The sequence below is a fragment of the Mesorhizobium sp. WSM2561 genome, assembly GCF_000513915.1.
GTDB lineage: Bacteria > Pseudomonadota > Alphaproteobacteria > Rhizobiales > Rhizobiaceae > Mesorhizobium > Mesorhizobium muleiense.
This window is the reverse complement of the sequence record NZ_AZUX01000003.1, coordinates 113,230-168,456: the sequence shown is the minus strand read 5'-3', so window position 1 is coordinate 168,456 and position 55,227 is coordinate 113,230. Positions and strand designations below refer to the sequence as shown.

Here is a 55,227-nt window from a genome sequence, read left to right as displayed (position 1 = left end):
GAGATCTTCGCCCCGCGATCGTGTGCCGCTGCTTGACTGGGTGCTGGCCGTGGTCGGCGGGTTTGCCGGCGCCTACCTCTTTCTGTTTTACGTCCAGCTTTCCGGACGGCCGGGGCAGCCGACCACGCTCGATCTCGTTACCGGAACCGTTGGCATCCTGTTGCTTCTCGAGGCGACGCGCCGCGCGCTCGGCCTGCCGATGGTGGTCGTGGCGTGTGTCTTCATCTTCTACACCTTCGCCGGCCAGTACATGCCGGACGTGATTCAGCATCGCGGCGCATCGCTCACCAAGTTTCTCAACCATCAATGGCTGACAACCGAAGGCGTCTTCGGGATTGCACTTGGCGTGTCGACGAGCTTCGTCTTTCTGTTCGTCCTGTTCGGCACGCTTCTGGAAAAGGCAGGCGCCGGCAACTGGATGATGCAGATCTCCATCGCGCTGCTCGGCCATCTGCGCGGCGGCCCGGCGAAAGTCGCGGTGGTCTCATCGGCCCTCAACGGCGTTGTGTCCGGCTCGTCCGTCTCCAACGTGGTTTCAGGCGGCATCTTCACCATCCCGCTGATGAAGCGCACCGGCCTTTCCGGCGTCAAGGCGGGCGCCATCGAGGCTACAGCCTCGATCAACGGCCAGATCATGCCGCCGGTCATGGGCGCGGCCGCCTTCCTGATGGTCGAATATGTCGGCATTCCCTATTCGGAGATCATCAAGCACGCGCTGCTGCCGGCAGTCTTCTCCTATCTGGCGCTGCTCTACATGGTTCATCTCGAAGCGATAAAGATGGGCCTGAAGACGATCCCGCAGCGTCCTACGCCGGCAAGAGAACGGATGCTGCGGATGGGACTGGGACTGTCGGGCAGCGTTCTCGCCGTCTGTATCGTCTATTACGGCATCGTTGCTATCCAGGCTATCTTCGGTGGGGCCGCGCCGCCGCTGCTCGCGCTCGCCGGGGTCGCCCTCTACGTCGCCTCGGTCTGGTACTCCTCGCGCTATCCGGACCTCGCGCTCGACGATCCGAGCGCGCCGATCCTCGAACTGCCGCGCGCCTGGGACGTCACGCGGACCGGGCTCGACTTCCTCATCCCGATCGCGGTGCTTCTGTGGTGCCTGATGGTCGAGCAGATGTCGCCCGGCCTTTCGGCGTTCTGGGCGACCGTTTCAATCCTCGGTATCGTCGCCACCCGCAAGCCGTTGATGGCGGTGTTCCGTCAAGAAAATCTCGCCGCCTCGGTGCGGGCTGCCTGGGACGATGTGATCGACGGGCTGGCGCTCGGCGCCCGCAACATGATCGGCATCGGTATCGCCACCGCCACCGCCGGCATCGTCGTCGGCACGATCACGCTGACCGGTCTCGGCCTGATGATGACGGAACTCGTCGAGTTCATCTCCGGCGGCAACGTCATCCTGATGCTGATCCTGATCGCCGCGATCAGTCTTGTGCTCGGCATGGGCATCCCGACTACCGCAAACTACATTCTGGTCGCCACTCTGATGGCGCCGGTGGTGGTCGATCTCGGCGCCCAGGCCGGATTGCCGATCCCGCTGATCGCGGTCCACCTGTTCGTCTTCTACTTCGGCATCATGGCCGACATCACCCCGCCCGTCGGGCTGGCAGCCTTCGCGGCGGCGGCGATTTCCAAGGAAGATCCGATCGCCACCGGCTTCCAGGGCGCGTTCTATTCGCTGCGCACGGCGATCCTGCCGTTCGTCTTCATCTTCAACCCGGCGATGCTGCTGATCGGAGTCGATACCTGGCTTCAAACGATCTGGGTGGCGACGGTCTCGTTGATCGCCATCCTGCTGTTTTCGGCCGCGACCATGAACTGGTTCGTCACCAAAAGCCGGCTGTGGGAAAGTGCGGCGCTGCTTCTCATCTGCTTCACGCTGTTTCGGCCGGACTGGTGGCTCAATCAGGTGTCGCCGCCTTACGAGGAATTGCCGGCGAGCGAGTTCCTGTCGGCGGTCGGGCAGGCGCCGGCCGACGGCCGTATCAATTTCGTCGTCGAGGGTGTCGACCTCATGGGCGAAGATGTGCGCAAAACGGTCAACGTGCCGCTCGGCGAGCCGGGCGAGCCGCTGGAGCGGCTGCGCAGCATTGGCCTGACCATCACGCAGGCGGGCGACACGCTGATGATCAGCAATGTCGCCTTCGGATCCTACGCCAAGCGCATCGGGCTGGATGTCGGATATGACGTGGTGGCCGTGCTCAGAAAGGCCGACCAGCCCTCGAGCCTCATTCCGATCGGCCTGGCGCTTGCTGCGGCCAGCGGCGTCGCCGGGCTGCAGTTTGCGCGGGCGCGCAAGCAGGCGGACAGGAAGGAAGCCGGGCCGGCAGGCTGAGACTGGAACGGTTGATACAGCTGCTGACAGGCCCCGGGAAAAACTCCTCAGTCGGCGGTCAGCACGACCTTGACGCTCTGCGAGCGGTCGGCGGCCAGGCGAAACGCATCGCGGGCCGAGGAGAGTGGGCGTTCGGCGGTCACCAGCTTCATGACATCTATATTCCCGCTGACGATGAGGTCGACCGCCTCGTTGAATTCTGCCCCGAAACGAAACGTGCCGTTCAGATTGATTTCCTTGGCCATCACCGCATTGGCAGCCACCGGGATCTGACCGCCCGGAAGATTGCCGACCTGAACGATCGTGCCGCCGCGCCGGACGCTGGCGATTGCCGCGGCGAGGCCGGCTGCGGTGCCTGAGATTTCGAACGCGACATCGATCGCCTTGTCCGACGCAAGCGCCTTGAGTTCTTCGTCGCCGCCGAACAGGTTGATCGTCCTGTTTGCTCCAAGTTTGCTGGCGAAGGCGAGCGGCGCCTCCGCGATGTCGGCAACGGTGAGCTCGCCACATCCCTTGAGCCTGGCGGCGAGCATGGTCAGGAGCCCGATGGGGCCGGCGCCGATCAGGATGACGTTGCGGCCGGCGATGTCGCCGGCCCGTGCCACTGCATGCAGGCTGACGGCGAGTGGCTCGGCCAGTGCCGCCGCCCGGTAGGCGACAGCATGCGGAACCTTGACGCATTGCGCCGGCGTGGCATCGAACAGGCTGGCAAAACCGCCTTGCATGTGCGGCGTTTTCGACGCGGAGCCCATGAAATAGATGTTCTCGCAGAGGTTGGCGCGGCCCTCCGCGCATCGCGCGCATTGTCCGCACCAGCGCGACGGGTTGACCGCCACGCGATCACCGACGGCAAGCCCGGGCGCGTCCGCGTTGATTTCGACGATCTCTCCGGCGACCTCGTGGCCGAGCACGAGCGGAGATGTGACGACAAAATCGCCGGTCCGCGCATGGCGAAAATAGTGCAGGTCGGAACCGCAGATGCCGCCGGCGCCGAAGCGCACACGCACCATTCCCGGCGCGAGGCGGCCGAGCGGATGCTCGACGACGCGCAGATCCTCGGGGCCGAACAGCGTCGCTGCGACTGCGCTGTCGATCATCGAATCAGTCCCATTTGCGTCGGCAGCCACAGCGTGATGGCGGGGACGAAGGTGATCAGAATCAGCGCGGCGATCAATGGCACGAGCCAGGGCAGAATTGCCATGGTCGTACGCTCGACCGACAGCTTGGCGACCCGCGAGAGGACGAACAGCACCATGCCGAGCGGCGGATGGAGGAGACCGATCATCAGATTAAGCGTCATGATCAGACCGAAATGCACAGGGTCAATGCCGTAGAGGACCACGATCGGCAGGAGGATCGGCACAAGGATCGTGATGGCGGCGATCGTATCGAGAAAACAGCCGACTACCAGCATCAGGATGTTGACCAGGATCAGGAACACCCATTTGTTTTCGGTCAGCGATGTGATGAAGACCGAGAACAGCTGCGCCGCCTGGCTGACCGTGAGCAACCAGGCGAAGATCGATGCTGCTGTGACGATGAAGAGGACCGACGCCGTCGTCTCGATCGTGTCGAAACTGGCCTTGGCCAAGGCTGCGAGTGTCATCGTCCGATAGCGCACGAGCCCGAGAAACAACGACCAGATGACGGCGGCCATGGCCGCTTCGGTCGGCGTGAACCAGCCCATGGTCATGCCGCCGATCAGGATGATCGGTGTCATCAACGCCATGACGGCGGAAAAGTCGAAATACCAGTCGCAGGCGATCAGGATGACGAGCACGATGCCAACGGCAATGTTGAGCGACAGTCCCATCTGGACAAGGACATAAACCGCCAGCGGAAAGCAGCACACGACGGCCACCTCGATCGAGGCGGCGGCGAGCCGGTTCAGTTTGAACGGCGTGTCCGAACCCCACCCCCGGCGGTGGGCGAAGATCGCGACCGTCACCATCATCAGCACCGTCATGACGACGCCGGGCAGGATGCCGGCCATGAACAGCGCGCCGATCGAGACGTTGGCCATCATGCCGTAGATGACGAAGGGCAGCGACGGCGGGAAGATCGGGCCAAGCGTCGAAGAGGCGGCGGTGACGCCGACCGCCGCCTCCACGGGATAACCATGGTCGCGCATGGCCTTGATCTCGATGGTGCCGATGCCGGCGGCGTCGGCAAGGGCTGCGCCCGACATGCCGGCGAAGACCACCGATCCGATGATGTTCACCTGCGCGAGACCGCCCTTCATCCAGCCGACAAGCGCCAGCGCGAAGGAATAGATTCGCCCGGTGACACCGGCGATGTTCATGAGGTTGCCGGCAAAGATGAAGAACGGCACGGCAAGCAGCGGAAAGCTCTCGACACCGGCGATCATGCGCTGCGCGGCGATGATGTCGGGCGCCACGCCATAGAAGACGAGATAGAGCAGCGACGACACCGCCATCGACACAGCCACAGGCACGCCGACCAGCATCAGAACGAGAAAGGCTCCGATCAGAAGCAGCATGGCCTATTCCCCCAATCCGTCGAACGCGGCGGGGCGCTCCAGCGCCGAGTAGCCGCGGCGAATGTTGCCGATGAAGACCTGGATGGCGCGCAGCATCATCAGCACGAAACCGGCGAAGACGGCGTAGAAGACGACGTTGCGCGGCAGGTTGATGGTGACCATCCGTTCGCGGTGGACGATCCCGACATAGCGCCAGAGGAGCCAGGACATGTAGGCGAAGAAGCAAATGGTAATCACATTGACCGCGAGCGCCAGGTAGCGCCCCGCCCCAGCGGGGAGATAGTGATAGAGCACGTCGACGTGGATGTGGCGCGTGGTGCGCGTGCACATCACCGAGCCCAGGAAGACCACGACGACGAGGCAGTTGATGGCGATCTCCTCGGTCCAGGCAAAACTGTTGTTCATGACGTAGCGCGTGAAGAACTGCAGGAACACGCAGAACGACATGCCCCAGAACACGGCGAGCGTGACCCAGTCCTCCACCGCGTATCGCGACAGATCGATGGGCGGCGCTTCTTCCTCGAAGGCATGCGCCAGTTCTTCTGCTGTAACCTGGGTGTGGACCTCTTGGGTCATCGGCAAGCTCCGGGCACTGTTGGACAGCGGGCTCGACAGACCCGACGCGCTTGTCGCGCCGGGCCCGGATCGATGCGGGTTACTTGACGGCGCGGATCGCCTCCCAATCCTCCTTGCGGTAGCCGAACTCGTCGAACGTCACCTTCTCCATCACGTTCTTTTCGAAATCGGCGCGATCGACTTCGGTGACGGTGAGACCGCGCTCCTTGAAGGTTTCAACCAGGGCCTTCTCGCGATCGACGATGATCTTTGTCGCTCGCGCGGCGGCTTCCTGCATCACCTCGGTGAAGATCGCCTTGTCCTCGTCCGACAATTGCGACCAGCGCGATTGCGACACGATCGTGTTGAGATGATCGACGATGTGCCCGGTCAGGATAATGTGCTTTTGCACTTCGTAGAACTTCTTGGCGTCGATCGTCGTCAGTGGGTTTTCCTGCGCTTCCACCGTGCCCTGCTGCAAGGCGAGATAGACCTCGGCGAAGGCGATCGGCGCGGTGTTGGCGCCGCAGGCGCGCGGCATGGCGAGATAGGCCGGCACATCAGGCACGCGGATCTTCAGGCCCTGCATGTCGGCGCATTTCTCGATGGGCCGGTTGGAGGTCGTGTGACGCGTGCCGTAGTAGGTGGTCGCGGTGATGTGATGGCCGGAGGCCTCTTCGAAGCCGGCGGTCAACTCCTTGTATTTGTCGCTCTTGGTGTAAGCGAGCAGGTGATCCGCGTCGCGGAAAGTGAACGGGAAGTAGGTCACGCCGATCGGCGGGTATTCGCGGGCGGCGAAGCTCGATCCGGAGATGATGATGTCGACCGTGCCGAGGGTCAGCCCCTGGTTGATGTCGGCTTCCTTGCCGAGTTGCGAAGCCGGGAAGACATCGATCGTATAGCGGCCGTCGGTGCGCTTCTTGATCTCTTCTGCCGCCCACACCGACTCGGTGTGGAAGGGTTCGGACGTTTCGTAGACGTGGGCCCATTTCAGCGCGGTTTGTGCAGAGGCCGAAGCCATGGGCAGAGCGATTGCGGCGATCGTGCCGAGCAGAACGGCGTATTTCCTCAACATCATATTCCTCCCTGTGAATGGATTGACGGTGCCGACAGGATCCTCCCGGTCGGCTAACGAGACCTTCTTAGTTCAAGCATCGGTTTTTCCCAAAACCGGTTTGCTCTATTCCGCGACCTCCCTGGCCGCGGATTTCTCACCGAAATTGCGTGAGAATCTCAGTTGCGACTGACGCAGATGTTCCTGCATCGCGGCCTTGGCCCGTTCGGGCTCACGCGCCGCGATCGCGTCGCGCACCGCGCGATGCTCCTCCGCGGCGGCCCGCCAGGACTCCCTGTTCTCGAAATAGCTCGACAGGCGTTCGAAATATGGGTTCATGCGCTGGTCGAAGAGCTCGCCGATGCAGCGCACCAGCACGGCGTTTCCGAGAATGCCCGCCACCATCGTATGGAACTCGCGGTCGAGCGCTATCGTCGTCTTGGTCGGGCGAGGTATGTCCTCCATGCGGCGCAGCACGTCGTCCATATGCTCGACGTCGATCGGCCGAGCATGGAGGGCGGCTTCGGCGGCGATCGCGCCTTCGATGAACTCGCGTGCCCGCAACAGCTCGAACGGGCCTTCATCCATTTCCGCCGTCAAAATTTCGGCACGCGGCGGTTCGGTGACGTAGATGCCCGAGCCGACGCGAATGCGTATGCGCCCCTCGACCTCGAGCGCGATCAGCGCTTCGCGGACGGTCGGGCGGGAGATGCCAAGCTGATCGGCCAGCTCACGCTCGGTTGGCAGCCGATCGCCGACTGCGAACTCGCCCGCGTCGATCAGCTGCCTGAGCTGATCGGCGATCTGTCGGTAAAGTCGACGCGGTTCAACGGCCTGGATCGGCATTGTTACCCAGTTCCACTTCAACGGAATCATCTGGCTGATCCCGGATCGGTAAATTGGTCTGACCTAATGATCGAAACCTGCCGCGAAAAAGGCTGAGAGTCAAGCAGCAGAGAACGCCCATGGAACCCATTCTCCGTGTCTTTCTTGGAAACGACGGATCGGCCATGGCTGGACGGCAACTCTTGAACTTCCAGCAGCTGGAAGGAATGTCGCGTGGTTTCCGCCGGCGGACAGCCGAATTATTTCACCATCAACGGCCGCGCCTATCCTTCGACGGACACGATAAGGATGAAAGTCGGCGAAACTCTGAAAGTGCGCTTCATCGGCACCAATGTGCCACTTGTGACAGCGGATCATGCTGCGGCGACTTCCGGCACCGTAGCATATCTCACCTGCGCAATGAGTATAGACTGAGAGGGGGCGCCAGGGCAGCTAGGGGAGCCGTGTCATCGAGCCAGTGGATAGGCCTGCGGCGACTTCCGATATGCCTCTTCACAACGCGGCGAACAAAACCATGGCCCTTCTGGGGCGGCCCGTCGATAGGATGCATACGGAGCATGCATCTTGCACACTGGATCGATCCAGGCCGGGTCAGGCGAGGGGGCAAGTTCGATCTCGTAAAGAGGGATTTCATCAGCTACCGACCGCAGCGCCACCTCTCCGAGATCCCGCACCAAGATGCCTTTGGCGGCAGCGGCGTCGGCAACGGGTTGAGTCGCAAGCAATTGACCGGGGGACGCAAGCGCAGCAATACGTGCCGCTATGTTGACGGTCGATCCAAACAGATCACCTGCCCTGCGGATGACCGGTCCATGGTTCAGCGCCGACCGGGTGAGCGGAAGGCGCGGTTCTTCCCGGCATGCCTGCAACAGCGTTCCAAGCGCCTGGATCGCTAACTCCGGCTCCGGAAACGAGAGCATCGCTTCATCCCCGATCCACTTGATCGGAGGCTCGTAGCCAGCAAGCGCCTCGCGGACCATGCTCTCGAAAATCTCGAGCACATCGATTGCCGCTGCATCTCCATAAACGTCCGCGATGGCGCTAAAGCCCGCAAGATCGATGAATGCCACCGTAGCCGAAGCGCCGACGGAACTCTGCGTCTGGCTCATATCCCTGTCCATGCGAAGTTATTTAACGCCTGTAACACGGTTTCGCGAATCTCGGACGCGATCGTCAGAGCTCCAGGGCGTCGGTACGCCACACCGCAGACCTCCCTTCGAGTGAAATTGGAGAAGGCGTTAGCCGCCTGTTTCCTCGGGAACACTTTGGTCTCGCAAAGTGTTTTGCCGCGTGGCAAAGGCGAAAGGAAGCGTGAATATGCGCGCAGTCATCATTGGTGCAGGCATCGCCGGACTTACAGTTGCCAAGGGCCTGCGACTCCTCGAATGGGAGACCGAGATTTACGAGCAGGCGAGCGAACTGAAACCTCTGGGTGCGGGTCTCAGTCTCAGCGCCAATGCGCTTCGTGCCCTCCGTACGCTCGGGCTCTACGAAGCGGTTGTGGCCGAGGCGCAGCCAATACACAGGCTCGATCTTCTCGACGACAAGGGACAAGTTCTCCAATCCACGGATTTTCAGCGCTTCAGTCGGCAATATGGTCACCTCAGTATGGGCGTGCTGCATCGCGGCGATCTCCACAAGGCCCTTCTTTCGGAACTACCGCGTTCTATCATCCGCACCGACATGGAATGTGTGGATGCTCGGCAGGTTGGCGACACATCGCCCTGCGCTTTGCGAATGGGGAGATTGTGGAAAGCGAGCTGGTGCTCGCTTGCGATGGCATTCACTCCGCGGTTCGTAGAGCGCTGTTTCCGCAATCTCGTGAGCATTTCGCTCGCTACGCTTGCTGGCGAGCCATCGCGCCCGGTTTCCCGCAAGGAATGGATCCCGCGCGTCTTACCGAAAGCTGGGGGGCCGGAAAACGCATCGGCCTGGCCGCGATCCCCGGCGAAAGGGTCTACTGGTTTGCTTGCTGTGGTGCCAATCACCGGGACGACCCCAAGCTGGCTCAGGCCGATCTTGCAGAAGTTCAGGCGATGTTTTCCGGATTTCAGAGCCAGTCCCGGAGGTCCTTGATCGGACCCCGGCGGACTCGCTAATCTGGACGGACATTCTCGATCTCGATCCAATGCCCTCGTTCACGCGCGGAAGAGCGGTTTTGCTTGGCGACGCCGCGCATGCCGTGACGCCCGATCTGGGACAAGGCGCCGGACTTGCCATGGAAGACGCGGCCGTTCTTGCAGCGTTGTTCGGGCGGCTTCCGGCCGACCGGGCCATCCGCGAGTATGACAAACGCCGTCTCGACAGGGCACATAGGTTCGCGGCTGAATCACGCCTCTATGCCAAAGTTGCGCAATGGCAGAACCCGCTTGTCGTCCCGCTACGCAACTTGCTGGTAAAGAGCATACCGGAGTATCTCATGGACCGGCAGCTCGAGGCGGTTCTCGATATAGATTTCGAGCCTGTCAGGGCCGCCGCCTAGCGCCGGCGATTAAACGCACACCAATCGTCCAATTTTCTTGTCGGCGGCATAATGGCCAAGGCCCTGGCGGCGAGTGACGGCGCGCCTATCCCATCATGCGGCAACCCCCAGGGGGACGCGCTGGCCATATCGCGGCGGAAGGTAAGCGATCATTTTGCAGAAAGCCACTTGACCTTCCAGTAACTGGAAACTGTAGGTGGTAGGGGAGTTGCCCATTTAGGAGTGCTCCATGACCGACCGTCACGATGACGCCACCCACACCGACGTATCGCATGGCTCGTGCTGTTCCTCGCACGCGCCGGCCGCTGCCTCAATCGTCGTCACTCGCGATCCAGTGTGCGGCATGACAGTCGATCCAGCGGCGGGAAAGCCGTCAGCGACCTTGGGCGGCCACAGCTATCATTTCTGTTCGGAAGGCTGCCGGACCAAGTTCCAGAAGGAGCCAGAAGCCTTTCTGAATGCGACCGATCCGGTTTGCGGGATGAAAGTTGAGCGCGCCACGGCGAAGCATTTCGTGCGGCATGAGGGCAAGGGTTTTTACTTCTGCTCCGCCGGGTGCAAAGCCAAGTTCGAGGCCGATCCTCAGAAATATCTGAGCGGCCAGCCAGCGCCGGAGCCGATGCCGAAGGGCACGCAATATACTTGCCCGATGCATCCCGAGATTGTCCGCGACAAGCCCAGCTCCTGCCCGATCTGCGGCATGGCGCTGGAGCCGATGGGCGTGCCGACCGGCGACGAAGGTCCCAATCCGGAACTCGTCGACTTCACCCGCCGCTTTTGGGTAAGTGCCGTCCTGTCGATCCCGCTGCTTCTGATCACCATGGGACCGATGCTGGGCCTGCCGTTCCGCGACTGGCTCGGCGAACATCCGGCAGCCTGGATTGAGTTGGCGCTGGCGACCCCGGTGGTGCTCTGGGCGGCGATCCCCTTCTTCCATCGCGGCTGGGAGTCGATCGTCAACCGCAGTCCGAACATGTGGACGCTGATCTCGATCGGCGTCGGCACCGCCTATGTCTACAGCGTCGTGGCGACGTTGTTCCCGGATATCTTCCCGCACCAGTTTCGCGGCCACGGTGGCACGGTTCCGGTCTATTTCGAGGCAGCCGCAGTAATCGTCGCGCTGGTCTTTCTCGGCCAGGTGCTGGAACTGAAGGCAAGGGAGCGCACTGGCTCCGCCATCCGCGCACTGCTCGACCTGGCGCCGAAGACGGCACGGCGGATCGGGGCGGACGGTTCTGAGACGGATGTGCCGCTCGAGGAAGTGCAGGCCGGCGAGCGGCTCCGCGTGCGGCCCGGCGACAGTGTGCCGGTCGACGGCACGGTGCTCGAAGGCCGCTCCTCGGTCGACGAATCGATGCTGAGCGGCGAACCTGTCCCCGTCGAGAAGACGCAAGGCGACTTTGTGACCGGCGGCACGCTCAACAAGAACGGAACGCTGGTCATGCGCGCCGAAAAGGTCGGCGCCGATACGATGCTGTCGCGCATCGTCGAAATGGTTGCCAAGGCGCAGCGCAGCAGAGCGCCAATCCAGGGACTTGCCGACCGCGTCTCCTATTACTTCGTGCCTACTGTCGTTCTGGTCGCCATCGTCGCCTTCATCGTCTGGGCCATCTATGGGCCTCAGCCGAGCATGGTCTTCGCCATCGTTTCGGCCGTCTCGGTGCTGATCATCGCCTGTCCCTGCGCGCTTGGGTTGGCGACGCCAATGTCGATTATGACCGCCACGGGACGCGGCGCGCAAGCTGGCGTGCTGATCAAGGAGGCCGAAGCGCTGGAGCGCTTCTCCAAGGTCGACACGCTGATCGTCGACAAGACCGGCACGCTGACCGAGGGCAAGCCCAAGTTGACCGACGTCGTCGGGTTCGATGGCTTTGACGAGGCCGAACTTCTCGGCCTTGCCGCCAGCCTCGAGAAGGGTTCGGAGCACCCGCTTGCCGAGGCGATCGTCGATGGCGCGCGGGAGCGCGGCGCGACCGTCGAAGACGCAGCGGATTTCGAGGCCGTCACGGGCAAGGGCGTCACGGGAACGGTCAAGGGCCGCGCCGTTTCGCTCGGCAATCAGGCGCTGATGGACGATCTGGGCATCGGCCTGGAGGTGGCGAAGGAGCGTGCCGACGCGCTGCGTTCCGACGGCAAGACGGTGATGTTCGTCGCGGCCGACGGCAGGCTTGCCGGTTTCGTCGCCGTGGCCGATCCGATCAAGGCGACGACGGTGGAAGCGATCCGCGCCCTGCATGACAGCGGACTCAGGATCATCATGGCGACGGGCGACAACGAGCGCACAGCGAAAGCGGTGGCGGCGAAGCTCGGCATCGACGAAGTCAGGGCCGACATGCTGCCGGAAAGCAAGAAGACGCTGATCGACGAACTGCATGCGAAGGGCGCGGGCGTCGCGATGGCCGGCGACGGCGTCAACGACGCACCGGCGCTGGCGGCGGCCGATGTCGGCATCGCCATGGGAACCGGCGCCGACGTGGCGGTCGAGAGCGCCGGCATCACGCTGGTCAAGGGCGACCTCAACGGCATCGTCCGGGCGCGGCGGCTGTCGCAGGCGACGATCCGTAACATCAAGCAGAACCTGTTCTTCGCCTTCGTCTACAACGCACTCGGCGTGCCGGTAGCGGCGGGCATCCTCTACCCGATCTTCGGCACGCTGCTGTCACCGATGATCGCGGCAGCGGCAATGAGCCTTTCGTCAGTTTCCGTGATCGGAAACGCGCTGCGACTTCGTTCCTTGAAGCTTTGAGGTCAGACCATGAACATAGGAACTGCTGCAGAACAGTCCGGCCTGCCGCCAAAGACCATCCGATACTACGAAGACATCGGTCTTCTCAGGCCTGATCGCGCCGACAACGGGTACAGGGACTATTCGATGGCCGACGTGCATCGCCTGCGCTTCCTGCAGCGATCACGCAGCCTAGGCTTCTCGGTCGAGGAATGCCGCCAGCTCCTTTCGCTCTACGGCGACAAGGAGCGCGAAAGCGCGGATGTGAAGGCCATAGCGGAAGCCAAGCTCGCCGAAATCGACCGGAAACTTGCGGAACTCGCCGGGCTGCGGGACATGCTTCGGCATCTGGCCGACCATTGCAACGGCGATGACCGACCTGATTGCCCGATCATCGACGGGCTTGCTGGACACGGCACGGTTCAGTGAGGCGCGTCCCCATCATTGCAGCAGTCCTTGTCATCGCCGGGATCGCCGCCGGGACGGCGCTCCCGAAGACAGCCGTCGCCCCAGTCGTCGCCGAGCGCCAAGCGTCGATGAAGGCGATGGCGAGCGCCGCCAAGACCATCTCCGAAATTTTTGCCGGCAAGGTGGCCTACGATGCCGCAGCCTTCAAGGCGGCAACCGAAACCATTCGCCGCCGGTCCGGAAGTGCCATGGTAGACGCATTTCCAGCGGACTCGCTTGGTGAGCCCTCGGCCGCTAAGGCGGATATCGGTCAGTCCCAAGAAGAATTCGCCGCGCTCGCTCGCCATCTCGAAAGCCTGGCTGCGGCGCTGTCAGATGCGGCTGACGATGCGCCCGAAGGCATTACGGAAGCCATGAGGATGAAACCCGGAATGGCAATGGGCAGCAGCCTGCTCGGAAAACGGGCTGGCGGCGCGGCCGATTCCGATCCTTCGAAGATCCCAGCCGAACACGTATTCCATCTGATGCTGCAGAACTGCACGAACTGCCACGCCAAGTTCAGGGAGAAACGGCAGTAGGCAAGGCATCGACTTCACCCGATGCCGGACTAGGTGACATTGACGACAATCGACAGGAATCCTGCAATGTTCGTACAGCCCGTCGACTACTTCCTCGCAGTCTGGTTCGTTCTGGCGGGCCTGAGCACGGCCTATGTTGCGTGGGACCAGTTCCGCAACAACCCCGAACCCGTGGTGATGAAATGGGGTTTCATCCTGGTCACGCTTTATATGGGGCCGCTGGGGCTGCTGATCTACGTGCTGGCCGACAAGGAGCCTCGGCCAGGCGAACATGAGGCGTTCACCAAACCGCTCTGGAAGCAAGGCGTCGGCTCGACGATCCACTGCGTCGCCGGAGACGCCACCGGCATCATCCTTGCTGCGGCAATCACCGCCGCTCTCGGGCTGCCGATGTGGATCGATCTTGTTGTCGAGTACGTTGCCGGTTTCGCATTCGGCCTGTTCATCTTCCAGTCGCTGTTCATGAAATCGATGATGGGCGGCACCTACTGGGAGAATGTCCGCAAGAGCTTCATGCCGGAATTCATCAGCATGAATTTCATGATGGCGGGCATGGCGCCGATCATGAGCTTCCTGATGATGGGCAGCGACATGCGGGCCATGGAACCGACCGAGCTCCTGTTCTGGGGCGTGATGTCGTTCGGCGTGATCGTTGGATTCGTCACCGCATATCCCGCCAACGTATGGATGGTGGCCCGTGGACTGAAGCACGGGCTGATGACCGAACGCGAACCGGAGTTCGACAAGGCAAGGGAAGGCAGGCGCGAGCACGCACATAGCGGCGCGAAAGCCGGGATGGTGGGGCACCACGCTTACGCGCGCCTCGATGAACATGCCAAGCCCAGACATGCCAACCCAGGCGGCAATCCCGGGCCTGGCCATCATGGATCCGGCCATGGCTCCTCCCACGGCGATGGGGGAGGAGGGTCGCGTGGTTCTCATGGCGGTCACGACGGTATGGAACCGGATGCAACTGTGCCGCAACTCGCGGCCTTCGGCGGCGTGTCCGTACTCGCGCTGGCGCTCGGCATGATCGCTCCAGCCAATTGGGTGAACCTCGCCCTCAGCGCCCGCGACGTAGGCGGCGCCATTATGCCGCCCGGCATGATCATGGACCGCGACACGCCGGCTGCAGCGATGCTGGACATGGCCGCCGTGCATCCTCGCCTGATCACGGCCAGCCATGGCTTGGAAGTTCGCGGCGACCGGGAACTGGAAGCCAGGATGGAGAACGGGGTAAAGGTGTTCGACCTGGAAACCTCGGTCATCCGCTGGGCGATCCTGGCGGACGTGAAAGTCGACGCCTATGCGATCAACGGGCAGGTTCCCGGCCCGCGGCTGCATATCCGGCAAGGCGACCGGGTGCGCATCAATGTGACGAATCGCCTGCCGGAGAGTACGACCATCCATTGGCACGGGTTGATCCTGCCGAACGAAATGGACGGCCCGGCCGAGATCACGCAGGAGCCGATCCCGCCCGGCGGCAGCTACCGATACGAATTTACGGCAGGCCAATCGGGAACCTACTTCTATCACTCGCATGACCATGTCGATCGCCAGCAGGCGCTCGGACTCTACGGCGCACTCATCATTGATCCCGCCAATCCCCAGGACGAGATTGCGGCAGACCACGACTATGTTATCCAGCTTCAGGAATGGCTGATGCGGGAGGGCCTGACTTTTCCGTCGATGCCGATGGACGGCGGGCAGCCGAATTATTTCACCATCAACGGCCGCGCCTATCCTTCGACGGACACGATCAGGATGAAGGTCGGCGAAACTCTGAAAGTGCGCTTCATCGGCACCAATAATGGGTTTATCCACCCGATGCACATCCACGGCGGTCCATTCGAAGTTGTCGCCCGCGACGGCGAGACTATCCCGGAGTCGGCACGATTCCTTGCCGACACAGTCAACGTCGGACCAGGGCAACGCTACGATGTCGTCTGGCAGGCACGTCGGCCCGGAAAATGGCTGATCCATTGCCATATCGGGCATCATACGACCAACAACAATGTCGAAGAGAAGGGCGGTGGCGGACTGATGGTCGTAATCGATGTGCAACCCTGAAGCCCGCTCCGCAAGGCGAAACGTAGATGGATATCCTTGCCATCTACGGCGGCCTGTTTGCTATTGCCTTCGCTGCGGCGACCATCCTCCCGGCGCAGTCGGAGGCCGCCCTTGCAGGGCTCCTCGCCATGGATTCCTTCTCGCCCGCAATGCTGGTTCTTGTCGCCAGCCTGGGCAACGTCCTGGGTTCTGTGGTGAACTGGGGTCTTGGTCGAGGGATCGAACGCTTCCGGGACAGGCCCTGGTTTCCGCTGCGTCCCGCGACGCTCAACCGCGCCACGAACTGGTATCACCGCTATGGAAGATGGTCGCTCTTGTTAAGCTGGATGCCGATCGTCGGTGACCCACTGACCGTGGTCGCTGGGGCTTTGCGCGAGCCGCTATGGAGCTTCGTCGCGATCGTCGCCCTGGCGAAGGTTTCGCGTTATCTGGTTGTCGCCGGAACGGTGCTGAGTCTGAAGTGAAATCGAAATGCAGACGCGTCGCAGCAGGCAGTAGCGTTCACTTTTGGTTGCGTTGCAACAAACCTTACGCACGCGAACTTGACAAATCAGACGAACAATTGTCCCAAGGGCACGATGACGAATGTTGGTCGAATCTCGATCTTGGGAAACATACCGCTCCGAGCAATGCTGGCGGTCGTATTCTTGCTCATGTCGGCTCTTCAGCCCGGTTTGTTTGCCACAGCCAATGCCACGGGTTTTCACAGCGACGCGGGGATGAATCTCCCTGCCGAAGTCCACTCCCACGAGATGGATGGTCACGACCACGGCGTTGCAGCCGAAGACGTGGACATGTCAGAGCACGATCACGGCACCAAGAATTCCAGCGAGAAAAGCTGCGAAGTCCATTGCGCGCCGGCGCATGCCGTGCCGGTCGATTGTCCCGAGCTGCCGCGTGTTGTTTCTCGCTGCTTTGCGGCCGTCGTTACCGAAGCCTCGGCAGGCGGAGAGTATACCGCCCATATACGACCTCCCAGACGCCTGAGTTGACGCGCCTCTCTGGGGCGTTCGCCCGCAGCGTCCGGAATCCGTTCCGGCGCGGCCAAACGCATTCGTCAAGCTTCAGGTCTATAATGAAAATCGCAAGCATCGCGATACTCGCATCGCTGTTCGTTGCCGGATGCGCGACAACCACGCCGCCGGAGGTCCTTCCGGCTTTCAATCCAGCCGATCCGGTGATGGGCATCCGTGATGCGCACTACCACCCGGTCATTGTCGACTATCATCACCGGGAACCGGTCGATCCGCAAAACTGGCGGCGTCTCAATGAAGAGCGCGCTCCTGCAAATCCGGGAGCCGGATCATGAGGCGCCGGTTCCTGACTATGGCTACGGTCGCAGCCATGCCCCTGATTACGGCGGGATGCACCACCACCGCCGCGCTTGACGGTATTTCCGATCCCATGGCCGGCTTCACGACGGTCGCGGCGCGTGCCGAATCCGTAACCGGCAAGAAAACGGCGTGGCTGCAGTCCAGCGAGGAGGCGCGTGCAGTCTCCGAGCGTGTGAAGAATCTGGTCCAGAAGAAGACGATCGGTCCAGACGTTGCGGTCCAGGTTGCCCTGCTCAACAACAAGGGCCTTCAGGCCGCCTATGCCGAGATCGGCCTGTCGGCTGCAGATGTCTGGCAGGAAGCGATGCTCGTCAACCCGACGATCTCGGTCGGCATGATCGGCGTCGATCCGGTGCGGACGATTGAAGGCGCGGTGGTCAGCAACATCTTCGCGCTGGCGACCCGTGAACGGCGCGTCGCAGTCGCGGATGCGCGCTTCCGTCAGGCCCAGCTCCGCGCCGCCGAAGAAACGCTCCGGCTGGCAGCCGATACGCGGCGGGCCTGGATCAACGCTGTATCGGCCTGGGAAAGCGTTTCCTATTTGAATCAGGCGCAGGCCGCCGCGGACGCTGCTTCGGAACTCGCTCAGAAACTTGGGGAGACAGGCGCTTTCACAAAGACCGGCCAGGCCCGCGAACATGTCTTCTACGCCGAGATCGTCGGCCAGGCGGCGGAGGCGCGGCTCGCGGCCCGGACTGCCAAGGAAGAGCTCACCCGGCTGATGGGTCTATGGGGACCGGACGTCGATTACTCAGTCCCCAACATGCTTCCAGCCTTACCGAAAGGCGCCAAGGCCAAACGCGCAATAGAGGCGGAGGCGCTAAGAAATCGCGTCGACCTTGAGATCGCGAAACTTGAGCTGGAGGCGCTGGCGAAATCCTACGGTCTGACCGAGGCGACGCGCTACGTCACCGACCTTGAGCTTCTTACCGGTGTGGAAGTGGAACGCGAGGAGGCGGAAGAAGGCGGAACCGAGACGAGCACTGCGCCCATCCTGGAAGTCGAATTCGTCATCCCGATTTTCGACACCGGCAAGGCGCGCATGCGCAAGGCCGAGCTTGCCTATATGCAAGCGGCAAACCGGATGGCGGAAAAGGCGGTCAACATCCGATCCGAGGCGAGATCCGCCTATGACTCCTACCGCTCGACCTACGACATTGCCCGGCACTATCGGAACAATGTTGTGCCGCTGCGAACAAAGATCGAGGCGGAGTCGGTTCTGACCTACAACGGCATGATCACCAACACGTTCGAGCTTCTCGCGGACACCCGCGCGAAAATCAGCGCGATCATGCTGTCCCTAAACGCCAAGCGCAATTTCTGGCTGGCCGACGTCAATCTCGGAACCGCCATTCATGGTGGTGGCGGGAGTTCGCCCGAAGGCGGCGAGGCACCGGCCGCAGCCGAAGCGGGCGCCGAAGGCCACTGAACTCAAGGAGACGAGAAATGCTTTCAAGACGTCAGTTGCTGGGCGCTGGAGCCCTGCTCGCCGGGGCCACGGCATGGACCAAAACCTCGGCGATGGGCTTGCCGGATGCCGCCGTCATGGAATCGCCGGATATGCAGCCGCCGATCTTCCCGACGAGCGGGCCCGACTACCAGCCGGTGGTGACGCTCAATGGTTGGACCCTTCCGCATCGCATGAACAACGGCGTGAAGGAATTTCACCTTGTCGCCGAGCCGGTCGAGCGGGAGCTGGCGCCCGGCTCGACTGCGTATCTGTGGGGCTACAACGGTCAGTCCCCCGGTCCGACGATCGAGGCAGTGGAAGGCGACCGTGTCCGCATCTTCGTGACCAACAAGCTTCCCGAGCACACCACCATCCACTGGCACGGCATGATCCTGCCAAACGGCATGGATGGCGTGACCGGCCTTACCCAGCCCGGAATTCCGCCCGGCAAGACCTTCGTCTACGAGTTCGACCTCGTGAAGAGCGGGACCTTCATGTACCACCCGCACGCCGACGAAATGGTCCAGATGGCCATGGGCATGATGGGATTCTTCGTCATTCACCCGAAGGACCCGAAATTCATGCGAGTGGACCGCGATTTCGTGTTCCTGCTGAACGCTTTCGACATCGAACCGGGGTCGTACGTCCCGCGCATCATGGAGATGACGGACTTCAACCTCTGGGCCTGGAACAGTCGCGTCTTTCCGGGGATCAGCCACCTTCCAGTGGCGAAGAACGACCGGGTCAGAGTGCGGGTGGGCAATCTGACGATGACTAACCATCCGATCCACATGCATGGCTACGACTTCGAGGTGACCTGCACCGACGGCGGCTGGGTCCGCCCGGAGGCGCGGTGGCCCGAGGTATCGATCGACATCCCCGTCGGCGCCATGCGGGCGTACGAGTTCGAGGCCAAATACGAAGGCGACTGGGCGATTCATTGCCACAAGTCGCATCATACGATGAACGCCATGGGCCACGACGTGCCCACATTCATCGGCGTCGACAACTCGAAGGTGACCGACAAAATCCGCCGCGTCCAGCCCGAATACATGGCGATGGGTGACCGCGGCATGGCCGACATGGGCGAGATGGAGATGCCGCTTCCCGACAACACCATCCCGATGATGACCGGCTGGGGTCAGTTCGGCGCCATCGAAATGGGCGGCATGTTCTCGGTCGTGAAGGTGCGCGAAGGCCTGTCCGCGAACGATTACGCCGATCCCGGCTGGTACCAGCACCCGGAAGGAACCGTCGCCTATGAATGGACCGGGGATGTACCGGCCCCCGTGAAATCAGGCGACGCAAAAACGATGGCTCCGCAAACAGAGCACGGCGGCCACGGAAAACAGAGATGAGAAACCGAAACCCTCAACCTCAACAAAAGAGAGAATGTACAGCATGAAACGCATATTAGCAGCGGCCGTTTTGATGGCGGTCAGTTCCGGAATTGCATTCGCCACCGGCAATCATGCCGGCGGCCACGGTGAGGAGGCCGGCACCATAGCCATAGGCAAGCCGGGCAAGGCTGCCCAGGCGAAGCGCGTCGTAAACATCGCCATGTCGGAGAAGGAGGACGGCAGCATGGTTTTTGAGCCTGCCGTCCTGAAGGTCAAGGAAGGAGAGACTGTCCGCCTGAAATTCACGAACAAGGGAGAAACCGACCACGAATTCGTGATGGACACGACCGAAGGGGTCATGGAGCACAAGGTTCTCATGGAGAAGTTCCCCGAAATGGAACACTCCGATCCCAATGCCATCCGTCTAGCGCCGGGCGCCAAAGGAGAGATCATCTGGACTTTCGCCAAGGCCGGCGACTTCACCTTCGCCTGCCTTATCCCGGGTCACTACGACGCCGGCATGAAGGGTGACATCACGGTCGCCCACTGAACTCCAAATCAGAAAGGAGACAACCATGAAGCTATTGGCAAAGACAGTCTCAGCCCTGGCGCTCGCGCTCGCCATCGGCGGGAGCGCACTCGCACAGGAATACGTGAAAGGTGAGGTCGTCAAAGTCGACACCAAGCAGAAGAAGCTAACGATCAAACATGAGCCGTTGGCGAATCTCGATATGCCCGCAATGACGATGGTGTTCGTCGTCGCGGAGGACGGCATGCTAGAGAAGGTCAAGGCGGGTCAAGCGATCGAGTTCACGGCTGATCGCGTGAACGGGCGCATCACGGTCACGGAAATCAAATAGGCAAGGTGCGTGGATAGCGGGCCGTCGGAAAACGTCGGCCCGCCCTCGCGAGTGGCCGCTACGCTAATAACCAATGCCGCACTGTCGACTGCGGCACGATCGTTCCGTCGGGACGATCGATGACCCTTGTCGCCTCGAAACCAAGGACGCGGTCCCGCCGATAGCTTCACGTAGCGAACCGAGTTGAGCACTGATGACATTCAGCAATAGCGCTCTTACCGAGATCGATATTCTCATTTCGGAGGTCGAGCAGCGCAATGAGCTGCGCACCGCGCTTTGGCGGTTCGTGGCGTTGTTCGTTTTCGCGCTCTCTGTTGCGCTTGAACCGGATATCGTCAATCACGAGATCCACATTATTCTGCTGAGCGCCTATGCCGCGATCACCTTTGTAGCTGTAGGCCTGGTGATATCGAGGTTATTCCGCCCATGGCTGAACTGGATTTATGTTGCAGTAGACGCGTCGCTCGTCATTTATCTGACCGCCGAGCACCTCCTTGACCCCGCTTCTTCCTTGGTCGATGCGCTGGCCACGCCAAGCCTCGTGATCGCCTTCGTGCTTCTTTCACACGCGAGCATGCGCATGCGCGCGGGGCCGGTTGCCGCCTTTGCACTGATCGTCATTCTCGGTTCCTCGGCAGTTGTCTTGATGCCGGTTTGGGAGGACGGCTTTGGGGCGATCTTCCGCCTCTCTTCGGAAGAAATTCAGGCAGCGGGCGTTCGGCTTGCGGCTTTCACCGTCGTCGCGGCGATCCAGATCGTTCTGGTATTGGACATCCGGCGGCTGGTGCAGGAAGCGGTCGCAAGTTCGAGCGAGCGGGCGAACTTGGCCCGCTTCTTTGCTCCCGAGACGGCTGAGCGCTTGGCAATCCAGGGTGCGAATCTCGGTCTTCGCCGCCAGGAGGCGGCGATACTGTTCGTCGATATCCGAGGCTTCACGAGCCTGTCCGAGACGATGCCGCTGGAGGAGATAGCATCCCTGCTCACCGAATACAGGCGGCGGGTGACGCAGGCCGTATCGGGATGTGATGGGGTCGTGGACAAATTCATCGGCGATGGCGTCATGGCTGTATTCGGCTTTCCATTGCCGCTCTCGACCGCCGCTCTCCGAGCTTTTGAATGCGCGGTCGAGCTGTCCAACTTTCTCGATGTGTGGAGCGAGATCAGGATGCGCGACGGCGAGGAACCCCTCAGTTTCGCGATCGGCGTTCACCACGGCCACGTGATCGGAGGCGTCATACCTGGAGAACATCATAGCGAATACACCGTTATCGGCGATTCGGTGAACCTCGCCGCCAGGCTTCAGGCGATGTGCAAGCTTACGGACGCCCGCATCGTCATCTCGGACGAACTCGCCTGCAAACTGCCGCGGCATTGGAGGACGCCTGAGTGGCAAACGCTGAGGGCTGCAACCGTTCCGGGCCGATCTGAAACCGTCGACGTCCATCTCCTGCCGATGCAGGGGGCAGGGATACAAAGTTATCAACCACAGGATCCGGATCGGAACGCTTCACGGCCAAACCCAGGCGCAGCGAGCCGTGCGGCCCGTCACAACGGCGATCAGGCCAAGACCTGGTCGGCCACATCAAGGGGATAAGCCGCTGTCGTTAGTCGGAGATCGGACGATCGGGTGACCTCACATCGCGGGTATCAAGACGAGGGGACCGCACAAAATGTCATCCAGAGGCTTTCTTTCCAGTCATCGTGTGCGGAGCGGTTGAGAGGAAGAGCCATGGGATACTTTCGCGCGCCCACACCCACATAGGCGGGATAATTACAGCGAACGCGCGCACGATGCTTTCCGGTGTCTTCATACCTGACAGCGCCACTCACGTCCGTCTCGGCCAAGCCAATAGCGACGTCAAAATCATAGTCGCTATTCTGTGAGACACTATTGCTCAGCACGCTAAGCTGGACCGACGTCGCATCAGGAAAATTGGCAGTGTAGAAGATTAGCTGCTCCGCCGCCATCAAGGGCGTAGCCACCAACACGCCGGCAAAAAATGCAATGGCGCGCATCTCCTCCTCCCGAGGAACGAAGGCGAGAGTATCACCACTCGCATCGATATTCGAATCGAATCTCTGCTCCCGGTCGCGGGCCATGCGACGCTGATTGCTTGTACGTCATATGCCGTCAGGCCGTGCAGGCGACGCGTGTGCACGGTTTCACAAGAAGGTCACAAATCCCGGAAACACTATCGCGCGATGGCTGCCCATGCCAAAGTGTGACTAATGACGAATTCGTTCGGCTTCGGAAGGATGCTGTTGCTGCTGGTCGTACTCGGCCTGGCCTTTGCACCTTTGGGAGCTTCACCCTCGAGTGCTGCTGTCGCCGGGTCGGCTTTGTCCATGCAGGACGACATGCCATGCTGCCCGGACGGCAGGCCAATGGTGCCGGACTGCGGCAAGGATTGCCCGCTGGCCGTTCTGTGCGTGTTGGGGGTGGTCACCGCCCCGCTTCCCGAAACGTTCTCCTTTCTTCTCCCTGCGCCGGTCGGAGACGATTTCCTGAACGGCAGAGACGTGTTCCTGCCCTCGCTCGTCGGGGAACCGCCCCCGAGACCTCCCAAAGTCTGACTGGCAAATAGGCGCGTTTAGCGCCGGAAACCCGCGCGACGAATGCTGCGCGGGTCGTTTGTATGGCGTTTGTCATGCCCCCGCCGTGCGCAAGCGCGGAACACTGTCAGTCGGAAACACTGATCATGAAATCGAAATTTTTCCCACGCGCCACGGTGCTGGCGCTCGCGTCCTGCATCGTAGCTTTCCAGGCGGCCAAAGCAGCGCAAGAGGACTACGAATTCCAGCTCGTTAAGAACGAGATCAAGGAAGGGAACGGTGCCGTCGTCGCCGTCAGGCTCCTCGACAAGAGGACAGGCGCGCCGGTGAATAACGCCGTCGTATTCGCCACCAGAATGGACATGGCTCCGGACGGAATGGAGGCGATGACTGCGCCCGTCGAGGTGCTGCCATCCGAGGAGCCCGGCATCTATCGCTTCAAGACCAACCTCATCATGGCCGGAGGCTGGCGCTTCTCCATTGCGGCGAAGGTCCAGGGCGAGACCGAAACGGTCGAGCGCCGCCTGGAATTCAAGGCCGTCCAATGAAAAGGTTCGGCTCATTCCTAACGCTTGTCATATTGGCGGCCGGGGCGGGCGCAGGCGGATACTCGGCCGGACAGCACGATCTGTCCGTCTCGGACGTCGTGCAAATGATCGAGACGAACATCGGGCGCCCGCTCAGCGCGGAACCGATGACGACGACTGCCGATCCGGTTCCCTTTGGTCCCATCATTTACTACCGCCATCCCGATGGAGATCCAGCCTATTCGTCGATGCCGAAGCGCACCGAGGACGGCCGGGACTTCGTCGCGATCCTGGCGAGCGAAGACGTTAGCTTCGAGGTTCGCCCTGAGGTCAAAGCAGCCGGCGGTGAAGCGACGGGGCCGAGCGGCCGGAAGGTTCTCTACTACCGCAATCCCATGGGCCTGCCGGACACGTCTCCTGTGCCGAAGAAGGATTCCATGGGGATGGACTACATTCCCGTCTTCGAAGGCGAAGCGGATGACGGGCCGACCGTCAAGGTCTCGGCAGGAAGGCTGCAACGGACAGGCGTGAAGACAGCGCTGGCCACCAGAGGCGCGATCAAACGTCCGGTCCGGGTTCCCGGCACAGTCACGCTGGACGAGCGCCGCGTAAGCGTCGTCTCGACTCGCACCGAGGCTTTCCTTGAGGAAGTAGCTGATGTGACGACTGGAACGGCGATTGAAAAAGGCCAGCCGCTGGTGCGGTTCTACGCCAAGGAGATCACCGCGGCAGGCGCGCTTTATGCCGCCGACCTGAAGGGGGGCGCGCGTGGAGGCGCGGCCGCAGGCAGCCTACAGCGTCTGGAAAACCTCGGCGTTCCTGCGGAAGCGATTGCTGCGATCGAGAAGACGAAGAAGGTGCCGATCTCGGTCACGCTGATGTCGCCCCGCAGCGGCGTTGTCCTGGAGCGCATGGCCGTCGACGGCATGATGGCGGAGGCGGGCCAGACCCTGTTCCGGATCGCCGATGTTTCGACCCTCTGGGTAATGGCCGATGTGCCGGAATACGAGTTGAGTTCGGTTCGTATCGGGGATAAGGCGACCGTCCGCATCCGCAGCCTTCCGGGCAAGGTGTTCGAAGGCAAGGTCGGCCTGATCTACCCTGAAATCCAGGGGCAGACCCGGACCGCGAGAATCCGCATCGAACTCCCCAATCCCGAGGGGCTGCTGCTTGCCAACATGTATGCCGAGGTGGCGATCGCGACGGGCGGCACTGATCCTGTCGTGGCCGTGCCCGACAGCGCCGTCATCGACACGGGGGACCGCCAGGTTGTGATCGTCGACAAGGGCGAAGGCAGCTTTGAGCCGCGCGACGTGAAGATCGGCATGCGAGGCGACGGTATGGCCGAGATCATGGAGGGCCTTGCCGAAGGCGAAAAGGTCGTTGTCTCGGCTAACTTCCTGATCGACGCCGAAAGCAACCTGAAGGCCGCGCTCAGCGCGCTGACGCCTGCGGGGGCGCAGCCATGATCGCAAAGCTCATTGCCTGGTCGGCCCGAAATCTGATCCTCGTATTCTTCGCGACCGCATTTGCCGCTGCCGCGGGGGTCTATGCGGTCAAGACCTTGCCGCTGGATGCCATACCGGACCTCTCCGACGTCCAGGTCATCGTGTTCACCGATTATCCGGGCCAGGCCCCGCAGGTCGTCGAGGACCAGGTCACCTATCCGCTGACGACCTCTATGCTGACCGTGCCACGGTCGAAGGTAGTGCGCGGTTTCTCCTTCTTCGGCGTATCCTTCGTCTACGTGATCTTCGAGGACGGCACCGATCCCTATTGGGCGCGGAGCCGGGTGCTCGAATATCTGAACGCGGCCGCCAGCCGTCTGCCCGACGGCGTTTCCCCGGCGCTCGGACCGGACGCGACAGGCGTCGGCTGGGTTTACCAGTACGCGGTCGTTGCCAAGGAATTGTCCCTCGCGGAACTACGGTCCGTGCAGGATTGGGTCGTGCGTTTTGCCGTCTCGAAGGCAGAAGGGGTGTCCGAGGTCGCGAGCGTCGGCGGTTTCGTGAAGCAGTACTCGATCGTAGTCGATCCGTCGCGGATGCGCGCTCAGGGCGTGACGCTTTCGGAAATCGGCGAAGCGGTTCGCACCAGCAACATGGACACGGGCGGCCGCACGGTCGAGATCTCCGAGTTCGAATTCATGGTGCGCGGACGCGGCTACCTGAAGAGTGTGTCCGACATCGAAAGCATCGCGTTGAAGTCGGTCAGCGGCGTGCCGCTCAGGCTCGGCGACGTCGCCAAGGTCGAGATTGTGCCTGACGAGCGCCGCGGCATCGCCGAACTGAACGGCGAGGGCGAGGTCGCGAGCGGCATCGTGCTGCAGCGCGTAGGCGCGAACGCGCTGACCGTCATCGAGAACGCCAAGGAAAGTCTCGCTGAGATCGAAAGGAGCCTGCCTGAGGGTACCGAGATCGTGCCCGTCTACGATCGTTCAAAGCTCATCGAGGCTGCGATCGAGACTCTGAAGTCGACGCTGGTCGAGGAGAGCATCGTGGTAGCCCTCGTCACCATCGTGTTCCTGCTTCATGTGAGGAGCGCATTGGTGGCCATCATCATGCTGCCCGTCGGCATCCTGATGGCTTTTGCCGCTATGAAGCTGCTTGGCCTCGGCTCCAACATCATGAGCCTCGGTGGCATCGCTATCGCCATCGGGGCGATGATCGACGCGGCCATCGTCATGATCGAGAACGCGCACAAGCACCTGGAACGGGCGCCTCCGGGCAAGCCCCGCATCGAGGTTTTGATCAAGGCAGCAGCCGAGGTCGGGCCAGCGCTGTTCTTCAGCCTGCTCATCATCACGGTCTCGTTCCTGCCGATATTCACGCTGGAAAGCCAGGAAGGCCGCCTGTTCGGTCCGCTCGCCTTCACCAAAACCTTCGCCATGGCGGCGGCGGCGCTGCTCTCGGTGACACTGGTGCCTGCCCTAATGGTGATGCTCGTGCGCGGCCGCATCGTGCCGGAGCACAGAAACCCGCTCAACAGGCTGCTTATCGGCCTCTATCGGCCCGTTATCGCCGGGGTGCTGAAGGCGAAGACCTTCACGATCCTGCTCGCAATCGCCGCCTTAGCCGTCACGGTTTGGCCGGCGCGCCAGCTCGGCAGCGAGTTCATGCCGAACCTCAACGAGGGAACGCTGATGTACATGCCGACAACGCTGCCAGGCCTGTCCGTCACGAAAGCCGCGGAACTGATGCAGATGCAGGACCGGATCATAAAATCGTTCCCGGAAGTAGAGTCTGTCTTCGGCAAGGCGGGCCGGGCGCAGACCGCCCTGCGCCGACCGAGATGTTCGAGACCATCATCAATCTCAAGCCGAAATCGGAGTGGCGGCCGGGAGTCACGTCGGAAAGTCTCAAGACCGAGATGGATGCCGCGCTGCAGTTTCCGGGCGTTTCGAACGCGTGGACGATGCCGATCCGCGCCCGCATCGACATGCTGTCGACGGGCATACGCACGCCCGTCGGGGTCAAGGTCTACGGCACCGACCTCGGCGAGATGGAAAATGTCGCGCGCCAGATCGAGGCCGTGCTGCGAGCCGTGCCTGGCACATCCAGCGCATACGCCGAGCGGGTGATTGGCGGCTATTATCTTGACATCATCCCTGACCGGGTTGCCTTGGGCCGCTACGGCCTGTCGATCGGCGACGTGCAGGATGTAATCTCCATGGCGCTCGGCGCGAAGGTCATCACATCCACGGTCGAGGGCCGCGAACGTTATGGCGTCGCCATCCGCTATCCGCGCGCGCTTAGAAGCGATCCCGGGGCGATCGCGCGCGAGGTGCAGATCGCACTGCCTGGCGGCGGCTTCGTGCCTCTCGGAGAAGTGGCCAAGGTCGAACTCACGCGCGGCGCGACCTCAATCCGCACCGAGAACGGACAACTTGCGGTCTACATCTTCGTCGACATCGCCGGCCGCGATCTCGGCGGCTATGTCAGCGCGGCGCAACAGGCGGTCGCCGCCGAGGTGAAGCTGCCGCCGGGTTATTCGGTCGCCTGGAGCGGGCAGTTCGAGTATCTCGAACGTGCCCAGGCGCGGCTGAAGATCGTCGTGCCGCTAACGCTCGCGCTCATCTTCCTTCTGCTTTACCTCAACTTCCGCGCGCTAACCGAGACGCTGATCGTCATGCTGTCGCTGCCTTTCGCAATCGTCGGCGGCATTTGGATGATGTGGTGGTTGGGCTTCAACATGTCGGTCGCGGTCGCGGTGGGCTTCATTGCGCTCGCCGGCGTGGCCGCCGAAACCGGGGTCATCATGCTGATCTATCTCGACAACGCGTGGAGCGAAGTGAGGGCCAAATGTGCGGCCGAGAAGCGGAGTTTGACCAGGATGGACCTTAACGAGGCGATCATGTTCGGCGCCGTCGAGCGCGTACGCCCGAAGATGATGACCGTCGTTGCCATCATGGCGGGCTTGCTGCCCATCCTATGGAGCACAGGCTCCGGATCTGAGGTCATGCAGCGGATAGCCGTGCCCATGATTGGCGGCATGATTTCTTCAACGATCCTGACGCTCGTCGTTATTCCGGCCGTCTACGGCGTCGTCAAGGGCTGGCGGTTGCCGAGCCGGAGTGCGGTCGAGGAGCCAAGAGCAGACGCGCGGCTGAAGCTGGCCGCGGAATAGGAGCGAAAAATGATGGATCAGATGATGTCGGGCGGCATGTGGGGCATGGGCGTGGCCGGCTTCATCCTCCTCGCTCTGGTCGTGCTGGTGATCGCTGCCTTGGTAAAGTTCGTGTTCTTCAGATGACAATCGCAGTAGCGAGGGCGCGCGGTCTGAACCGTGCGCCCTCAGCGAGGCTTCTAGGCCGCCATTTTCCGGCAGCTCTCTGCGCAGCGACGGCAGGTCTCGACGCATTCCTGCATGTCGCCAACGCGCTCGCAATCATCCGCACATTCGTTGCAGATCTCGGCGCATTCGCCACAAGTATGCTTGTGGTGCTCGGAACCGATGAGCATGAAATGCGCCGACGTCCGGCAGATTTCGGCGCACGCCATCATCAATGTGAAGTGTTGTTTTTCGGTGTGTTGGCCGCCCAGTTCCAGGCAGTGTCCCATCGCGGTCGAAAGGCACACTGAATAACAGTGCAGGCATTCGTCGATGCAGCTTTTCATTTCGGGGCTAAGGTGATGCATGGGAGCGTCCTTTGTTCGGGTCGAGGAGCGCCCTACGACCCCTCCTGACGATCACTTTGCGTTGGCATCAAGCCACTGCTTGAACTCGCCGATTTCCTTGGTCTGAGCGTCGATGATCGTCTGAGCCATCTTCTTGGCTTCGTCATTGTCGCCGTATTTCAACTCGACTTCGGCCATGTCGATCGCGCCCTGGTGATGCGCGATCATCCCGCAAGCAAAGGCGACATCAGGGTCTTTGGCCATCATGCCTTGCATCATGGCAGGATGCATCTTCATCATCGCCGCCATATTGGCCTTCTGCGCTTCATCCATGCCCGAAATGTCCATGCCGGCCATTCCTGACATGGTGTGCCCGGCTGATGCGCCTTCAGCCTGACCGCATTGCTCCGGCAGGGGCGTTGGAGCCATAGGCTGGTCAGAGGATTGCTGAGGGAACGCCGCCGAGGCGAAACCCGAGAGCAGCAGTGCCGTGGCGATCGTGAGTTTGGTTTTGGTCATGATTTGTCTCCTGAATGCTTGAACTATGACGCGCGGTGCCAAAGGTCTCGCCCAGGCGCCGGCTCGTGGCATGAATTCGCTTATGGTTTTGGAGGTCGGTCCAACCGGTCAGGGATCCGCGAGTTGGGCGGACGGGCCGTTTCGACACGGACAGGAGATTTCAGCGTGGCACTCGGCAGAGTCGCCGGCGAAGCTGCGAAACCGCCCATGCAATGGAGCGCCGAACAGCAATGTGCGACGCGCTGGCCGGTATTCATGCGTGGGTCAGCGGCACCCGCCTCGCTTCCCTGCGCAATCGTCTGCTGTACCTGCAATACCGTGCTGGGAGGATGATCGTGGTTCAGCGCGTTGGCGGGTCGCGCTCCGGACAGAAGCAAACCTGCAGCAAAGCAGATAAAAAAGGCTACGTTCGCCCACCGAAGAACTTGCAGGGGTGCAACGATTGACATGCTGCGTAACGGAAGCGCGGAAACTTTGTTCCGATACGGCGGGGGCGCTGGGCTGCATCTATGGCCGCGGGGCCATGGACCCTTCATGCTGCTTGCGCCACCCGTAGCGGGTCAAACCGCGTGGTTTATAGAGCGACAGCACCACTGGCACGAGCAGCACCAGCAGCCCGCCAGCTGCGTGGATCACAGGTGACATCCTCAGCCCCCGAAGATCCGCGTTGGATAACATCGTCTCCGCGGAGACGTCTGCTAAATAGCCAATTAGCTCCAGCTGAAGCAGCAGCACGGTGGTGACAAGCACGTTCAGAAAAAGTTTCGTCACGACCCAGTAGTGCCGGAACAGGCCCCAATTGGTGCCAAGCGACTGCACAAGCCCGGTCACCAATGATGCAAAAACTAACGGAACAATGACGTACAAGGCGATCAACTCCATCGCGAGATAGGCGGCGCGGGCCACCTGCGAATCTGCGCTGTTCAGTCCGGCGACGGCCAGAGCCAGGAAGCCGGCGACCGCACCGAGAGTGCCGACCGAGGACGCGACATGCGCAGTCAGCGCAAATTTGCGGAGGCCGGGCGTCATTATCATGGCTGTTGTGTGCCAGGCTCTGTAACGCTGGAGGACGGCAGGTGCCGACCCGGACCGTGGGGTCCGCCGATGCCGGTGAAGAGTGCTGCGATAACCAGCAGGGCCAGGATGATTGCGATGATCCCCGTAGTCTTCACCCAGCGGGGTGCGCCGGGGTAGGGAGGCGGGTTGGCCATATGCGTCTCCTGGTCGCAAGCGGAGTCGAATTTCATGACTGCGAAACTTTATCGAGACAGTATGTCGATATCAAGTCTTGATGTCCCGTATCTCGACAGCGCCGCTACGTCACGTATATTGGGGCGGTGCCGAAGCTGTGGAACGAAACCATCGATGCGCATCGCCGCGCGGTGCGCGACGCGACCCTGGACGCCACCGCGGCGCTGGTGGCCGAGCACGGTTTGCTATCGGTGACGATGGCGAAAATCGCCGAGGAGACTGGAATAGGCCGCGCGACGCTGTACAAATATTTCCCGGACGTCGAAGCGATCCTCGTCGCTTGGCATGAACGTCAGGTGGCCGGTCACCTCGAACATCTCATCGCGATCCGGGACCGGGCTGGCGACGCCGGCGAGCGGCTCGAAGCTGTGCTGGAAGCCTATGCGTTCATTTCACACGAGCATCACGGCACCGAACTCGCGGCACGCCTGCATCGAGGCGAACACGTCGTCAAGGCGCAGCATCATCTCCACCACCTCATCCGCGATCTGCTGGCCGAGGGTGCAGCGACGGGCGATCTCCGAAACGACGTCGCGCCTGACGAACTCGCGAGCTATTGCCTCCACGCTCTCACGGCAGGCAGCAGCCTGACATCCAAGGCCGCGGTTCGCCGGCTTGTTGCGGTTACTCTGGCCGGATTGCGGTCTGGAGGCGCACCCGCGTCAGCGCACCCGAGACGTTGACCCAGGTGTTCTGTGGTTGCGATCGAGAGTTTGTTGCTGCTGCCCGCGCTGCGATCCACTCGGTGAGCAATGACCAGAAACCGAAGCGCCGCGTCTCCTGTGGGCTTGGAGTCAAAACCAGATGAGCAAAACCGCGCAATCCATTGTCGTGACCATGGGCGAACCCGCGGGGATAGGGGCCGAGATCACGCTTGGCGCATGGTTGCGTCTTCGGGAAACCGATTGCGCCTTTTATCTCCTGCATGATCCCACTCACGTCGCCGAACTCGCGCAGGCACTGTCTTTGCATGTTCCGATAAAAGTCATTTCGCATCCAAGCGAGGCGCGCGATGCCTTCAGGGACGCGCTGCCCGTCATGCCCGCCCATCTCTCGGCGCCCATCCGGATGGGCCAGCCGGATTCCCGCAACGCTGCAGCGGCAATTGATGCTATCCGCCGCGCCGTCGAGCTGACAACAACAGGCCAGGCGTCCGCTCTCGTGACGAACCCTATCCAGAAGTCGGTTCTGTACGAAAGCGGTTTTCCCTTTCCAGGACACACGGAATTTCTCGAGGAACTCAGCGGCGCCGGTTATCGCGCAACCATGATGCTCGCCGGCGACGAACTGAAGGTCGTCCCGGTCTCGATACATGAGGCGCTGGCCGCAGCTGTGAATGGACTATCGACGCAGAAAATCGTGGATGTCGCGCAGGCTGCCGCCTCGGGATTGAGCCGAGATTTCGGAATCCGGAATCCACGTCTGGCGATCGCCGGGCTCAATCCGCATGCGGGCGAGGGCGGCAGCATGGGCCGCGAAGAAATCGAGACGATCGCCCCGGCAATCGAAATTCTAAAGCGGGAAGGGATCGATGCCTCGGGACCATATCCACCTGACACGATGTTCACGCCGCGTGCCCGCCAAACTTACGACGCGGCAATCTGCATGTATCACGATCAGGCATTGATCCCGCTGAAGACGCTGGACGTCGATGGAGGAGTGAACATCACCCTGGGCTTGCCATTCGTGCGCACGTCGCCGGACCATGGCACGGCGCTGGACGTCGCCGGGCGCGGGCTAGCGGATCCGGGCAGCCTCATCTCCGCGATCAGGATGGCCGCCAGGATCGCGGGAGCACCGTTCTCGGGGCTCGGGCCGCGCAGACGCATCCGATACACTGCAATCCCGGTCATGATATCATACGCACAATGGCAGCGGCCGACGCTGGAAGTGATCAGATGAATCGATCTTTGGTAATGTTCGCCGTAAGCCTGATATCCATCTTTGGGTTTGCGGCCGCCTCGACAGGATCGGCGGCAGCGGCCGAGGCGGTCTCGGTTTCGCAGTTGAAGGAGCGCACCCACATCCATGGGCTGGCCGTCGACAGAGAAGATTCGCAAAAACTCCTGATAGCGACCCACCACGGACTCTTCCGCGCCGGGCCGGACGGAAAGGCAGAGCTCATTTCGCCCGTGCAGGATTTCATGGGATTCACGCCGGATCCATCCGACCCGAAGTCGCTTTACGCCAGCGGCCACCCGGCAGGCGGCGGCAATCTCGGATTCATCGCCTCGACCGACAACGGCGCGACATGGACGCAAGTCGCGCCGGGAGCAGACGGCCCGGTGGACTTCCACCAGATGACGGTCAGCTCGGCCGATCCCCGGGTTCTCTACGGCGCCTATGGCGCGCTTCAAATGAGCCGCGATGCCGGAAAGACATGGTCGGTGGTCGGACCGCTGCCGGAAAAGCTGATCGACCTCGCCGCATCGGCGAAGAACGCCGAGACGCTCTACGCCGCCACGGAAGGAGGCCTGTTGGTCAGCAGGGACGGAGGCCAGCGCTGGGAAACGGTCGTCGATGGCGCGCCAGTCAGTCTGATCGAGGTGACAGCCGACGGTTCTCTCCACGCGTTTGTGCTCGGTCAAGGTCTTGTGCGGGCCGCGGAGGCCGACATGGTCTTCAAAACGACATCCGCGTCCTGGGGCGACCAGATCCTGCTGCACATGGCGGTCGATCCGGCCGAAAGCAACCGAATGTTCGTCGCCTCGCATCAAGGCGATATCTTCGCCAGCACCGACGGCGGCACCAATTGGGCCGCGTTCGGCCAATGACGTCATCGTGGCAATGGATCGCCGTTTAGCCGCAAGGTTCGCTCTTGCCGCGGCGGTTGCCGCTACATCGGCGATTGCAGCGTTCGGCGGGTATATGTTCCTTGTCGGCACTTCGAGCGCACTTCTCGAGCCTGATGATCCCCAGCTCGTCGCGCACGGCGAGGCGATTTACATGGAGCATTGTGCCTCCTGCCACGGCCGTAACCTTGAAGGACAGCCGGACTGGCAGACGCAGGACAAGGAAGGATTTCTCCCCGCGCCGCCGCATGACGAGAGCGGGCACACCTGGCACCATCCGGACACGTTGCTGTTCAAGATAACGAAACTTGGCATTGCCCAGGCCGCCAATCTCAAGGACTACAAGACCAGGATGCCCGCGTTCCGGGAGACGCTGAGCGACGACGACATCGTCGCGGCTCTGTCCTACATCAAGTCGCGTTGGCCGGAAGACATGCGTCGGCGACACGATCAACTGAATCGCGCTTACGAACACCGAGCCTCTTCAGCGAGATGAGCCGCAACATGCCGGCGACGCGCCAGCTCGCGGTAAAACGCCTCCGGCGTCACGCCGATCTCGGAGGCGGCCTGATACCAGCGTCCTTTCGGGGGCAACTTGCCGCCGTTGAATGCCATCCAGGCATCCAATCTCGCTGCAACCGATTTCAGTGACAGGATCTCGGCGCGGGTCCGCGTCCGCTGCACCTCGCCTGCCAGATGGCGCATCAGTGCAGAAGCCAGATCGAGATCGCTTTCAATGGCCGCCTTGGCCTTCGTCATCGGCACGGCCCGGACCGCCGATTCCTCGGCTGCGAGGGCATCGCAATGATATCGGTCAGCGAACAACGAAGCCTCGGCGACAATCGAACCGGAGCCGGCACGCTGGAGCGTCAGCTGGAGTCCGTTAGGAAGCGCCCGGACAAGGCGCAGTTCGCCCGCAACGACCAGGAAGAGCGACCGGACCGGGTCATCAGTTCGGAAGAGGACGTTGCCCGCGTCGACGCGCTGCTCGCGCTCCGCCAGCGTCAGGAAATATTCGAATAACGGACTCGACATGATTGCGATCATGTTTCCAGTTCGACAGCCGTGTCAAACGTCGCAGGACCGAGACCATGGAGATCTACCGATGAACCGCATGTTTTCTGCATTGCTTTTGCTGGTGCTCCTTGCGACCGTGCCGGCCGCCGCTCAGAACCATAGTCTCCATGGTGCGGCAGAACAGGCTGACCCGCCTTCGCCATATTCGGGTAGGGAAACGCGTAGCGTAAAAGCGCTGTCAGATGAGCAGATCGCCGACCTTGAGGCGGGCCGCGGGATGGGCTTGGCGCTAGCGGCCGAACTCAACGGATATCCGGGTCCGTCACATGTGCTCGAGCTCGCCGAAGCTCTCGGCCTTACCAGCAAACAAACGGCGCGGAGCAAGGAACTGTTTGGCCAAATGAAGGCGGAGACCATTCCGCTGGGAAAGCGGCTCATCAAGGAGGAAACCGAACTGGACCACCTGTTTGCCGAAAGGACGATTACGGCGACCCGCCTCACCGAAAAGGTAAAAAGCATCGCCGAGGTGCAAGGCGCTCTACGGGCCACCCACCTGCGCTACCATCTCGATATGGTCGAGATACTTACTCCCGGGCAGATCCGCCGATATTCTCAACTTCGCGGATATGCTGGAAGCGCAAATTGAACAGGCACATCGCTTCGGTCTCACATCGTTTGGGACGGACCGAACTCGCGGCGCGCCTGCATCGAGGCGAGCACGTCGCCCGGGCGCAGCAGGGGCTCAGCCACCTCATCCGCGACCTGTTAACCGAAGGTGTAAGGATTGGTGACATCCGGGATGATATCGCGCCCGGCGAGCTTGCAAACTTTTGCCTCCACGCCTCGCAGCGGCCAGCAGCCTGCCATCCAAAGCAGCCGTCCGCCGGCTCGTTGCGGTCACACTGGCCGGGTTGCGGCCTCTACGCGCCAACCGCAGGTGAGCGTGGGGGGCGTCATCACATTGCTTCACGCCGCGCACTCCATGCAGACCATACGCAAAGGGACTTGCGTAGGAGTTAGCTAATGCAGGATCTGGGCCAGAAATAGCTTGCTGCGCTCGTGGTGCGGGCTCGAGAAGAACTCGGCCGGCGTGTTGACCTCGACGATTTCACCCTGGTCCATGAAGACGACACGGTCGGCCACCTGTCGGGCGAAGCCCATCTCGTGGCTGACACACAGCATGGTCATGCCCTCTTCGGCCAGCGAAATCATGGTGTCGAGCACTTCCTTGACCATTTCCGGGTCGAGCGCCGAAGTGGGCTCGTCGAACAGCATGATCTTCGGGTTCATGCAAAGCGAGCGCGCGATAGCCACCCGCTGCTGCTGGCCGCCTGAAAGCTGCCCGGGATATTTGTGCGCCTGATCCGTGATCTTCACGCGATCGAGATAGTGCATGGCGACCTGCTCGGCTTCCTTGCGCCGCATCTTGCGCACCCAGATCGGCGCCAGCGTCAGGTTTTCCACAATGGTCAGGTGCGGGAACAGATTGAAGTGCTGGAACGCCATGCCGACGTCGCGGCGGATTTCATCGATCTTCTTCAGGTCGCCGGTCAGTTCAATACCGTCCACGATGATGCGGCCCTGCTGGTGCTCTTCCAATCTGTTGATGCAGCGGATCATGGTCGATTTGCCCGAACCAGAAGGTCCGCAGATCACCAGTCTTTCACCGCGTTGGATGGTGAGATCGATATTTTTTAATACGTGGAAGGCCCCGTACCACTTGTTTACGCCGACCATCTCGACGGCGGCGGGATCGTTTGTCATCGGCAGGGATGGAACGTGCCGGATGGCAGAAACAGAAGTCGACATTGCAGCATTCCTAGTGAGCGGCCGGGCCCCGCCGCTCCAGGAAATCGGCGAAGCGGGCGAAGGAGAAGGACAGCGCAAAGAAGATCGCGCCAATGAAGAGAAAGGTCTCGGCGGCTGGCGACGGCCATTCGGGGTCGGCCAGTGCAGCCTTGCCTGAACTGATCAGGTCGAACAGCCCAATGACCAGGACAAGGCTCGTATTCTTGATCATAACGATGATGGTGTTGGCGAGCGCAGGGATCACCACCCGGATGGCTTGCGGCAGGATGACGAGACGTTGTGTGCGCCAAAAGGGCAGGCCGAGCGACGCTGCCGCCTCATACTGCCCCTTCGGGATGGCCTGCAGGCCGCCGCGGATCACTTCGGCGAGATAGGCAGCCGCGAAGATGGTGAGCGCGACAAGCGCACGCACGAATTTGTCGGGCAGCAGCGCCTCGGGCAAGAACAGCGGCATCATGATCGACGCCACGAACAGGATGGACAGCAATGGCAGTCCACGCACGGATTCGATCAGCACCACCGCACCGACCCGGACGGCCGGCAGGGTCGAGCGCCTTGCCAGCGCGAGCAGGATGCCGACCGGAAAGGCGATGCCGATGGCGACGACGGTCAAGATCAGCGTCACCGGCAGGCCACCCCAGGATGAAGTCGGCACTTCGGCCAGTCCGAAGCCTCCCCCCATCAGCCAGAAGATCAAAGCGAACGCCGCCACCCAGAGCGCCAGCAGTCGTGACGTCCAGCTCGCCGGACGCACCGACCAGCCGAGCAGCGCCAGAATGAGCAGGCAAACAATGGCTGGTCGCCAGCGTTCGTCGAACGGATAGATGCCGAACAGAAGTTGGCCGGATTTGGCATAAATGAAGCTCCAGCAGGCGCCAGTGGCTGCTCGGCAGGCATTCGGGTCGGGGTCGAAGAGCACCGCATCGATCACCAGCCAGCGCAGCATGGGCGGCACGGTGACGAACAGCAGCGCGGCGAACAACAGCGTGAGCGCGGCGTTGAGCGGTGTGCCGAACAGCAGCTTGGCGAGGCGCCGCAGGCCGGCGAACCGGAAATGGTCCGGCGTTGCCTCGGAGGACATGGGAAGAGACATGGCCATTGTCACCGCTCCACGATGGCGATGCGGCGGTTGTACCAGTTGGCCGCGCTCGACAGGGTAAGATTGAGGGCGAGATAAGCGCCGAGGATGATGAAGACGCCTTCGATCGAGTGGCTGGACTTGCTGATGATGGTATTCATCACCGCGAGGAAGTCCGGGTAGCCGACGGCGATCGCCAGCGTCGAATTCTTGACGACATTGATGTACTGGCTGTTGAGCGGCGGGACGATCACCCGCAGCATCTGCGGGATGACGACCAGCCGCAGGATCTTGCCACGTGACAGGCCGAGCGAATGGCCGGCGTCCCACTGGCCACGACCGACCGACAAAACACCGCCGCGTACGATCTCGGCCACGAAACCGGTGGTGTAGATCGTGAGGCCGATGAGGATGGTGCTGAGCTCGGGCGTCAGTTCACTGCCGCCCCGGAAGTTCGAACCCGTGAAGAGCGGGAAATCGACGGCGAAGCGAATATCGGCGAGCCCCAGTCCCACGACGCCGGCAGCCAGGATCGCCGGCACAACCATTGGGGGCAAGCGACCAGTCCGGCCAAAACCGTAGCTGAGCGTGGCGAGCGTCAGCGCGAGCAGGAGGATCAGTGCGCCTGTCATGCCGATGTCGATGCTGAAGGCGGGCACGACGAAGCCGCGCATGGATGCGTAAACACCGGGCAGCGGATTCAGCGCTTCGCCGACCGGCGGCAGCACCTTCCACCACAACGAATAGAGGAAGATCAGAAGGACGATCGGCGGTGAGTTGCGAGCTATTTCAACCCAGACCCGGCAGGTGCCCGCTGCCAGGGGGTTGCTGCTCAGCCGGGTGATGCCGACGACGAGGCCAAGGACGGAGGAGAAGAAGATAACAAGAGCGGAAATGAAGACCGTGTTGGCCAGCCCGACAACGATCGCCCAATAGTAGGGATCGCGCGATTTATAGGTGAGGATGGCCTCGGAAATAATGATCCTGGACGGCATCGTCAGGAAATCGAAGCCAATCGGGATACCGCGGGCCCTTAGATTGGCGAAGGTGGTGGAGACCAGCAGTGCAGCGAAAGCGATGACGACCGTCACCAACACGCCTTGAATGATGATCGATCTGGTCTTGGCTTCGGTTAGCATACCGGCCTCGGTTCATCAGTTGAAGGGAAGGGCGCGCGCTCGGCACGCCCCGACCAAGGCTCAATCCCATGGGAAGGGATAGTTGAGACCGCCGTCTTTCCACAGCGCATTCATGCCGCGTTCGACCTTGAGCTTGCTGTCCTTGCCCAGGTTCCGGTCCCAGATTTCGGCGTAGTTGCCCATCTGCTTTATGACGTTGTAGGCCCATTTGTCGTCCAGCCCGAGCGGCGCGCCAAAGCCGGGCTCTTCGCCAAGCACCCGTTTGATCTCCGGATTGCCCGCAGCGAGCTTTTCATCGACGTTCTGCGTGGTGATGCCGTTGGCTTCGGCCCAGAACAGGGCGTTCATGGTCCAGCGCACAACGTCGAAGAGCTGGTCGTCGCCGCGCGCGACAGCCACGCCATTGGGTTCAGCGGCATGGCCGACCTTGAGGATGTCGTAGTCGTCCGGATTCTTGGCCACCGAGGCACGCTGGCCTGCCGCGGCGGTGCCGTCGGTTACGTAGGAGTCGCAACGACCACCGAAGAAGGCGTCACGCGCCTGAATGGTCGAGTCGTAGTAGACCTTCTTCATGGAAATCCCGAATTCCTCCTCGGTTTCCTCAATGGCCTTTTCGGTCAGGGAGCCGCCGCCCTGCAGGCATACGGTCTTGCCGTCGAGCAGTTTCGGCTCAGTGATGTTGTCGGCCTTGCGCACCAGCACACCGTCCGTGTCGTAGAGGTTGATCCAGACGAAACGGACAACCGTATCCCGTGTAAACGTGATGGTGGACGTGCGCGATAGAATGTCGATCTCGCCCGTCTGCAGTGCCGGGAAACGTTGTCCGGCATTGAGGGGCACATAGCGGATCTTATCCTTGTCGCCGAGGATAGCGACCGCGAACGCGCGGCAGATGTCGGAATCGAAGCCGCGATAATAGCCTTTCTCGTCCGGACGCGAGAGACCTGGCACGCCTTGGCTGGCGCCGCAGCTCACATAACCGCGCTCCTTGATCTTGTTTACGACGGCCTGCGCCGACACCTCGCCGACGCCGGCGGCCAGACCCACCAGTCCGATCGCGATACCGGTGATCCATTTCAAACTTCTGGTTTTCATCATTATTCCCCTTGTTTTGTTGAGTTTGGCGTCACTCGGCAGCCTTGGCATCGGCCAAGGCAACTCCGTTCTGCAGGGCTTCGGCAAAAAGGTCGAAGGCTTGGGAAAGATCGGCCAGCAGGTCGTCGGGTGCCTCGAGGCCGATCGATAGGCGCCAGACCGGACCACGCTTCAGCCAATCGGGGGCGGGCCGGTCTCTTCGCGGATCGCTGACCGAGATCAACGAATGCACCCCGCCCCAGCTCGCGCCCAGCCTGAACAGGCGCATGCGGCCGAGAACTTTGGATTGGAGCGAGGACAGTTCTGGCCGTAGCACGAAGGAGAACACACCCGCCGAACCGGCGAAGTCGCGTTTCCAGACAGCATGGCCGGGATGGTCCGGCAGGCTCGGGTGCAGGAGCTGTGCGATTTCGGTCCGCCCCGACAGCCACTCCATGATACTGCGGGCCGTGGCGTCGGCGTGTCGCATGCGCACCGGCATGGTCATCAAGCCGCGCTCGCACAGCGCGCAGTCCTCTGGCGAAACACCGTAGCCGAGAAATCGCGCCGTATCCTTGAGGCGCCGGAACAGAGCCTCATCACGCACGGCGAGCGAACCCATTAGCAGATCGCCGTGGCCGCCAACGTGTTTGGAAAGCGCCTGCATAGAGATGTCGACTTTGTGGTCGAGCGGCTTGAACAGCAGGTGCGAAGCCCAGGTATTGTCCGCCGCCACCAATGCGCCAGCCTTGTGGGCTGCTGCCACGATGGCCGGCACGTCCTGCACCTCCAAGGTGGTCGAGCCCGGCGATTCCACCCACACCAGCCGTGTCGTGTCATCAAGCAGCGCAGCTATTCCTGCGTCGAGCCGCGGATCATAGGAAACGGCGTGGATGCCGAGCGGCCCTAGAAAACGGGCCATCATGTCGCGCGCCGGACTGTAAAGTGTTTCAGGCATCAGCACCCGGTCGCCGCCGCGGCAAGTGGCCATGGTCGCCAACACGATGGCGGCCATGCCGGACGGGACGACAAGCGCGCGCGTCGCGTGCTCCAGCATGGCGATATGATCCTCCAACTGACGGCTGGTCGGCGTGCCGTAGAGCCCGTAGCTGAAGCCGTCATACAGACGCTCGACGCGACGTTCGAAGGATTCCAGATCGTCGAAGACGACGGTCGACGCACGCTCGACAGGCATCGCCAGCGACCGGAACGGCTCTTGCGTACGCTTGGGAGGATGGACATGGCAGGTGTCGTCGCGCTGGGTCATAGGCAACCATAGCCATCTCGCCCATTGCTATCTATGACCGCAACGATAAAGTTAATCCGTTTTTGATATGGCTTATCCATGAACCTGCACGACGTCGATGTCTTCAACGCAATCATGATCACGCGCGGCGCTGGCGCTGCCGCAGCGCTGCTCGACACCTCGCAGCCAGCGATCAGCCGCTCGCTCGCGAAGTTGGAGGCCGAACTCGGCTTCAAGTTGTTCGACCGCATCCGCGGCAGGCTGGTAGCCACGCGCGAGGGCGAACTTTTCCATGCAGAAGTGAAGGCTAATCTGGTCGGTCTCGACCGGCTGAAGCTGCGCGCGGCCCAGATCAAGGAAGTGGGCACGGGGACGATCCGTGTCGCCAGCCTGTCGGCACTGGGGCATGGGCTGGTGCCGCGCGCCATCGTGGCCTTTTCGCGCAAGCATCCGCAGGTGCGCATCAGCTATCAGGTGCGCACCTCCAATGTGGTGCGCGATCTGGTGGCATCAGGCAGTTTCGACATCGGGCTCGCCGCTGACGAGGTGGACACCAGCGGTGTACTCCACAGCGTATTCAACACGCCGCGCGCGGTTTGCGTGATGCCGAAGAACCATCGACTGGCGAAGAAGGCGGTGATCGCGCCAACCGATCTCGCCAACGAGGCGTTCCTGGCACTGTCACCGGAGGACACGGTGCGGGTTGCGATGGACAAGGTCTTCGCCGCGCATGGCGTGCGCCCGCGCATCCTGATCGAGACCCCCTATGGCCTGACGATCGCCATTCTTGCTGCAAAAGGCATGGGAATCGGCCTGGTTAATCCGTCCGTTATCGCCGACCGCATGATCGCTGGCATTATCGCGACGCCCTTCGAGCCGGCAGTCCATTTCCGAGCGCTGATCCTGCGACCGCCAGACGGCATCAACTCGGCTCTGATTACCGATTTCACGGCGGAACTCTATGCCGCGCGCAATATGCTGTCGCCCGAAGAGTAGGCAAGGAAGCACGGTCCAGAGGCGAGGCGGACGCCAATACCTGTCCCGCGTAAAGTAGTGCCCTTCTATCCACGGCCCTTTGCAGCATTCCAGACAGGATCGACATCACCGCTCAGGGAACGGGACCGAGAGGAGACTTTGTCATCCGCCTCCTGACCTGTGAGAGGCTGTTTCGGTCAATTCTTCCGGTTCTCGAACTGGAGGGTTGCGGGGACTCGGTCGTTGGCCAAATCTCTGAACGGCTCGTTTCGGCGCAATGGCGCCGGGTGCATGTCTTTTCACGATGTTGCCGCCGACTCTACGATGAGAGCTTTGCAGGCCTAGGCGAGGGGAGGGTGCTACGCTAGCTTACCACTGACTTCGATCGGAATCTCTGCTGTTTGTACTATTCCAGCAGAACGAATCGGATCGATGCGTGGGGAAAAATCGCACGTCGGCGCGCAATATCGCGCCCTGGCGTAAAAGGCGGTGGCTCCCCGGGCCGAACGAAACTGCGAACTATGTGCTGCCGATTCCCCTCGAAACTACGCCACAGCCCACGATCAGGATTCGGAAGCGTGATCGCGATCGCGCCGAGCGGATCCGGCTTGCCGGTGGTCCGAAGCCGAAATTGAGGGAACGCGCCGTCCGGCTCGCTCTTGAGAATCTGGACGGGCCAGGGCGCGGACATCGTCGCAGGCCCGCTGGCGACAGCGAAGAATCTACTGGAAGTCCCCTTTGCGCCCCTAAGCGGGCATTGGACATCGCCCTTGCACACGGCGCAGATTGCCGGGACGCCATCCTAGACATTCAATCCCCGGTCGAGCGCGCGCTCTGAACACTCGGTTTGTTCGAGCGCCTCGTCCATCGCTGAGGTCACCCGACTGATGTGACCCTCATAGCTGATATCGAGCTCGAAGCGCGCGAAGCGAGCGCCGCACAACTGGGGAGCAGGTGATCCCGCAACAGCAGGGCGAGCATGCAGGTCTCCGGAGCGGTGGAAGGCGGGCCTGCTCGGGCGGAAACGCTTCGCTTCCGGAAGGAACCGCAGCTGATGCGGCCCCGTGAACGGATGGGCCATGCAGCGCAATGATTTGCGCATTTTTACAATCGCTTCCCCGCCGCGCCCTCTAGCCTCATCTCATCACAACACGCCTGAGTTGAGAGATGAACCGCCGTCTCTACTCAGTGGCTTCACCAGCAACTCCACCTTCTCACAGGAGACCTCTGCCATGACCAAACCGACAGCTTTCGAAATTGCTATACCCGAGGCCCAGCTTGCCGACCTGAGATATCGGCTCTAACACACGCGCTGGCCGGATGAGCCGACCGATGCGGGCTGGGCCATGGGAACCAATCTCGACTATATGAAGCGGCTGACCGATTACTGGATCAATGACTACGATTGGCGGCGGGCAGAGGCGGGCTTGAACGCGCTTGCCAAATTTCAAGGTCAGCATCGACGGGATCGAGCTGCATTTCGTCCACCAGCCCTCGAAGAAACCGGATGCGACTCCGCTCCTGCTGCTGCTTGGCTGGCCGGACTCGTTCTATCGCTACCACCGGGTGATCGAGCCGCTGTCCGAGGACTTTCATGTCATTGTCCCCTCCATTCCCGGCAGCGGCTTTTCCGGCAAGACCGCCCTCCCGATGGACACGGTCGCCGATCTGTTCGCGCGTCTGATGACCGAGACGCTCGGTTATGGAAAATTCATCGCTGCGGGCGGCGACGGCGGATCCATCATCTCGATGTCACTGGCCCAGCGTCATCCGGAGGTGCTGCTCGGCTATCACGTGACCGATGTCGGCTATCCGGACCAGAATACCGATTTCGCCGCCCTGACTCCGCCTGAACAAGCTTAGCCGGCGCCATCCGGCAATGGTTCTTTACCCACGGCGCGTTCAATCTGATGCACGCGACCAAGCCACAAAGCCTGGCGTTCGCGATGAACGCCTCGCCGGTGGGCATCGCGGCCTAGATTATGAGTTTCATGGCCGGAACGGTGACGAGGCGGATGCGCGGTTTGGCCGTGACGACCTGCTCACCAATATCATGATCTATTGGCTAACCGAGACGGCGCCCTCATCTTTCCGGGTCTATAACCAGAATGCGATGCAGCCGCCGACCATCAAGGGCAAGAACACCAACGTTCCGGTTGCCGTGGCCAGCGAAGCGCCCATCCCCGGTGGCGTGCGCCTTCCGCGTGAAATGGGCGGACCGCCAGACATCGGTTCCACGACATGGAGAACGCGGAGCATTTCGCGGCCTGGGAGGATTCTAGCTTCTTTGTCGGCGACATCCGCCAGTTCGCGGCGCTCCTGTAGGGCTGATCGCGGTAGCAGGCCTGAACTCCATGGGCGCGTCAACGGGCGCATCACGGTCACCGATATTAAGTGATCCACGACTAGCGCCGCGGGTTGCAAACCAACCCGCGGCCGCCGTCCGATCAGGCAAAAACGCGCTTCATGACGAGGGGGCCGCGCAGAATGTTATCCAGAGATTCTCTTTCCAATCGTCAGGTGCGGAACGGCTTAGAGGCATCTCTATAGGATATCTTCGCGCGCCCACGCTCACCATACGCCGGATAATTGCAGCGAACGCGTGCACGATGCTTGCCGGTATCTTCATACCTGATGGCGCCGTTCGCGTCTGTTTCGACTAAGCCAATAGCGACGTCGAAGTCATAGTCCCCATCTCGCGAGACGCTGTTGTTCAGGATGCTGAGCTGGACCGAGGTGGCATCTGGAAATTTGGCAGCGCAAAAGACCAGTTGCACCGCCGCCATCGAGGGCGTAGCCACCAACACGCCGGCAAATAGTGCAACGGCGCGCATTTCCTCCTCCCGGCGAGGCGAGACCATTGCCTCTCGCGTCGACATTCGATTCACTGTTCCAGGCAGTGGGCCGAGGCATTCAGATGCGTACTGCGTTGCATGTCTGCTTCCATTCGCTATCTCCAGTCAGGACCATGAATGGCAAATCCTCCGCGCCGACCGACAAATCCACTGGCTGCCGCCGAAGCCGCCTTCAAGCCTGCCAAGAAGCCGACCGCACCGGTTCGCGAAACCGCAGCTGCTCCAAATGTCAGAGAGCTTGTTTCAATCAGGATTGATCGAGCTGTCCTGGATTATTTCCAGGGCGACGGGCCGGGCTGGCAGGACCGTATTAACGACACTTTGCGGGCCATGGTCGAGAAGCGGATCGCCGCCGAAGACGACCGTCCGGACGACATCACCTGAGCATCGCAGAGCCGCCGGCGGAGCTGGCGGCGAGCCAAATTGAATATGTTCTGCACGTCGGTTTGACAGGTTTGCTGGCCATGCCTCAGAGACAATCTCGAAAGCTCGCGATGATTGCTGGGTCACCACTGGCGGCGCCACGATCTTGCCGCCCATAAGCACACCGGAGGTGGCGTACACAGAGTTTCGATCTCGTAGACCTTATCAAGCGGACCCGGATTCCGTTCGTCTGTTGCCGTAGACTGCTGCGGCAGGAGGCAGGTGTAAGCACCCAGTTCGAAATCGCGCTGAGTCACCGCGCCTATTGCCCGCCCCGTTCGATCCGGCTTGCGCTAAGCCTGAAATCAATCTTGATTTTTGCTGCACGCAACGCAGCGACCAGGTCGTCACTCATAAAAATGTCGTTGAATACCGTCTGCTCGCTCCAAAGGTCGGCGCCTTCCAGCGCGGCAGGCGACAGAGCAAGGCCATCGTCCTTGACCAATGATTCGACACGCCAGATTTGCCTTTGTATCGCCTTGTCGAAATAAAGCTTTCGGATCGCTTCGCTGTTGGATTGCTCTGGTAGGAAGCTGTCCTTAGGCCCGCCAAAATTGAGCAGGAAGAACTCCCCGTTTACCGGCGTTTCCAGATCGGCCTTGTAGACCGGCAGGGGCACGAGTCCGCCGGCGCCGAGATTGAAGCGCGACAGTACCTCCGCCAGCTTGCCTTTGACGGCCATGAACGGCCCGGCATAGAACAGGTCACCGACCCTCTTGAAGCGCGTTTCCTCCCACACTGCGACCGCTTCGGTCATCTCGGTTCGCTCCAGCGGGACGCCTTGTCTGTGATGACGCAGCGCGGCAAGCACTCTCTCACTAGCAACAGGGATTTCGAAGCGCGCGGGCTCCCAGTCCTGGCCATAGAACTTTGCGCGCGGACCCTGCTTGTTGCCGATCCGCGAGTCGCTCCTGACGCGACTGATCCAGACGCTGCCGCTCATGCCGCTTCCCCTCCCAAACCGTTGTTTTGGTCCGCCGACGGCATCCGCTGGGGTTCGCCGGCGGCCAACCCGCCGTGGATAGGCGAGCGCATAATTCGCGGCGAGCCCGATCTGGTCAAGGGACAGCGGCAAATGAGCGGCATGGATCACTGCGGCCGTGTCGCCATTGGCAACATGTCGGCGACGTCATGGACGAGGCGCTCCCGCAAACACCGGCTGGCCGCCGAGGACGTCCGGCTCGCGCACCGGGCCGCGATCATGGCGCGCCGTTTAATTAGTCACAATGTTAGGAAAATGTGAGCGACTGGCGCGACCGCGGGACGGTTTCGGTCAAGCCGGCAAGGATCGCAGTCCGGTCGGAGGGCTCGTCTCAGGCACCGGCGCCGGGGCAAGCTGCTTGGCCATGTCGATGAGCGGCAGCCTGATGATCGCGCGAAGGCCGTTGCTCCGGTTTTCCAGCACGATGTCGCCGCCATGGTGGCGGGCGATGGCGCGGGCAATTGACAGGCCGAGCCCGACGCCGCCGGTCTCCCGGTTGCGCGACTGCTCCAGGCGGAAGAAGGGCGCGAACACCTGTTCCATGTCGGCTTGCGGAATGCCGGGCCCGGCGTCCTCGACCACGATGTCCAGGCTGTCGGTGCGCCTGACCAGGCTCACCTTGGCCTGCTCGCCATAGCGGACGGCATTTTCGACGAGGTTGCGGATCGCCCGGCGCAGCGAGTCCGGCCGGCAGCGGTACAGCACCTTTGGCCCGTCGCTGACGGTGACGTTTTGGCCCAGTTCCTCGAGGTCGTCGCAGAGGCTGCCGACCAGCGCCGAAAGATCGACGGTTCGCGTCTCCTCCACCGCGGCGTCCTCGCGCGCAAAGGCGAGCGCTGCTTCCGTCATCGTCTGGATTTCCTCGATGGTCTTCAGCATCTTTTCCTGGAGATCGTGATCCTGGACGAACTCGGCGCGCAGCCGGAGCGAGGTCAGCGGCGTGCGCAGGTCGTGGCTGATCGCCGCCAGCATGCGCGTGCGGTCCTCGACGAAGCGCTGCAGGCGCTCCTGCATGCGGTTGAACGCCTCGGCGGTCTGGCGGATGTCGTCCGGCCCTGATTCCGGCAGCCGCGGCACGGCCTCGCCGCGGCCGAACAGTTCCGCGGCATTGGCGAGCCGTCGCAGCGGACGCGCGATTGCCTGCGCCCCGAAAATCGCTATGGCGGACAGGATGAGCGCGGTGAGCGCCAGCGATATCGCCGATTGCGTGGTCCAGAAGGCGCTCGGCATCACCTTGGCGTAGGCGGCATTCAGCCAGGTGCTGTCGTCAAGGCGGACGGAAAGCCCCATGCCGTTTGGGGCGCCGTCCAGATAAAGAAACTTGGCCGGTCGCGTGAACGGGCTGCCACTGCCGGACAGGTCCAGCATGCGCGGCGGCACCGAAGGGTCGGCGGCAGCGACCGCGTTCGAGGCCTGCCCGTTCATATAGGCTGCATATTTGGCGGCAATGCCGGGCAGCGGCTTGGCGAGTTGCGTCAGCGCCTCCTGTTGCCAGGCGAGGGGATTGCTCGGCCCGTCGTGCGATGTCCAGAAGCGCGTATAGGCCGTGCCGCTGACGGTGAGGATGTCGGGTCGAAGCGAGGGCGGCGTCGTGTCCAGCAAAATGGCAAGCGAGGACGTGCGGCTGACGAACTCGCCCTTGGCCGCTGCGTGCAGGGCTTGTCCGCGCTCGTCCCATGAGATCAGGAAGGTGATCGCCTGCGACAGGGCGAGCGCAAGCAGCACCAGCATGAGGAAGCGGGCCGCCAAGCTGCGTCTCCATAACAGCATCATGCCTGGGCCACCTCGGCGGTGAAGCAGTAGCCGCCGCCCCAGTGCGTCTTGATCAGCATCGGATTCTTCGGGTCCGCCTCGATCTTCTTGCGCAGCCGGCTCACCTGGTTGTCGACGGCCCGGTCGAAACCGTCGGCCGAACGCCCGACGGTGAGGTCGAGCAACTGATCCCGGCTGAGCACGATCCCGACATGCTCGATAAAAGCGGTGAGAAGGCGGAATTCGGCCGTGCTGAGCGCGACCGCCACGCCGTCGAGCCCGACCAGTTCGCGGCGGCCGACATTCAGGGTCCAGCGGTCGAAGCGCAGCGCGTTCGACTTGAGCCGACCACGCTGCGGCGGCAGGCTGTGAACGCGCCTGAGCACCGCCTTGATCCGCGCCAGCAATTCCCGCGGATTGAACGGCTTCGTCAGGTAGTCGTCTGCCCCGATCTCGAGGCCAACGATCCGGTCGACCTCCTCGGCCATGGCGGTAAGGAAGATGATCGGAACGTCGACCGTTCCGCGCACGTGCCGGCAGGCGGCAATGCCGTCCTCGCCAGGCATCATGACGTCGAGGACGATAAGATCGGGCAGGCTGCGGTCGAGCAGCCGCTTGAGCGCGGCCGTGCTGTCGGCGACGCTGACGCGATAACCCTGCTGCGTGAGGTATTTCCCCACGAGATCGCGGATGTCCCTGTGGTCGTCGACGACCGCGATGTGCTGCGCCACTTCCATGCAATGCTCCCAAGGTCGCCGCTGAATAGTCGGTCAGTATCGACGATATCTAGTTTGCGTCTACACGGATGATCACCTTCCGCGCCATGGCGGCAATCTCGCCCGACATCAACAAAGCGTGAGAAGTGTAACGAAATGTATCAGAGCGCTGCGCCCGCGACAACTTGCGATGAACTGCCGGTATTCGGGACAAGGTTCTGCGACAGCTCCCGCCTAACTTGGCCCCGTCGCTAGCCGGGACGTCCGGTCTTTGTCGCCAGGGGCGGCATCCAGACTTCGGTCCTCGCCAGCCTTTGATCGAAAGGATCGCACAATGGCCAGATTGATCATCAACGGCACGCCACGTGACATCGAGGTCGATCCGGACACGCCGCTGCTGTGGGTGATCCGCGAGCAGATCGGGCTTACCGGAACGAAGTACGGTTGCGGCGTTGCCGCCTGTGGCGCCTGCACCATCCATATAGACGGCGTCGCCACGCGCTCCTGCGTGCTTCCGGTGAGCGCGGTCGAGCCCGACCAGCAAATCACCACCATCGAGGGGCTTTCGCCGGACAGCTCGCATCCGGTCCAGCAGGCCTGGCTGGCGCTCGACGTGCCGCAATGCGGCTACTGCCAGGCCGGCATGATCATGGCTGCGGCGGGTCTGCTCATGCAGAACCCGAACCCCGCGGACGAGGACATCAACGCCGAGATCACCAACATCTGCCGCTGCGGCACCTACAACCGGGTGCGCGCCGCGATCAAGCTGGCCGCCAAAGCCGGCGAAGCCACGCAACGCGGTTGAGGAGAACAGTCATGAACGCCACAATTTCCCTCTCCCGCCGCAGCTTCATCATCGGCGTGGCCGCCACGGCCGGCGGCTTGTCCCTCGGATTCAACGTGCCGTTCATCAAGCCGGCACGCGCCGAGGGCGGCGAGGCGGCGCCGGAGATCAATGCCTGGGTGGTGATCAGGCCCGACGATACGGTGGTCATCCGCATCGCCCGCTCCGAGATGGGGCAGGGGACACTGACCGGCCTGGCGCAACTCGTCGCCGAGGAGCTGAACTGCGACTGGTCCAAGGTCACGACCGAATATCCGTCGCCGGCCCAGAACCTGGCGCGCGACCGCGTGTGGGGCAATTTCTCGACCGGCGGCAGCCGCGGCATCCGCGAGTCGCACGAGTATGTGCGCATTGGCGGCGCCGTTGCGCGCGAGATGCTGATTGCCGCCGCGGCCGCCGAATGGGGTGTGCCGGCCAGCGAATGCACAGCAAGGATGGGCATGGTCACCCATGCAGCATCAGATCGCGCCACCTTTTATGGACAGTTGGCTGCCGCCGCCGCGCGAATGACGCCGCCCGCCAATGTCACGCTCAAGGACCCGAAGGATTGGACCATAGCCGGCAAGCCGCTGCCGCGGCTCGACACGGCCGACAAGCTCAACGGCAGCCAGATCTACGGCGCCGATCTCAAGCTGCCGAACATGCTCAACGCGACGATCCGGGCCTGCCCGTATTTCGGCGGCAAGGTGGCGAGCTTTGACGCGGCGGCGGTGGCGGGCATGCCGGGCGTGCGCACCGTCGTTCAGGTCGACGAGACCGCCGTTGCGGTTGTCGCCGACACCTGGTGGCGGGCGAAGACCGCTCTCGATGCCTTGCCGATCGTCTGGGACGAAGGTCCCAACAGGCAGGTCACCAGCGCCTCGATCGCGGCGATGCTCGAAGAGGGGCTCGGCGCAAATGACGCCTTCGTCGGCGCCAGGCAAGGTGACGCCGGTGCTGTCCTGTCCGCCGCCGGCCGGACGGTCACGGCGACCTATGCCTTCCCCTACCAGAACCACGCAACCATGGAGCCGATGAACGCGACGGCACTCTACACGCCGGAGCGCTGCGAGGTGTGGGTGCCGACCCAGAATGGCGAGGCGAGCCTTGCTGCAGCGGCCGAGGCCGCCGGCCTGCCGGTGCAGCAATGCGAGGTGCACAAGATCCATCTCGGCGGCGGCTTCGGCCGGCGCGGCAACTTCCAGGACTATGTGCGCCAGGCGGTCAGCATTGCCAGGCAGGTGCCGGGAACGCCGGTAAAGCTCATGTGGTCCCGCGAGGAGGATATGCTGCACGGCGCCTATCACCCGACCACCCGATGCCGGCTGACGGGCGCGCTCGACGCCGACGGCAACCTGACCGCTCTCCACATGCGCATATCCGGCCAGTCGATCCTTGCCGCGGTGCGGCCGCAGGGCATGCAGAACGGCATGGACCCGGTGGTCTTCCAAGGGCTCGTCCTCAGCGGCACGGAAGGCACATTGGGATATACGGTCGACAACCTGCTTGTCGACCATGCGATGCGCAACCCGCCGATCCCGCCAGGCTTCTGGCGCGGCGTCAACCTCAACCAGAACGCGCTCTACGTCGAGTGTTTCATGGACGAACTCGCCCATGCGGCCGGCGTCGACCCGCTCGCCTTCCGCCGCAAGCTGATGGCCAAACATCCAAAACATCTCGCCGTGCTGGAGGCGGTTGCCGAACGGATCGGCTGGGACACCCCGCCCGCGGCCGGCGTTCACCGCGGCTTGGCGCAGATCATGGGCTTCGGCAGTTATGTGGCGGCGGCAGCGGAGGTTTCGGTCACCGATGGGCAGCTCAGGATCCATCGCATCGTGGCGGCCACCGATCCGGGTCATGTCGTCAACCCAGCACAGGTGGAGCGGCAGGTCGAGGGCTCCTTCGTCTATGGCCTTTCCGCCTGCATCTACGGCGAATGCACCGTCAATGGCGGCCGCATGGAGCAGGAAAACTTCGACAGCTACGAGGTCCTGCGCATGGCCGAAATGCCTGATGTGGAGACGATCATCCTGCCGTCCGGCGGCTTCTGGGGCGGCGTCGGCGAGCCGACCATCGCAGTCGCCGCGCCGGCTGTCCTCAATGCGATCTTCGCCGCCACCGGAAAACGCATCCGCACACTGCCGCTGAAGAACCATGACCTCGCATGATATGAGGCGCGCGAAGGACAGGCGCGGCGGACGATCGCTCGCGCCTGTCCTGCTTGCGGCGCTGGTAGCCAGCGCGCCGGCATGGGCCGACGCGGCGTCAGGCGCCGCGGCATGCACCGGCTGTCACGGGCCGGCGGCGCTCGGCTCAGCCATCCCTTCGCTCGACGGCCATGCGGCAGATGAGATCGTCACCCAGATGCAAGCCTTCCGTTCCGGTGAGCGCAAGGCGACGGTCATGGACCGCATCGCCAGCGGATTTACCGAGGAGGAGACGCGCGCCATCGCCGAATGGCTCGCCAAGCCGGAGGCGGCACGCCATGCCCAGCCGTAGAGCCCTGATCGGCGGCGTGGCGGCCAGCGTCGCCGCGGCCGTTCTTGCCGCGCCGCAGGTGCGCGCACAGACGCAGCCCGGCGTGATCGTCGTCGGCGGCGGCTTTGCCGGGGCAAGCTGCGCCCGCGCGCTGAAACGGCTGGATCGCGATCTTGCCGTGACGCTGATCGAGCCAGAGGCCGCCTATCTGGCCTGCCCGTTCAGCAATGCCGTGATTGCCGGGCTACGCGGCATCGAGGCACAGGCCTTCCGCTATGACCAGTTCGGCGACATCGCGATGATCCGCAAGCGGGCTGTCGCCGTCGATGCCGAGCGCCGGCGCGTTCGGCTGGAGGATGGTACCGACATCGGCTACACCAGGCTGGTGCTGGCGCCCGGCGTCGACCTGCGCTTCGACGCCTTGCCGGGCTACGACGAGGCTGCGGCGGCGATCATGCCCCATGCCTGGAAGGCGGGCGCGCAGACGCTGCTGCTGCGCGACCAGCTCGCGGCGATGCCGGACGGTGGGGTCGTCATCCTCGCCGCGCCAGCCAATCCGTTCCGCTGCCCGCCCGGTCCCTACGAGCGGGCAAGCCTGATCGCGCATTACCTCAAGACCAGCAAGCCACGCTCCAAGCTGATCATCCTCGACGCCAAGGACGCGTTTTCGAAGCAGCGGCTGTTCGAAGCGGCCTGGCAAGAGCTCTATCCCGGCTTGATCGAATGGGTGCCGCTGTCATCGGGGGGCAGGGTGACGGAAGTCGACCCCGCGACAAGGACGCTGGTGACCGAGTTCGGCAATCACAAGGCCGATGTCGCCAACGTGATCCCACCGCAGCGTGCGGGCGTGATTGCGCAGTCGGCCGGCGTTGCCGACCAGACGGGCTGGTGCCCGATCGACCCGGTCAGCTTCGAGTCCCGCCTGCAGCCGGCGATCCACGTCATCGGCGACGCGGCGATCGGCGGGGCGATGCCGAAATCCGCCTTCAGCGCCAACGCCCAGGCAAAAGCTTGCGCCGCGGCGGTCGCCGCCCTTGTCAGGGAGCGGCCGCCGGCGCAGCCGAAACTCATCAACACCTGCTACAGCCTGGTCGCGCCAGGTTATGGGATTTCGATCGCCGGCGTCTACCAGCCGCGTGACGGCCTGCTTGCCGAGGTGGAGGGAGCGGGCGGCACCAGCCCGCTCGAAGCGCCGCTTTCCGTCCGCGAACTGGAAGCGGCCTATGCGCAGGACTGGTTCCGGACCATCACCAGTGAAGTGTTCGGATGATGAGGGTGGCTTTTCTGGCTCTGATGGGATTGCAGCTTGCGGCCTCGCCCGCTGCCGGCGAGGAGACGGGGTCTTATGTCGTGACCGGCGATGCGATCATGCAGCCTCTGGTCGGCGGCAAGGGTGATCCGGCGCGCGGCGCCGCGCTGATCGCGGACCGGCAGCGCAGCCTCTGCACGCTCTGCCACAGCGGGCCGTTTCCCGACGCGCATCTGCACGGCACGCTGGCGCCCGACCTGACCGGCGTCGGGGCAAGACTTTCGGAAGGCCAGATCCGGCTGCGCGTGGTCGACATGAAGCGGCTCGTGCCGAACACGATCATGCCTTCCTACTATCGGGTCGCGGATGAGCAAGGCCGGCGTGTCGCCACCGCCTGGCGCGGCAAGCCGATCCTGGACGGCGCCGACATCGAGGATATCGTCGCTTATCTCACGACGCTGAAGGGGTGATCATGCACGAAGACCCGGTTCGAGCTTACGCAGGCCTGGTCGGACGGCAGCAGTTTCTTCGGGCCGGCATGACCGGCCTGCTGGTGATCACTCTGCCGCGCTGGGCCGTCGCCCGTCCGAGCCTCGAGGAAGCGATCCGGACATTCACCGGGGGAGCCAACGTTCTCGACGGCCGCATCCGGCTCGACCTGCCGCCTCTGGTCGAGAACGGCAACGCGGTCGGGATCGCAGTCGTCGCCGAGAGCCCGATGACCGCAGACGACCATGTCCGGCGCATCGCGGTCTTCAACGAGAAAAACCCGGAGGCGAATGTCGCGGTTTTCCACCTCGGGCCGCGCTCCGGCCGCGCCATGGTCTCGACGCGGATCCGGCTCGCGACCTCGCAGGTCGTTGTCGCCGTCGCCGAGATGAGCGACGGCAGCTTCTGGTCGAGCCGGGCGAGCGCCATCGTCACGCTGGCCGCCTGTATCGAGGACCTTTCATAATGGCGCGCGCGCTCGTCAATGTGCCGAAAGTGGCCAAGCAGGGCGAAGTCGTCGAGATCAAGGCGATGATCGCCCATCCCATGGAAACCGGCTATCGCATCGGCCCGAACGGCTCCAACATCCCCCGCGACATCATCCGCCGTTTCACCTGCACCTACGACGGCGCCGAGGTGTTTTCGGCCGATCTCTTTCCAGCGGTGTCGGCCAATCCGTTCATTGCCTTCACGCTGGTTGCCACGACGAGCGGCACGATCGACTTCACCTGGACCGACGATGCCGGGAAGACCCAAACAGCGTCGGCGACGATCACGGTGAGCTGATGCGCGCCCTCTGGGGCCTGGTGGGGATTGTCGCGGCGGTCGTCTGCAGCATTGCCATCGCCGCCGGCATCGAAGTCGGCGAGAAGCGCTCCGGCTTCGACTTCATGACGCCGGAGACGCAGGCGCTGCAGGCCGACGACATGAGCAATCCCGGCATGCTGTGGGTGCTGCAGGGCAAGCAGCTCTGGCAACAGGCGCAGGGCAGGGCCGATGTCGCCTGCTCCGGCTGCCATGACGATGCGCGCCAGACGATGCGCGGCGTTGCCGCGCGCTACCCGGCCTTTGATGCGGCGACGGGCCGGCCGATCGACCTTGCCGGACGTATCAACTCCTGTCGAGCGGGGCGGCAGCAGGGCGAGCCGCTGGCGCCGGAGTCCGACGCTTTGCTCGCCCTGACGGCCTATGTGACGCATCAGTCGCGCGGCATGCCAATCACACCGGCGACCGACGCCCGGCTCGCGCCGTTTCGCGACAACGGCCGGCGTCTGTTCCAGAGCCGCATCGGACAGCTCGAGCTCTCCTGCGCCTCCTGCCACGACGACAATTGGGGCAAACGGCTCGGCGGCAGTGTCATCCCGCAGGCGCATCCGACCGGCTATCCGCTCTACCGACTGGAGTGGCAGACGGTCGGTTCGCTGCAGCGGCGCCTGCGCAACTGCATGATCGGGGTCAGGGCCGAGCCCTTCGCATTCGGCGCGCCCGAACTCGTCGACCTGGAGCTCCATCTGACAGAGCGGGCCCGCGGCCTTCTGGTCGAGACGCCGGCCGTGCGGCCGTGATGCCAGACAGCGGGATGGTTGTTCACCTGCCGCCGACGGACAGTTGATTGCAATGCGGCGCTCGGCCGGTAGCCTGAGCTGCGCACTCCCCCGCTCGTCGCATTCTGTGCTTGTGGGTCTTCGATCGATCTGCGCCTAGTTCAAGTCTTCCTCCAATTTTGCAGAAGCGGGCCTTTGCTCCCATAGACGGGATCCTTGCGTGGACGACCTACCTTCCGGATCGTGGCCAGCGCGCCATCATGCTCCTGGGCAGTCGTG

Annotated in this window: 59 protein-coding genes and 1 pseudogene (2 of these 60 cut by a window edge); 38 read left to right on the top strand and 22 right to left on the bottom strand. The window is 62.6% G+C overall.

Features of this window, described 5'->3' with window-relative positions:
- A protein-coding gene (locus tag M727_RS0105715) for a TRAP transporter permease (protein ID WP_027151859.1) crosses the window boundary here: on the top strand, window positions 1-2,338 show its 3' portion. Its footprint begins 155 nt before the window's first position; 2,338 of the gene's 2,493 nt are visible here — the last part of the coding sequence; its start codon lies beyond the left edge, outside the window; its stop codon occupies window positions 2,336-2,338.
- A 47-nt stretch (window positions 2,339-2,385) separates the two neighbouring features.
- On the opposite strand, the gene M727_RS0105710 is transcribed toward M727_RS0105715, so the two are convergent.
- From M727_RS0105710 to M727_RS35935, 5 genes are all read right to left on the bottom strand, one after another.
- A complete protein-coding gene (locus M727_RS0105710) occupies window positions 2,386-3,435 on the bottom strand; it encodes an L-idonate 5-dehydrogenase (protein ID WP_027151858.1) in 1,050 nt (349 codons plus the stop codon).
- Window positions 3,432-4,838 carry a TRAP transporter large permease gene (locus M727_RS0105705; protein WP_027151857.1) on the bottom strand — a complete coding sequence of 469 codons (1,407 nt, stop codon included), beginning with the start codon at window positions 4,836-4,838 and terminating at the stop codon, window positions 3,432-3,434. The genes M727_RS0105710 and M727_RS0105705 overlap by 4 nt, the downstream gene beginning before the upstream one ends.
- 3 nt (window positions 4,839-4,841) lie before the next feature.
- Window positions 4,842-5,414: a TRAP transporter small permease gene (locus tag M727_RS0105700; protein WP_023798555.1), complete on the bottom strand. Its 573-nt coding sequence runs from the start codon at window positions 5,412-5,414 to the stop codon at window positions 4,842-4,844.
- A 79-nt stretch (window positions 5,415-5,493) separates the two neighbouring features.
- Complete coding sequence (locus M727_RS0105695; RefSeq protein ID WP_027151856.1) at window positions 5,494-6,468, bottom strand: sialic acid TRAP transporter substrate-binding protein SiaP; 975 nt, start codon at window positions 6,466-6,468, stop codon at window positions 5,494-5,496.
- A gap of 105 nt (window positions 6,469-6,573) precedes the next feature.
- Complete coding sequence (locus M727_RS35935; RefSeq protein WP_036261585.1) at window positions 6,574-7,293, bottom strand: FCD domain-containing protein; 720 nt, start codon at window positions 7,291-7,293, stop codon at window positions 6,574-6,576.
- A gap of 213 nt (window positions 7,294-7,506) precedes the next feature.
- Between M727_RS35935 and M727_RS41380 the strand changes: the two genes are divergently transcribed.
- The gene (locus M727_RS41380) at window positions 7,507-7,707 is read left to right on the top strand and encodes a hypothetical protein (protein ID WP_027151855.1); all 201 of its coding nucleotides are present in this window, start codon (window positions 7,507-7,509) and stop codon (window positions 7,705-7,707) included.
- 32 nt (window positions 7,708-7,739) lie between these two features.
- On the opposite strand, the gene M727_RS0105680 is transcribed toward M727_RS41380, so the two are convergent.
- A complete protein-coding gene (locus tag M727_RS0105680; RefSeq protein WP_245268475.1) occupies window positions 7,740-8,402 on the bottom strand; it encodes a hypothetical protein in 663 nt (220 codons plus the stop codon).
- A gap of 208 nt (window positions 8,403-8,610) precedes the next feature.
- Between M727_RS0105680 and M727_RS35930 the strand changes: the two genes are divergently transcribed.
- From M727_RS35930 to M727_RS0105600, 14 genes are all read left to right on the top strand, one after another.
- Window positions 8,611-9,369, top strand: a complete 759-nt coding sequence (locus M727_RS35930; protein WP_036261582.1) for a hypothetical protein — start codon at window positions 8,611-8,613, stop codon at window positions 9,367-9,369.
- 82 nt (window positions 9,370-9,451) lie between these two features.
- Window positions 9,452-9,775, top strand: a complete 324-nt coding sequence (locus tag M727_RS42300; RefSeq protein WP_245268474.1) for an FAD-dependent monooxygenase — start codon at window positions 9,452-9,454, stop codon at window positions 9,773-9,775.
- A 229-nt stretch (window positions 9,776-10,004) separates the two neighbouring features.
- Window positions 10,005-12,521, top strand: a complete 2,517-nt coding sequence (locus tag M727_RS0105655) for a heavy metal translocating P-type ATPase (protein WP_027151850.1) — start codon at window positions 10,005-10,007, stop codon at window positions 12,519-12,521.
- A 9-nt stretch (window positions 12,522-12,530) separates the two neighbouring features.
- Window positions 12,531-12,929, top strand: a complete 399-nt coding sequence (cueR, locus tag M727_RS0105650; RefSeq protein ID WP_027151849.1) for a Cu(I)-responsive transcriptional regulator — start codon at window positions 12,531-12,533, stop codon at window positions 12,927-12,929.
- Window positions 12,926-13,486, top strand: a complete 561-nt coding sequence (locus M727_RS0105645; protein ID WP_027151848.1) for a cytochrome c — start codon at window positions 12,926-12,928, stop codon at window positions 13,484-13,486. Before cueR ends, M727_RS0105645 begins: the two co-directional genes overlap by 4 nt.
- A 66-nt stretch (window positions 13,487-13,552) precedes the next feature.
- Window positions 13,553-15,556: a DUF4396 domain-containing protein gene (locus M727_RS0105640; RefSeq protein WP_027151847.1), complete on the top strand. Its 2,004-nt coding sequence runs from the start codon at window positions 13,553-13,555 to the stop codon at window positions 15,554-15,556.
- 26 nt (window positions 15,557-15,582) lie between these two features.
- The gene (locus M727_RS0105635; RefSeq protein ID WP_027151846.1) at window positions 15,583-16,020 is read left to right on the top strand and encodes a YqaA family protein; all 438 of its coding nucleotides are present in this window, start codon (window positions 15,583-15,585) and stop codon (window positions 16,018-16,020) included.
- 165 nt (window positions 16,021-16,185) lie between these two features.
- Complete coding sequence (locus M727_RS0105630) at window positions 16,186-16,548, top strand: hypothetical protein (RefSeq protein WP_036261579.1); 363 nt, start codon at window positions 16,186-16,188, stop codon at window positions 16,546-16,548.
- An 83-nt stretch (window positions 16,549-16,631) separates the two neighbouring features.
- The gene (locus M727_RS0105625; protein ID WP_027151844.1) at window positions 16,632-16,865 is read left to right on the top strand and encodes a hypothetical protein; all 234 of its coding nucleotides are present in this window, start codon (window positions 16,632-16,634) and stop codon (window positions 16,863-16,865) included.
- Entirely contained in the window at window positions 16,862-18,319 is a 1,458-nt protein-coding gene (locus tag M727_RS0105620; protein ID WP_027151843.1) for a TolC family protein, read from the top strand. Before M727_RS0105625 ends, M727_RS0105620 begins: the two co-directional genes overlap by 4 nt.
- 17 nt (window positions 18,320-18,336) lie before the next feature.
- Entirely contained in the window at window positions 18,337-19,698 is a 1,362-nt protein-coding gene (locus tag M727_RS0105615) for a copper oxidase (RefSeq protein WP_027151842.1), read from the top strand.
- 43 nt (window positions 19,699-19,741) lie between these two features.
- Entirely contained in the window at window positions 19,742-20,230 is a 489-nt protein-coding gene (locus tag M727_RS0105610; RefSeq protein WP_027151841.1) for a cupredoxin family protein, read from the top strand.
- Between the two features lie 25 nt (window positions 20,231-20,255).
- The gene (locus M727_RS0105605; RefSeq protein ID WP_027151840.1) at window positions 20,256-20,540 is read left to right on the top strand and encodes a copper-binding protein; all 285 of its coding nucleotides are present in this window, start codon (window positions 20,256-20,258) and stop codon (window positions 20,538-20,540) included.
- Window positions 20,541-20,733: 193 nt separating this feature from the next.
- Window positions 20,734-22,134: an adenylate/guanylate cyclase domain-containing protein gene (locus M727_RS0105600; protein ID WP_027151839.1), complete on the top strand. Its 1,401-nt coding sequence runs from the start codon at window positions 20,734-20,736 to the stop codon at window positions 22,132-22,134.
- 53 nt (window positions 22,135-22,187) lie between these two features.
- On the opposite strand, the gene M727_RS0105595 is transcribed toward M727_RS0105600, so the two are convergent.
- Window positions 22,188-22,556: a hypothetical protein gene (locus M727_RS0105595; RefSeq protein WP_027151838.1), complete on the bottom strand. Its 369-nt coding sequence runs from the start codon at window positions 22,554-22,556 to the stop codon at window positions 22,188-22,190.
- A gap of 213 nt (window positions 22,557-22,769) precedes the next feature.
- Between M727_RS0105595 and M727_RS39115 the strand changes: the two genes are divergently transcribed.
- The 4 genes and pseudogenes from M727_RS39115 to M727_RS35920 all read left to right on the top strand — a co-directional run bounded on the left by M727_RS39115 (window position 22,770) and on the right by M727_RS35920 (window position 28,246).
- Window positions 22,770-23,114 carry a hypothetical protein gene (locus M727_RS39115; RefSeq protein ID WP_051505533.1) on the top strand — a complete coding sequence of 115 codons (345 nt, stop codon included), beginning with the start codon at window positions 22,770-22,772 and terminating at the stop codon, window positions 23,112-23,114.
- 125 nt (window positions 23,115-23,239) lie between these two features.
- Window positions 23,240-23,641 (top strand): FixH family protein, encoded by a 402-nt coding sequence (locus M727_RS0105585; RefSeq protein ID WP_051505539.1) that lies wholly within the window; start codon window positions 23,240-23,242, stop codon window positions 23,639-23,641.
- Window positions 23,638-25,089, top strand: a complete 1,452-nt coding sequence (locus M727_RS0105580) for an efflux RND transporter periplasmic adaptor subunit (RefSeq protein ID WP_027151836.1) — start codon at window positions 23,638-23,640, stop codon at window positions 25,087-25,089. Before M727_RS0105585 ends, M727_RS0105580 begins: the two co-directional genes overlap by 4 nt.
- A pseudogene (locus tag M727_RS35920) lies at window positions 25,086-28,246 on the top strand (CusA/CzcA family heavy metal efflux RND transporter). Before M727_RS0105580 ends, M727_RS35920 begins: the two are co-directional and overlap by 4 nt.
- Before the next feature lie 179 nt (window positions 28,247-28,425).
- Here M727_RS35920 and M727_RS0105565 read toward each other — a convergent pair.
- Together M727_RS0105565 and M727_RS0105560 are read right to left on the bottom strand one after the other, a co-directional pair.
- Entirely contained in the window at window positions 28,426-28,758 is a 333-nt protein-coding gene (locus M727_RS0105565) for a four-helix bundle copper-binding protein (protein ID WP_027151835.1), read from the bottom strand.
- Window positions 28,759-28,809: 51 nt separating this feature from the next.
- A complete protein-coding gene (locus M727_RS0105560; protein WP_027151834.1) occupies window positions 28,810-29,259 on the bottom strand; it encodes a DUF305 domain-containing protein in 450 nt (149 codons plus the stop codon).
- 227 nt (window positions 29,260-29,486) lie between these two features.
- On the opposite strand from M727_RS0105560, the gene M727_RS41375 reads away from it, so the two are divergent.
- The gene (locus M727_RS41375) at window positions 29,487-29,702 is read left to right on the top strand and encodes a hypothetical protein (protein WP_156941487.1); all 216 of its coding nucleotides are present in this window, start codon (window positions 29,487-29,489) and stop codon (window positions 29,700-29,702) included.
- A gap of 61 nt (window positions 29,703-29,763) precedes the next feature.
- Here the strand turns inward: M727_RS41375 and M727_RS0105555 are convergent, their stop codons facing one another.
- Window positions 29,764-30,285: a hypothetical protein gene (locus M727_RS0105555; protein ID WP_348627153.1), complete on the bottom strand. Its 522-nt coding sequence runs from the start codon at window positions 30,283-30,285 to the stop codon at window positions 29,764-29,766.
- 308 nt (window positions 30,286-30,593) lie between these two features.
- Here M727_RS0105555 and M727_RS0105545 point away from each other — a divergent pair, with 308 nt between their 5' ends.
- The 4 genes from M727_RS0105545 to M727_RS0105530 all read left to right on the top strand — a co-directional run bounded on the left by M727_RS0105545 (window position 30,594) and on the right by M727_RS0105530 (window position 33,795).
- Complete coding sequence (locus M727_RS0105545; RefSeq protein ID WP_027151831.1) at window positions 30,594-31,190, top strand: TetR/AcrR family transcriptional regulator; 597 nt, start codon at window positions 30,594-30,596, stop codon at window positions 31,188-31,190.
- Window positions 31,191-31,311: 121 nt separating this feature from the next.
- The gene (gene pdxA, locus M727_RS35915) at window positions 31,312-32,409 is read left to right on the top strand and encodes a 4-hydroxythreonine-4-phosphate dehydrogenase PdxA (RefSeq protein ID WP_051505532.1); all 1,098 of its coding nucleotides are present in this window, start codon (window positions 31,312-31,314) and stop codon (window positions 32,407-32,409) included.
- A complete protein-coding gene (locus M727_RS35910) occupies window positions 32,406-33,281 on the top strand; it encodes an exo-alpha-sialidase (protein WP_156941486.1) in 876 nt (291 codons plus the stop codon). Before pdxA ends, M727_RS35910 begins: the two co-directional genes overlap by 4 nt.
- A 13-nt stretch (window positions 33,282-33,294) precedes the next feature.
- Window positions 33,295-33,795, top strand: coding sequence for a cytochrome c (locus M727_RS0105530; RefSeq protein WP_027151830.1), 501 nt, complete (start codon window positions 33,295-33,297; stop codon window positions 33,793-33,795).
- On the opposite strand, the gene M727_RS35905 is transcribed toward M727_RS0105530, so the two are convergent.
- The gene (locus tag M727_RS35905; protein ID WP_198032601.1) at window positions 33,765-34,334 is read right to left on the bottom strand and encodes a Crp/Fnr family transcriptional regulator; all 570 of its coding nucleotides are present in this window, start codon (window positions 34,332-34,334) and stop codon (window positions 33,765-33,767) included. The two genes, M727_RS0105530 and M727_RS35905, sit on opposite strands and share 31 nt — an antisense overlap.
- Before the next feature lie 70 nt (window positions 34,335-34,404).
- On the opposite strand from M727_RS35905, the gene M727_RS0105520 reads away from it, so the two are divergent.
- The gene (locus M727_RS0105520) at window positions 34,405-34,962 is read left to right on the top strand and encodes a hypothetical protein (RefSeq protein WP_027151829.1); all 558 of its coding nucleotides are present in this window, start codon (window positions 34,405-34,407) and stop codon (window positions 34,960-34,962) included.
- Between the two features lie 374 nt (window positions 34,963-35,336).
- Here M727_RS0105520 and M727_RS0105510 read toward each other — a convergent pair whose 3' ends face one another.
- From M727_RS0105510 to M727_RS35900, 5 genes are read right to left on the bottom strand one after another with little or no spacing between them, the layout of a single operon-like run.
- Window positions 35,337-36,080 carry an amino acid ABC transporter ATP-binding protein gene (locus tag M727_RS0105510; protein ID WP_036261575.1) on the bottom strand — a complete coding sequence of 248 codons (744 nt, stop codon included), beginning with the start codon at window positions 36,078-36,080 and terminating at the stop codon, window positions 35,337-35,339.
- A 55-nt stretch (window positions 36,081-36,135) separates the two neighbouring features.
- Window positions 36,136-37,224, bottom strand: a complete 1,089-nt coding sequence (locus M727_RS0105505; RefSeq protein WP_245268470.1) for an amino acid ABC transporter permease — start codon at window positions 37,222-37,224, stop codon at window positions 36,136-36,138.
- A 2-nt stretch (window positions 37,225-37,226) separates the two neighbouring features.
- Complete coding sequence (locus M727_RS0105500; RefSeq protein WP_027151826.1) at window positions 37,227-38,342, bottom strand: ABC transporter permease subunit; 1,116 nt, start codon at window positions 38,340-38,342, stop codon at window positions 37,227-37,229.
- 60 nt (window positions 38,343-38,402) lie between these two features.
- On the bottom strand, window positions 38,403-39,437 hold the full coding sequence (locus M727_RS0105495) for a transporter substrate-binding domain-containing protein (RefSeq protein ID WP_027151825.1): 1,035 nt from the start codon (window positions 39,435-39,437) through the stop codon (window positions 38,403-38,405).
- Window positions 39,438-39,468: 31 nt separating this feature from the next.
- Window positions 39,469-40,683: a PLP-dependent transferase gene (locus tag M727_RS35900; RefSeq protein WP_036261572.1), complete on the bottom strand. Its 1,215-nt coding sequence runs from the start codon at window positions 40,681-40,683 to the stop codon at window positions 39,469-39,471.
- 78 nt (window positions 40,684-40,761) lie between these two features.
- Between M727_RS35900 and M727_RS0105485 the strand changes: the two genes are divergently transcribed.
- On the top strand, window positions 40,762-41,658 hold the full coding sequence (locus M727_RS0105485; protein ID WP_027151824.1) for a LysR family transcriptional regulator: 897 nt from the start codon (window positions 40,762-40,764) through the stop codon (window positions 41,656-41,658).
- A 781-nt stretch (window positions 41,659-42,439) separates the two neighbouring features.
- On the opposite strand, the gene M727_RS0105480 is transcribed toward M727_RS0105485, so the two are convergent.
- Entirely contained in the window at window positions 42,440-42,739 is a 300-nt protein-coding gene (locus M727_RS0105480; RefSeq protein WP_156941485.1) for a hypothetical protein, read from the bottom strand.
- Between the two features lie 335 nt (window positions 42,740-43,074).
- Here M727_RS0105480 and M727_RS42290 point away from each other — a divergent pair, with 335 nt between their 5' ends.
- Together M727_RS42290 and M727_RS42285 are read left to right on the top strand one after the other, a co-directional pair.
- Window positions 43,075-43,500, top strand: a complete 426-nt coding sequence (locus M727_RS42290) for an epoxide hydrolase (RefSeq protein WP_198032600.1) — start codon at window positions 43,075-43,077, stop codon at window positions 43,498-43,500.
- Window positions 43,501-43,516: 16 nt separating this feature from the next.
- Window positions 43,517-44,035 (top strand): hypothetical protein, encoded by a 519-nt coding sequence (locus tag M727_RS42285; protein ID WP_198032599.1) that lies wholly within the window; start codon window positions 43,517-43,519, stop codon window positions 44,033-44,035.
- A 118-nt stretch (window positions 44,036-44,153) separates the two neighbouring features.
- Here the strand turns inward: M727_RS42285 and M727_RS35890 are convergent, their stop codons facing one another.
- Entirely contained in the window at window positions 44,154-44,471 is a 318-nt protein-coding gene (locus M727_RS35890; protein WP_245268469.1) for a hypothetical protein, read from the bottom strand.
- A 138-nt stretch (window positions 44,472-44,609) separates the two neighbouring features.
- On the opposite strand from M727_RS35890, the gene M727_RS0105465 reads away from it, so the two are divergent.
- Complete coding sequence (locus tag M727_RS0105465) at window positions 44,610-44,876, top strand: BrnA antitoxin family protein (protein WP_027151822.1); 267 nt, start codon at window positions 44,610-44,612, stop codon at window positions 44,874-44,876.
- Window positions 44,877-45,177: 301 nt separating this feature from the next.
- Here the strand turns inward: M727_RS0105465 and M727_RS0105460 are convergent, their stop codons facing one another.
- From M727_RS0105460 to M727_RS0105445, 3 genes are all read right to left on the bottom strand, one after another.
- On the bottom strand, window positions 45,178-45,726 hold the full coding sequence (locus M727_RS0105460; RefSeq protein WP_210163965.1) for a hypothetical protein: 549 nt from the start codon (window positions 45,724-45,726) through the stop codon (window positions 45,178-45,180).
- 462 nt (window positions 45,727-46,188) lie between these two features.
- The gene (locus M727_RS0105450; protein ID WP_245268467.1) at window positions 46,189-47,646 is read right to left on the bottom strand and encodes an ATP-binding protein; all 1,458 of its coding nucleotides are present in this window, start codon (window positions 47,644-47,646) and stop codon (window positions 46,189-46,191) included.
- A 20-nt stretch (window positions 47,647-47,666) separates the two neighbouring features.
- Complete coding sequence (locus M727_RS0105445; protein WP_023798507.1) at window positions 47,667-48,386, bottom strand: response regulator; 720 nt, start codon at window positions 48,384-48,386, stop codon at window positions 47,667-47,669.
- A gap of 313 nt (window positions 48,387-48,699) precedes the next feature.
- Between M727_RS0105445 and M727_RS0105440 the strand changes: the two genes are divergently transcribed.
- From M727_RS0105440 to soxA, 8 genes are read left to right on the top strand one after another with little or no spacing between them, the layout of a single operon-like run.
- Window positions 48,700-49,170: a (2Fe-2S)-binding protein gene (locus M727_RS0105440; protein WP_023798506.1), complete on the top strand. Its 471-nt coding sequence runs from the start codon at window positions 48,700-48,702 to the stop codon at window positions 49,168-49,170.
- 11 nt (window positions 49,171-49,181) lie between these two features.
- Complete coding sequence (locus M727_RS0105435) at window positions 49,182-51,356, top strand: molybdopterin cofactor-binding domain-containing protein (protein WP_027151818.1); 2,175 nt, start codon at window positions 49,182-49,184, stop codon at window positions 51,354-51,356.
- A complete protein-coding gene (locus M727_RS0105430; RefSeq protein WP_245268464.1) occupies window positions 51,343-51,687 on the top strand; it encodes a c-type cytochrome in 345 nt (114 codons plus the stop codon). The genes M727_RS0105435 and M727_RS0105430 overlap by 14 nt, the downstream gene beginning before the upstream one ends.
- Window positions 51,674-52,936 (top strand): NAD(P)/FAD-dependent oxidoreductase, encoded by a 1,263-nt coding sequence (locus M727_RS0105425; protein WP_027151816.1) that lies wholly within the window; start codon window positions 51,674-51,676, stop codon window positions 52,934-52,936. The genes M727_RS0105430 and M727_RS0105425 overlap by 14 nt, the downstream gene beginning before the upstream one ends.
- Window positions 52,936-53,385, top strand: a complete 450-nt coding sequence (soxX, locus tag M727_RS0105420) for a sulfur oxidation c-type cytochrome SoxX (RefSeq protein ID WP_027151815.1) — start codon at window positions 52,936-52,938, stop codon at window positions 53,383-53,385. Before M727_RS0105425 ends, soxX begins: the two co-directional genes overlap by 1 nt.
- 2 nt (window positions 53,386-53,387) lie before the next feature.
- Window positions 53,388-53,870, top strand: a complete 483-nt coding sequence (locus tag M727_RS0105415; protein WP_036261566.1) for a SoxY-related AACIE arm protein — start codon at window positions 53,388-53,390, stop codon at window positions 53,868-53,870.
- Complete coding sequence (gene soxZ, locus M727_RS0105410; RefSeq protein WP_027151813.1) at window positions 53,870-54,190, top strand: thiosulfate oxidation carrier complex protein SoxZ; 321 nt, start codon at window positions 53,870-53,872, stop codon at window positions 54,188-54,190. The genes M727_RS0105415 and soxZ overlap by 1 nt, the downstream gene beginning before the upstream one ends.
- Window positions 54,190-54,969 carry a sulfur oxidation c-type cytochrome SoxA gene (gene soxA / locus M727_RS0105405; protein WP_027151812.1) on the top strand — a complete coding sequence of 260 codons (780 nt, stop codon included), beginning with the start codon at window positions 54,190-54,192 and terminating at the stop codon, window positions 54,967-54,969. The genes soxZ and soxA overlap by 1 nt, the downstream gene beginning before the upstream one ends.
- Before the next feature lie 140 nt (window positions 54,970-55,109).
- On the opposite strand, the gene M727_RS0105400 is transcribed toward soxA, so the two are convergent.
- Window positions 55,110-55,227 carry the end of a cupin domain-containing protein gene (locus M727_RS0105400; RefSeq protein WP_027151811.1) on the bottom strand. Its footprint extends 485 nt past the window's final position, so only the last 118 of its 603 coding nucleotides appear in the window; the start codon falls outside the window, past its right edge; the stop codon is at window positions 55,110-55,112.

Excerpts from the sequence above, each read along its gene's own strand:
- M727_RS35900 (WP_036261572.1), bottom strand. The coding sequence starts at position 40,683 with ATGACCCAGCGCGACGACACCTGCCATGTCCATCCTCCCAAGCGTACG.
- M727_RS0105505 (WP_245268470.1), bottom strand. The coding sequence starts at position 37,224 with ATGGCCATGTCTCTTCCCATGTCCTCCGAGGCAACGCCGGACCATTTC.
- M727_RS41375 (WP_156941487.1), top strand. The coding sequence starts at position 29,487 with ATGTGCGACGCGCTGGCCGGTATTCATGCGTGGGTCAGCGGCACCCGC.
- M727_RS0105600 (WP_027151839.1), top strand. The coding sequence starts at position 20,734 with ATGACATTCAGCAATAGCGCTCTTACCGAGATCGATATTCTCATTTCG.
- M727_RS0105610 (WP_027151841.1), top strand. The coding sequence starts at position 19,742 with ATGAAACGCATATTAGCAGCGGCCGTTTTGATGGCGGTCAGTTCCGGA.
- M727_RS0105445 (WP_023798507.1), bottom strand. The coding sequence starts at position 48,386 with ATGGAAGTGGCGCAGCACATCGCGGTCGTCGACGACCACAGGGACATC.
- cueR (WP_027151849.1), top strand. The coding sequence starts at position 12,531 with ATGAACATAGGAACTGCTGCAGAACAGTCCGGCCTGCCGCCAAAGACC.
- M727_RS0105700 (WP_023798555.1), bottom strand. The coding sequence starts at position 5,414 with ATGACCCAAGAGGTCCACACCCAGGTTACAGCAGAAGAACTGGCGCAT.
- M727_RS0105440 (WP_023798506.1), top strand. The coding sequence starts at position 48,700 with ATGGCCAGATTGATCATCAACGGCACGCCACGTGACATCGAGGTCGAT.
- M727_RS0105520 (WP_027151829.1), top strand. The coding sequence starts at position 34,405 with ATGAACCGCATGTTTTCTGCATTGCTTTTGCTGGTGCTCCTTGCGACC.
- M727_RS0105555 (WP_348627153.1), bottom strand. The coding sequence starts at position 30,285 with ATGACGCCCGGCCTCCGCAAATTTGCGCTGACTGCGCATGTCGCGTCC.
- soxZ (WP_027151813.1), top strand. The coding sequence starts at position 53,870 with ATGGCGCGCGCGCTCGTCAATGTGCCGAAAGTGGCCAAGCAGGGCGAA.
- M727_RS0105595 (WP_027151838.1), bottom strand. The coding sequence starts at position 22,556 with ATGCGCGCCATTGCATTTTTTGCCGGCGTGTTGGTGGCTACGCCCTTG.
- soxA (WP_027151812.1), top strand. The coding sequence starts at position 54,190 with ATGCGCGCCCTCTGGGGCCTGGTGGGGATTGTCGCGGCGGTCGTCTGC.
- M727_RS0105585 (WP_051505539.1), top strand. The coding sequence starts at position 23,240 with ATGAAATCGAAATTTTTCCCACGCGCCACGGTGCTGGCGCTCGCGTCC.
- M727_RS42285 (WP_198032599.1), top strand. The coding sequence starts at position 43,517 with ATGGTTCTTTACCCACGGCGCGTTCAATCTGATGCACGCGACCAAGCC.
- M727_RS0105435 (WP_027151818.1), top strand. The coding sequence starts at position 49,182 with ATGAACGCCACAATTTCCCTCTCCCGCCGCAGCTTCATCATCGGCGTG.
- M727_RS0105620 (WP_027151843.1), top strand. The coding sequence starts at position 16,862 with ATGAGGCGCCGGTTCCTGACTATGGCTACGGTCGCAGCCATGCCCCTG.
- M727_RS0105415 (WP_036261566.1), top strand. The coding sequence starts at position 53,388 with ATGCACGAAGACCCGGTTCGAGCTTACGCAGGCCTGGTCGGACGGCAG.
- M727_RS0105480 (WP_156941485.1), bottom strand. The coding sequence starts at position 42,739 with ATGCGCAAATCATTGCGCTGCATGGCCCATCCGTTCACGGGGCCGCAT.
- M727_RS0105430 (WP_245268464.1), top strand. The coding sequence starts at position 51,343 with ATGACCTCGCATGATATGAGGCGCGCGAAGGACAGGCGCGGCGGACGA.
- M727_RS0105530 (WP_027151830.1), top strand. The coding sequence starts at position 33,295 with ATGGATCGCCGTTTAGCCGCAAGGTTCGCTCTTGCCGCGGCGGTTGCC.
- M727_RS0105695 (WP_027151856.1), bottom strand. The coding sequence starts at position 6,468 with ATGTTGAGGAAATACGCCGTTCTGCTCGGCACGATCGCCGCAATCGCT.
- M727_RS39115 (WP_051505533.1), top strand. The coding sequence starts at position 22,770 with ATGACGAATTCGTTCGGCTTCGGAAGGATGCTGTTGCTGCTGGTCGTA.
- M727_RS35930 (WP_036261582.1), top strand. The coding sequence starts at position 8,611 with ATGCGCGCAGTCATCATTGGTGCAGGCATCGCCGGACTTACAGTTGCC.
- M727_RS0105630 (WP_036261579.1), top strand. The coding sequence starts at position 16,186 with ATGCTGGCGGTCGTATTCTTGCTCATGTCGGCTCTTCAGCCCGGTTTG.
- M727_RS35890 (WP_245268469.1), bottom strand. The coding sequence starts at position 44,471 with ATGCGCGCCGTTGCACTATTTGCCGGCGTGTTGGTGGCTACGCCCTCG.
- M727_RS35910 (WP_156941486.1), top strand. The coding sequence starts at position 32,406 with ATGAATCGATCTTTGGTAATGTTCGCCGTAAGCCTGATATCCATCTTT.
- M727_RS0105605 (WP_027151840.1), top strand. The coding sequence starts at position 20,256 with ATGAAGCTATTGGCAAAGACAGTCTCAGCCCTGGCGCTCGCGCTCGCC.
- M727_RS0105500 (WP_027151826.1), bottom strand. The coding sequence starts at position 38,342 with ATGCTAACCGAAGCCAAGACCAGATCGATCATCATTCAAGGCGTGTTG.
- M727_RS0105635 (WP_027151846.1), top strand. The coding sequence starts at position 15,583 with ATGGATATCCTTGCCATCTACGGCGGCCTGTTTGCTATTGCCTTCGCT.
- M727_RS0105510 (WP_036261575.1), bottom strand. The coding sequence starts at position 36,080 with ATGACAAACGATCCCGCCGCCGTCGAGATGGTCGGCGTAAACAAGTGG.
- M727_RS0105680 (WP_245268475.1), bottom strand. The coding sequence starts at position 8,402 with ATGAGCCAGACGCAGAGTTCCGTCGGCGCTTCGGCTACGGTGGCATTC.
- M727_RS0105705 (WP_027151857.1), bottom strand. The coding sequence starts at position 4,838 with ATGCTGCTTCTGATCGGAGCCTTTCTCGTTCTGATGCTGGTCGGCGTG.
- M727_RS0105615 (WP_027151842.1), top strand. The coding sequence starts at position 18,337 with ATGCTTTCAAGACGTCAGTTGCTGGGCGCTGGAGCCCTGCTCGCCGGG.
- M727_RS0105625 (WP_027151844.1), top strand. The coding sequence starts at position 16,632 with ATGAAAATCGCAAGCATCGCGATACTCGCATCGCTGTTCGTTGCCGGA.
- M727_RS0105485 (WP_027151824.1), top strand. The coding sequence starts at position 40,762 with ATGAACCTGCACGACGTCGATGTCTTCAACGCAATCATGATCACGCGC.
- M727_RS0105495 (WP_027151825.1), bottom strand. The coding sequence starts at position 39,437 with ATGAAAACCAGAAGTTTGAAATGGATCACCGGTATCGCGATCGGACTG.
- pdxA (WP_051505532.1), top strand. The coding sequence starts at position 31,312 with ATGAGCAAAACCGCGCAATCCATTGTCGTGACCATGGGCGAACCCGCG.
- M727_RS0105425 (WP_027151816.1), top strand. The coding sequence starts at position 51,674 with ATGCCCAGCCGTAGAGCCCTGATCGGCGGCGTGGCGGCCAGCGTCGCC.
- M727_RS0105565 (WP_027151835.1), bottom strand. The coding sequence starts at position 28,758 with ATGCATCACCTTAGCCCCGAAATGAAAAGCTGCATCGACGAATGCCTG.
- M727_RS0105655 (WP_027151850.1), top strand. The coding sequence starts at position 10,005 with ATGACCGACCGTCACGATGACGCCACCCACACCGACGTATCGCATGGC.
- M727_RS35935 (WP_036261585.1), bottom strand. The coding sequence starts at position 7,293 with ATGCCGATCCAGGCCGTTGAACCGCGTCGACTTTACCGACAGATCGCC.
- M727_RS0105710 (WP_027151858.1), bottom strand. The coding sequence starts at position 3,435 with ATGATCGACAGCGCAGTCGCAGCGACGCTGTTCGGCCCCGAGGATCTG.
- M727_RS0105580 (WP_027151836.1), top strand. The coding sequence starts at position 23,638 with ATGAAAAGGTTCGGCTCATTCCTAACGCTTGTCATATTGGCGGCCGGG.
- M727_RS35905 (WP_198032601.1), bottom strand. The coding sequence starts at position 34,334 with ATGTCGAGTCCGTTATTCGAATATTTCCTGACGCTGGCGGAGCGCGAG.
- M727_RS0105640 (WP_027151847.1), top strand. The coding sequence starts at position 13,553 with ATGTTCGTACAGCCCGTCGACTACTTCCTCGCAGTCTGGTTCGTTCTG.
- soxX (WP_027151815.1), top strand. The coding sequence starts at position 52,936 with ATGAGGGTGGCTTTTCTGGCTCTGATGGGATTGCAGCTTGCGGCCTCG.
- M727_RS0105465 (WP_027151822.1), top strand. The coding sequence starts at position 44,610 with ATGGCAAATCCTCCGCGCCGACCGACAAATCCACTGGCTGCCGCCGAA.